The 56,199-nt window shown below is 66.8% G+C and carries 54 protein-coding genes and 1 tRNA gene (2 of these 55 cut by a window edge); 30 read left to right on the top strand and 25 right to left on the bottom strand.

Translation table 11 applies throughout. The features are described 5' to 3' along the window. From argS to IEW01_RS06115, 6 genes are all read left to right on the top strand, one after another. Window positions 1–80: the 3' end of an arginine--tRNA ligase gene (gene argS, locus IEW01_RS06090; protein WP_188526744.1), read on the top strand. The gene continues 1,642 nt to the left of window position 1, outside the view; only the last 80 of its 1,722 coding nucleotides appear in the window; the start codon falls outside the window, past its left edge; the stop codon is at window positions 78–80. An 88-nt stretch (window positions 81–168) separates the two neighbouring features. Continuing rightward, window positions 169–1,347, top strand: a complete 1,179-nt coding sequence (locus tag IEW01_RS06095) for an SPOR domain-containing protein (protein WP_229738114.1) — start codon at window positions 169–171, stop codon at window positions 1,345–1,347. Then, window positions 1,323–2,348, top strand: coding sequence for a beta-N-acetylhexosaminidase (gene nagZ, locus IEW01_RS06100; protein ID WP_188526745.1), 1,026 nt, complete (start codon window positions 1,323–1,325; stop codon window positions 2,346–2,348). Before IEW01_RS06095 ends, nagZ begins: the two co-directional genes overlap by 25 nt. 9 nt (window positions 2,349–2,357) lie before the next feature. Next, window positions 2,358–3,146, top strand: coding sequence for a segregation and condensation protein A (locus tag IEW01_RS06105; protein ID WP_188526746.1), 789 nt, complete (start codon window positions 2,358–2,360; stop codon window positions 3,144–3,146). Continuing rightward, complete coding sequence (scpB, locus tag IEW01_RS06110; protein WP_188526747.1) at window positions 3,139–3,798, top strand: SMC-Scp complex subunit ScpB; 660 nt, start codon at window positions 3,139–3,141, stop codon at window positions 3,796–3,798. Before IEW01_RS06105 ends, scpB begins: the two co-directional genes overlap by 8 nt. A gap of 81 nt (window positions 3,799–3,879) precedes the next feature. Beyond that, window positions 3,880–4,113, top strand: coding sequence for a hypothetical protein (locus IEW01_RS06115; protein ID WP_188526748.1), 234 nt, complete (start codon window positions 3,880–3,882; stop codon window positions 4,111–4,113). A gap of 61 nt (window positions 4,114–4,174) precedes the next feature. Here the strand turns inward: IEW01_RS06115 and IEW01_RS06120 are convergent, their stop codons facing one another. The 8 genes from IEW01_RS06120 to IEW01_RS06155 form a co-directional block, all read right to left on the bottom strand. Next, the gene (locus IEW01_RS06120) at window positions 4,175–5,266 is read right to left on the bottom strand and encodes a 2'-deoxycytidine 5'-triphosphate deaminase (RefSeq protein ID WP_188526749.1); all 1,092 of its coding nucleotides are present in this window, start codon (window positions 5,264–5,266) and stop codon (window positions 4,175–4,177) included. A gap of 37 nt (window positions 5,267–5,303) precedes the next feature. Further along, window positions 5,304–5,380, bottom strand: a tRNA-Pro gene (locus IEW01_RS06125). A 62-nt stretch (window positions 5,381–5,442) separates the two neighbouring features. Then, a complete protein-coding gene (locus IEW01_RS17680; RefSeq protein WP_229738115.1) occupies window positions 5,443–6,678 on the bottom strand; it encodes a MerR family transcriptional regulator in 1,236 nt (411 codons plus the stop codon). Window positions 6,679–6,731: 53 nt separating this feature from the next. Beyond that, window positions 6,732–7,034 carry an integration host factor subunit alpha gene (gene ihfA, locus IEW01_RS06135; RefSeq protein ID WP_188526750.1) on the bottom strand — a complete coding sequence of 101 codons (303 nt, stop codon included), beginning with the start codon at window positions 7,032–7,034 and terminating at the stop codon, window positions 6,732–6,734. A 105-nt stretch (window positions 7,035–7,139) separates the two neighbouring features. Next, complete coding sequence (locus tag IEW01_RS06140; protein ID WP_188526751.1) at window positions 7,140–8,114, bottom strand: beta-ketoacyl-ACP synthase III; 975 nt, start codon at window positions 8,112–8,114, stop codon at window positions 7,140–7,142. Beyond that, window positions 8,111–9,235: a phosphate acyltransferase PlsX gene (gene plsX / locus IEW01_RS06145; protein ID WP_188526752.1), complete on the bottom strand. Its 1,125-nt coding sequence runs from the start codon at window positions 9,233–9,235 to the stop codon at window positions 8,111–8,113. The genes IEW01_RS06140 and plsX overlap by 4 nt, the downstream gene beginning before the upstream one ends. 26 nt (window positions 9,236–9,261) lie before the next feature. Next, window positions 9,262–9,471 (bottom strand): 50S ribosomal protein L32, encoded by a 210-nt coding sequence (rpmF, locus tag IEW01_RS06150; protein WP_188526753.1) that lies wholly within the window; start codon window positions 9,469–9,471, stop codon window positions 9,262–9,264. Window positions 9,472–9,651: 180 nt separating this feature from the next. Continuing rightward, on the bottom strand, window positions 9,652–10,224 hold the full coding sequence (locus IEW01_RS06155; RefSeq protein ID WP_188526754.1) for a YceD family protein: 573 nt from the start codon (window positions 10,222–10,224) through the stop codon (window positions 9,652–9,654). An 88-nt stretch (window positions 10,225–10,312) separates the two neighbouring features. Between IEW01_RS06155 and IEW01_RS06160 the strand changes: the two genes are divergently transcribed. Beyond that, the gene (locus IEW01_RS06160; RefSeq protein WP_188526755.1) at window positions 10,313–10,771 is read left to right on the top strand and encodes an outer membrane protein assembly factor BamE; all 459 of its coding nucleotides are present in this window, start codon (window positions 10,313–10,315) and stop codon (window positions 10,769–10,771) included. 20 nt (window positions 10,772–10,791) lie between these two features. On the opposite strand, the gene msrB is transcribed toward IEW01_RS06160, so the two are convergent. Continuing rightward, window positions 10,792–11,187, bottom strand: a complete 396-nt coding sequence (gene msrB / locus IEW01_RS06165) for a peptide-methionine (R)-S-oxide reductase MsrB (protein WP_188526756.1) — start codon at window positions 11,185–11,187, stop codon at window positions 10,792–10,794. A 104-nt stretch (window positions 11,188–11,291) separates the two neighbouring features. Here msrB and IEW01_RS06170 point away from each other — a divergent pair, with 104 nt between their 5' ends. Both IEW01_RS06170 and IEW01_RS06175 read left to right on the top strand, forming a co-directional pair. Beyond that, window positions 11,292–12,038, top strand: coding sequence for a GNAT family N-acetyltransferase (locus IEW01_RS06170; RefSeq protein ID WP_188526757.1), 747 nt, complete (start codon window positions 11,292–11,294; stop codon window positions 12,036–12,038). Between the two features lie 51 nt (window positions 12,039–12,089). After that, a complete protein-coding gene (locus IEW01_RS06175; protein ID WP_188526758.1) occupies window positions 12,090–13,916 on the top strand; it encodes an ABC-F family ATP-binding cassette domain-containing protein in 1,827 nt (608 codons plus the stop codon). A 280-nt stretch (window positions 13,917–14,196) separates the two neighbouring features. Here the strand turns inward: IEW01_RS06175 and IEW01_RS06180 are convergent, their stop codons facing one another. The 4 genes from IEW01_RS06180 to IEW01_RS06195 form a co-directional block, all read right to left on the bottom strand. Then, a complete protein-coding gene (locus IEW01_RS06180) occupies window positions 14,197–15,264 on the bottom strand; it encodes a hypothetical protein (protein ID WP_188526759.1) in 1,068 nt (355 codons plus the stop codon). A 393-nt stretch (window positions 15,265–15,657) separates the two neighbouring features. After that, window positions 15,658–16,272 carry a formylglycine-generating enzyme family protein gene (locus tag IEW01_RS06185; RefSeq protein ID WP_229738116.1) on the bottom strand — a complete coding sequence of 205 codons (615 nt, stop codon included), beginning with the start codon at window positions 16,270–16,272 and terminating at the stop codon, window positions 15,658–15,660. 162 nt (window positions 16,273–16,434) lie between these two features. Further along, on the bottom strand, window positions 16,435–17,652 hold the full coding sequence (nirK, locus tag IEW01_RS06190) for a copper-containing nitrite reductase (RefSeq protein WP_188526761.1): 1,218 nt from the start codon (window positions 17,650–17,652) through the stop codon (window positions 16,435–16,437). Between the two features lie 59 nt (window positions 17,653–17,711). Continuing rightward, the gene (locus IEW01_RS06195; RefSeq protein WP_188526762.1) at window positions 17,712–18,143 is read right to left on the bottom strand and encodes a pseudoazurin; all 432 of its coding nucleotides are present in this window, start codon (window positions 18,141–18,143) and stop codon (window positions 17,712–17,714) included. Between the two features lie 156 nt (window positions 18,144–18,299). Between IEW01_RS06195 and IEW01_RS06200 the strand changes: the two genes are divergently transcribed. Next, window positions 18,300–19,016, top strand: coding sequence for a Crp/Fnr family transcriptional regulator (locus IEW01_RS06200; protein ID WP_438810817.1), 717 nt, complete (start codon window positions 18,300–18,302; stop codon window positions 19,014–19,016). 6 nt (window positions 19,017–19,022) lie between these two features. On the opposite strand, the gene IEW01_RS06205 is transcribed toward IEW01_RS06200, so the two are convergent. Further along, the gene (locus IEW01_RS06205) at window positions 19,023–19,235 is read right to left on the bottom strand and encodes a DUF1858 domain-containing protein (protein ID WP_188526763.1); all 213 of its coding nucleotides are present in this window, start codon (window positions 19,233–19,235) and stop codon (window positions 19,023–19,025) included. A gap of 121 nt (window positions 19,236–19,356) precedes the next feature. Between IEW01_RS06205 and IEW01_RS06210 the strand changes: the two genes are divergently transcribed. The 9 genes from IEW01_RS06210 (at window position 19,357) to hemN (ending at window position 27,661) form a co-directional block, all read left to right on the top strand. Continuing rightward, entirely contained in the window at window positions 19,357–19,809 is a 453-nt protein-coding gene (locus tag IEW01_RS06210) for a c-type cytochrome (RefSeq protein WP_188526764.1), read from the top strand. Window positions 19,810–19,821: 12 nt separating this feature from the next. Next, on the top strand, window positions 19,822–21,171 hold the full coding sequence (locus IEW01_RS06215; protein ID WP_188526765.1) for a cbb3-type cytochrome c oxidase subunit I: 1,350 nt from the start codon (window positions 19,822–19,824) through the stop codon (window positions 21,169–21,171). A gap of 3 nt (window positions 21,172–21,174) precedes the next feature. Further along, window positions 21,175–21,969 (top strand): CbbQ/NirQ/NorQ/GpvN family protein, encoded by a 795-nt coding sequence (locus IEW01_RS06220; protein ID WP_188526766.1) that lies wholly within the window; start codon window positions 21,175–21,177, stop codon window positions 21,967–21,969. Beyond that, on the top strand, window positions 21,969–23,858 hold the full coding sequence (locus tag IEW01_RS06225) for a VWA domain-containing protein (RefSeq protein ID WP_188526767.1): 1,890 nt from the start codon (window positions 21,969–21,971) through the stop codon (window positions 23,856–23,858). Before IEW01_RS06220 ends, IEW01_RS06225 begins: the two co-directional genes overlap by 1 nt. Before the next feature lies 1 nt (window position 23,859). Continuing rightward, window positions 23,860–24,036, top strand: coding sequence for a protein NnrT (locus IEW01_RS06230; protein WP_188526768.1), 177 nt, complete (start codon window positions 23,860–23,862; stop codon window positions 24,034–24,036). Further along, window positions 24,033–24,299, top strand: a complete 267-nt coding sequence (locus IEW01_RS06235; protein ID WP_188526769.1) for an NnrT protein — start codon at window positions 24,033–24,035, stop codon at window positions 24,297–24,299. The genes IEW01_RS06230 and IEW01_RS06235 overlap by 4 nt, the downstream gene beginning before the upstream one ends. Before the next feature lie 23 nt (window positions 24,300–24,322). After that, window positions 24,323–25,492 (top strand): NnrS family protein, encoded by a 1,170-nt coding sequence (locus IEW01_RS06240; RefSeq protein WP_229738118.1) that lies wholly within the window; start codon window positions 24,323–24,325, stop codon window positions 25,490–25,492. Then, window positions 25,489–26,157, top strand: coding sequence for an NnrU family protein (locus IEW01_RS06245; protein WP_188526771.1), 669 nt, complete (start codon window positions 25,489–25,491; stop codon window positions 26,155–26,157). The genes IEW01_RS06240 and IEW01_RS06245 overlap by 4 nt, the downstream gene beginning before the upstream one ends. 148 nt (window positions 26,158–26,305) lie before the next feature. Beyond that, window positions 26,306–27,661 (top strand): oxygen-independent coproporphyrinogen III oxidase, encoded by a 1,356-nt coding sequence (gene hemN, locus IEW01_RS06250; RefSeq protein WP_188526772.1) that lies wholly within the window; start codon window positions 26,306–26,308, stop codon window positions 27,659–27,661. 592 nt (window positions 27,662–28,253) lie between these two features. On the opposite strand, the gene IEW01_RS06255 is transcribed toward hemN, so the two are convergent. Then, window positions 28,254–29,384, bottom strand: coding sequence for a TadE/TadG family type IV pilus assembly protein (locus IEW01_RS06255; protein ID WP_188526773.1), 1,131 nt, complete (start codon window positions 29,382–29,384; stop codon window positions 28,254–28,256). A gap of 949 nt (window positions 29,385–30,333) precedes the next feature. Here IEW01_RS06255 and IEW01_RS06260 point away from each other — a divergent pair. From IEW01_RS06260 to IEW01_RS17750, 5 genes are all read left to right on the top strand, one after another. Beyond that, a complete protein-coding gene (locus IEW01_RS06260; protein ID WP_188526774.1) occupies window positions 30,334–31,278 on the top strand; it encodes a serine hydrolase domain-containing protein in 945 nt (314 codons plus the stop codon). 181 nt (window positions 31,279–31,459) lie between these two features. Then, the gene (locus IEW01_RS06265) at window positions 31,460–32,587 is read left to right on the top strand and encodes an S-(hydroxymethyl)glutathione dehydrogenase/class III alcohol dehydrogenase (protein WP_188526775.1); all 1,128 of its coding nucleotides are present in this window, start codon (window positions 31,460–31,462) and stop codon (window positions 32,585–32,587) included. Between the two features lie 11 nt (window positions 32,588–32,598). Beyond that, on the top strand, window positions 32,599–33,432 hold the full coding sequence (gene fghA, locus IEW01_RS06270) for an S-formylglutathione hydrolase (RefSeq protein WP_188526776.1): 834 nt from the start codon (window positions 32,599–32,601) through the stop codon (window positions 33,430–33,432). Window positions 33,433–33,618: 186 nt separating this feature from the next. Beyond that, complete coding sequence (locus IEW01_RS06275) at window positions 33,619–34,194, top strand: hypothetical protein (protein ID WP_188526777.1); 576 nt, start codon at window positions 33,619–33,621, stop codon at window positions 34,192–34,194. A 104-nt stretch (window positions 34,195–34,298) separates the two neighbouring features. After that, complete coding sequence (locus tag IEW01_RS17750) at window positions 34,299–34,421, top strand: hypothetical protein (RefSeq protein ID WP_268236803.1); 123 nt, start codon at window positions 34,299–34,301, stop codon at window positions 34,419–34,421. A 32-nt stretch (window positions 34,422–34,453) separates the two neighbouring features. Here the strand turns inward: IEW01_RS17750 and IEW01_RS06280 are convergent, their stop codons facing one another. The 4 genes from IEW01_RS06280 to IEW01_RS06295 are packed head-to-tail and all read right to left on the bottom strand — an operon-like array spanning window position 34,454 to window position 42,535. Further along, window positions 34,454–34,906 (bottom strand): hypothetical protein, encoded by a 453-nt coding sequence (locus IEW01_RS06280; protein WP_188526778.1) that lies wholly within the window; start codon window positions 34,904–34,906, stop codon window positions 34,454–34,456. Then, entirely contained in the window at window positions 34,903–39,084 is a 4,182-nt protein-coding gene (locus IEW01_RS06285; RefSeq protein ID WP_188526779.1) for a non-ribosomal peptide synthetase, read from the bottom strand. Before IEW01_RS06285 ends, IEW01_RS06280 begins: the two co-directional genes overlap by 4 nt. After that, window positions 39,081–40,694 carry a thiamine pyrophosphate-dependent enzyme gene (locus IEW01_RS06290; RefSeq protein ID WP_188526780.1) on the bottom strand — a complete coding sequence of 538 codons (1,614 nt, stop codon included), beginning with the start codon at window positions 40,692–40,694 and terminating at the stop codon, window positions 39,081–39,083. The genes IEW01_RS06285 and IEW01_RS06290 overlap by 4 nt, the downstream gene beginning before the upstream one ends. 8 nt (window positions 40,695–40,702) lie before the next feature. Continuing rightward, window positions 40,703–42,535, bottom strand: a complete 1,833-nt coding sequence (locus tag IEW01_RS06295; RefSeq protein ID WP_188526781.1) for a non-ribosomal peptide synthetase — start codon at window positions 42,533–42,535, stop codon at window positions 40,703–40,705. Between the two features lie 425 nt (window positions 42,536–42,960). Between IEW01_RS06295 and IEW01_RS06300 the strand changes: the two genes are divergently transcribed. Next, window positions 42,961–44,364 carry a hypothetical protein gene (locus IEW01_RS06300; RefSeq protein WP_188526782.1) on the top strand — a complete coding sequence of 468 codons (1,404 nt, stop codon included), beginning with the start codon at window positions 42,961–42,963 and terminating at the stop codon, window positions 44,362–44,364. 324 nt (window positions 44,365–44,688) lie between these two features. Here IEW01_RS06300 and IEW01_RS06305 read toward each other — a convergent pair whose 3' ends face one another. The 6 genes from IEW01_RS06305 to nusG all read right to left on the bottom strand — a co-directional run bounded on the left by IEW01_RS06305 (window position 44,689) and on the right by nusG (window position 53,130). Further along, entirely contained in the window at window positions 44,689–45,222 is a 534-nt protein-coding gene (locus IEW01_RS06305; RefSeq protein WP_188526783.1) for a helix-turn-helix transcriptional regulator, read from the bottom strand. Between the two features lie 1,865 nt (window positions 45,223–47,087). After that, entirely contained in the window at window positions 47,088–47,693 is a 606-nt protein-coding gene (locus IEW01_RS06310) for a response regulator transcription factor (RefSeq protein ID WP_188526784.1), read from the bottom strand. A gap of 377 nt (window positions 47,694–48,070) precedes the next feature. After that, complete coding sequence (locus tag IEW01_RS06315) at window positions 48,071–49,411, bottom strand: polysaccharide biosynthesis/export family protein (RefSeq protein WP_188526785.1); 1,341 nt, start codon at window positions 49,409–49,411, stop codon at window positions 48,071–48,073. Between the two features lie 162 nt (window positions 49,412–49,573). Beyond that, window positions 49,574–50,335: a metallophosphoesterase gene (locus IEW01_RS06320; protein ID WP_188526786.1), complete on the bottom strand. Its 762-nt coding sequence runs from the start codon at window positions 50,333–50,335 to the stop codon at window positions 49,574–49,576. 46 nt (window positions 50,336–50,381) lie between these two features. Beyond that, the gene (locus tag IEW01_RS06325; protein ID WP_229738120.1) at window positions 50,382–52,472 is read right to left on the bottom strand and encodes a GumC family protein; all 2,091 of its coding nucleotides are present in this window, start codon (window positions 52,470–52,472) and stop codon (window positions 50,382–50,384) included. A 145-nt stretch (window positions 52,473–52,617) separates the two neighbouring features. After that, window positions 52,618–53,130 carry a transcription termination/antitermination protein NusG gene (nusG, locus tag IEW01_RS06330; RefSeq protein ID WP_188526787.1) on the bottom strand — a complete coding sequence of 171 codons (513 nt, stop codon included), beginning with the start codon at window positions 53,128–53,130 and terminating at the stop codon, window positions 52,618–52,620. Between the two features lie 621 nt (window positions 53,131–53,751). Here nusG and IEW01_RS06335 point away from each other — a divergent pair. The 5 genes from IEW01_RS06335 to rfbD all read left to right on the top strand — a co-directional run. Further along, window positions 53,752–53,994, top strand: coding sequence for an AbrB/MazE/SpoVT family DNA-binding domain-containing protein (locus IEW01_RS06335; RefSeq protein WP_188526788.1), 243 nt, complete (start codon window positions 53,752–53,754; stop codon window positions 53,992–53,994). After that, window positions 53,991–54,401 carry a type II toxin-antitoxin system VapC family toxin gene (locus IEW01_RS06340; RefSeq protein WP_188526789.1) on the top strand — a complete coding sequence of 137 codons (411 nt, stop codon included), beginning with the start codon at window positions 53,991–53,993 and terminating at the stop codon, window positions 54,399–54,401. The genes IEW01_RS06335 and IEW01_RS06340 overlap by 4 nt, the downstream gene beginning before the upstream one ends. Before the next feature lie 153 nt (window positions 54,402–54,554). Continuing rightward, entirely contained in the window at window positions 54,555–55,115 is a 561-nt protein-coding gene (gene rfbC / locus IEW01_RS06345; protein WP_188526790.1) for a dTDP-4-dehydrorhamnose 3,5-epimerase, read from the top strand. Beyond that, on the top strand, window positions 55,112–56,152 hold the full coding sequence (rfbB, locus tag IEW01_RS06350) for a dTDP-glucose 4,6-dehydratase (protein ID WP_188526791.1): 1,041 nt from the start codon (window positions 55,112–55,114) through the stop codon (window positions 56,150–56,152). Before rfbC ends, rfbB begins: the two co-directional genes overlap by 4 nt. Continuing rightward, window positions 56,149–56,199: the 5' end (the start) of a dTDP-4-dehydrorhamnose reductase gene (gene rfbD, locus IEW01_RS06355; RefSeq protein WP_188526792.1), read on the top strand. Its footprint extends 807 nt past the window's final position; only the first 51 of its 858 coding nucleotides appear in the window; the start codon lies at window positions 56,149–56,151; its stop codon lies off the right edge, out of view. Before rfbB ends, rfbD begins: the two co-directional genes overlap by 4 nt.

Here is a 56,199-nt window from a genome sequence, read left to right on the forward strand (position 1 = left end):
TGTTGCCGAAAGCCGTTTCCGTTGTGATTTCCGCAGGCCTTGGTATTCTTGGTGTCACCCCGGCCGAGGAGATGCGCTGACCACAAGGCGTGCACGGGCCGGAGTTCGAGGCAACACGAGAACCGGCGGGAGCGCCCCGAACGCTTGAACGCCGGGCGGAGCAGGCAGATGTCAGACGCACCTTGGAGCGGCAGCCATGCCGCCTACCCGCAGGAGTCCTACCCCTACCAGCAGCACAGGCAGCACCGACCGGCACCGGGCCACTACGGCTCGCCCTACGTGCACCCCGCCCATGGCGGGCCGGCGCCCGAGCCGCGGTTTCACGACCAGCCGGCCCAGCCGGGCCCGGAGGGCGGCGATGGCGGCGCGCCCGAGGGTGTCGGTTCGGCGTTTGGCCGGGCGCTGCATGGCGTCGGGGCCCTGCTGTCGCTGGCGCTGATCGCCGGGCTTGCGGTCTGGGGCTACCAGCTGGCGATGCGCGACGTGACCGGGGTTCCGGTGGTGCGCGCTCTGGAAGGGCCGATGCGGATCCAGCCGGAAGAGCCGGGCGGGGTCGCGGCGGCGCACCAGGGGCTCGCGGTCAACACCGTTGCCGCCGAGGGGCAGGCGGAAGGCCCGGCCGACCAGGTGGCGCTGGCCCCCGGTCCGCTCGCGCTCGCCGAGGAGGATGCACCGGCGCGCGTCGGCGCGGCGGCGGCCGAGGTTTCGGCGCTGCGCGAGGCCGAGCGCGACGATGCACCCGAGCCCGATCTCGCCGCCGAAAACGTGTCGCTCTCCCCGACCGAAGCGATGGATGAAACCGACACCGACGATGCCACCGCCGCCGCGCTGGCGATGGCCGAGGCCGCCTCCGCCGGGGCGGCGCCGCTTTCGGGCGAGGAAACAGATCTCGCGATCGAGCCCGAGGCCGAAGCGCGCCTTGCCGCGGCCACGATCCCGGCCAGCGTGCCCGGCGTGTCGCGCAGTCCGCGCCCGGCGCCCCGGCCGAACGAGATCGTGGCCCGCGCCGCCGCCTCGCCGGTCGAGATCGCGCTGGCCTCGGCGAGCGCCGCCGCCGGTCGGTCGGTGCGCGAGGTCGATGCCGGGGCGGTGCCGGTGGGCACGCCGCTCGTCCAGCTTGGCGCCTACGAGAGCGCCGAGGTCGCCCGCGGCGAATGGCGCCGGATCGCGGGCCGGTTCCCCGATTTCCTCGACGGCAAGGACAGGGTGATCGAGAAGGCGCAATCGGGCGGCAAGACCTTCTACCGGCTGCGCGCGATGGGCTTCGAGGAAGTCGCCGATACCCGCCATTTCTGCGCCGCGCTTTCCGCGGGGCAGGCGGAATGTATCCCGGTCGTGACCCGGTGAGCGGGCAGGGCGCCTTCATCTTCGGATGCGCCGGCCCCCGGCTCACGCGCGATGAGCGCGCCTTCTTCCGGACGACGGCCCCCTGGGGCTTCATCCTGTTTTCGCGCAACGTCGAAGACCCCGAGCAACTGCGCTGGCTCACCACCGAGTTGCGCGAGGCGGCGGGGCGCGACGTGCCGATCTTCATCGACCAGGAGGGCGGGCGCGTGGCGCGGCTCACGCCGCCGCACTGGCGCGCCTGGCTCGCACCGCTCGACCAGGTGGCGCAGAACCGCCGCCACGCCGCGCGGGCGATGCAGATCCGCTACCGGCTGATCGCCGACGAGCTGCACCGCGTCGGGATCGACGGCAACTGCGCCCCGGTGCTCGACCTCGCCCAGCCCGACACCCACCCGATCCTGCGCAACCGCTGCTACGGCGACGACGTCGTGCAGGTGGCCGAGATCGCCGCCGCCGCCGCCGAGGGGCTGATTTCCGGCGGCGTGCTGCCGGTGATCAAGCATATCCCCGGACATGGCCGCGCCACCGCCGACAGCCACCTCGAACTGCCGCGGGTGACGGCGAAGGAAAAGGTGTTGCGGGTTTCGGATTTTCTCGCTTTCCAGGCGGTGGCCGGCCTGCCGATCGCGATGACGGCGCACGTGGTCTACGAGGCGATCGACCCCGACCGTCCGGCCACAACGTCGCCGCGCATGATCGAGATCATCCGCGAAACCATCGGCTTTTCGGGGCTGTTGATGAGCGACGACGTCTCGATGCAGGCCCTCAGCGGGTCGGTGGCCGCGCGCAGCCGCGCCGCGCTCGACGCCGGCTGCGACCTCGTCTTGCACTGCAATGGCGAGATCGCCGAGATGGAGGCGATCGCGAGCGAGGCGGGCGGCATGAGCCCGCCGGCGCAGGCCCGCGCCGATGCCGCGCTCGGCTGGCGCGCCGCCCCCGTCCCCGTTGACATTGCCGCGCTCGAAGCCGAGTTTGAGGCCCTGATGACCGGTGCGGTGTAGGGGCCTTCCGTGACGAACGACGATTTCCAGCCAGACGCGCTCAGCGTCAGCGAGCGGCTTGCCGCCGAGGCGTTGATCGTCGATGTCGACGGCTACGAGGGGCCGCTCGATCTCTTGCTGACCCTGGCGCGCACCCAGAAGGTCGATCTGCGCAAGGTGTCGGTGCTGGGGCTGGCCGAGCAATACCTCGCCTTCGTCGAAAAGGCGCGCGACCTGCGGCTCGAACTGGCGGCCGACTACCTCGTGATGGCGGCCTGGCTCGCTTTCCTGAAGTCGCGCCTGCTGTTGCCGCCCGACCCGTCGGAAGAGGGGCCGAGCGGCGAGGAACTGGCGGCGCACCTCGCCTTCCAGCTCGAACGCCTGCAGGCGATGCGCGACGTGGCCGCCCGGCTGATGGCGCGCGACCAGCTGGGGCGCGACTTCTTCGTGCGTGGTCTGCCCGAGGATGTCGCCCGGACCCGCCGGATCACCTATACCGCCACGCTGATGGACCTGATGCAGGCCTATGCCCGGATCCGCACCAAGGACGAGTTTCGCCCCTACGTGATGGACCGCGACGCGGTGATGACGCTGGAACAGGCGCTCGACCGGATGCGCGGGCTGATCGGCTATGCCGGCGAGTGGACCGAGCTTTCCAGCTACATCCCCGAGGGCTGGGAGATCGACCCCGCCCGCCGCCGCTCGGCCACCGCCGCCACCTTCGCGGCCACCCTGCAACTGGCCAAGGAAGGCCAGATCGACATGCGCCAGGGCGAAACCTTCGCCCCGATCCAGATACGGAAACGACCTCATGGCTGACGAAACCGCGCCGATGGAAGTGGAACAGAGCCTGTTCGAAGCCCCGCCGATGGGCGAGCAGGAGCGCATGGTAGAGGCGATCCTGTTTGCATCCGCCGAGCCGGTGAGCGTGGCCGAACTGGCGGCGCGGATGCCGCATGGCGCCGATCCGGCCGAGGCGCTGGTGCACCTGCGCCGCCGCTACGAGGGCCGCGGCGTGCAGGTCGTGAAGGTCGGCGACGCCTGGGCGATCCGAACCGCACCCGACCTCGGCTTCCTGATGCAGAAGGAAACGGTGGAAACCCGCAAGCTCAGCCGCGCCGCGATCGAGACGCTGGCGATCGTGGCCTATCACCAGCCGGTGACGCGGGCCGAGATCGAGGAGATCCGGGGGGTCAGCGTGTCGCGCGGCACCGTCGACCAGTTGCTCGAACTGGAGTGGATCCGCTTCGGGCGGCGGCGGATGACACCGGGCCACCCGGTCACCTTCGTGGTGACGCAAGGCTTCCTCGACCATTTCGGGCTCGAGTCGGCGCGCGACCTGCCGGGGCTGAAGGAACTGCGCGCCGCCGGGTTGCTCGACAACCGCCCACCCCCCGGCGCCGGGCTGGGCGAGGAGGACGACGAGAGCGAGGCGGAGGACGAAGGGCAATCGGAGCTTTTCGAGGATTGACGCGCGGCATCGCCGCGCGCGCGGCGGTGGCTTGGGGCGGCGGCGAATATCTGCTAGGATCGTGAAAACGACGAGGCAGGCATGAACATCGAACGCATTATTTCCATGGTCCTGCGCCGGGTGATGGGCCGGGCGATCAACCGCGGGGTTGACGCCGGGATCGACATGGCGGCGCGGCGCAAGCGCGGCGGGCAGGGCGAGGCGGATACGCCCGAGGCACAGATGACCCCCGAGGAGCGCCAGCGCGCCAAGGCTGCCAAGCAGGCCGCGCGGCGCGCCCGCAAGGCCGCGCGCCTGACCCGCCGGATGCGCTGACCGGGGTGCCCCGATCACGGTGCGGGGGGCGTGACCTCGCGCCACGCAACGCGACGGCGGCTCAGCCTTCGACGGGCTTGAAATGCTTGGAAAGTTTCAGGCCCTGGCCTTGGTAATTCGACTTGATCCCCTCGCCATAGAGGGTTTCGGGGATCTCGGCCATCTGTTCGTAGACCAGCCGCCCCACCACCTGGCCGTGTTCGAGCACGAAGGGGGCCTCGTGGCAGCGCACTTCCAGCACCCCGCGCGAGCCCGCGCCGCCGGCGGCGTCATGGCCGAAGCCGGGATCGAAGAAGCCGGCGTAATGCACCCGGAACTCGCCCACCATCGCGAGGTAGGGGGCCATCTCGGCGGCGCAATCGGGCGGGATATGCACCGCCTCCCGGCTGACGAGGATGTAGAACGCCCCCGGATCGAGGATGATCCGGCCCGCGGTGGTGCGGATCGGTTCCCAGTAATCCCCCGGCTCGTAATAGCCGATGCGGTCGAGGTCGATCACGCCGGCATGCGGCTTGGCGCGGTAGCCGACGAGGTCGCCCTCGCGCGGCTTGAGATCGACCGAGAAGGCCAGCCCGTGGTCGATCACCGCCGGGCCGTCGACCAGCCGGTGGGCGCGGTGGCGCGCCTCGAGCGTGTCGTCGCTCAGCACCGCCTTGCCGGCGCGGAACCGAAGCTGGTTGAGCCGCATTCCCGGGCGGACCAGCACCGAAAAGCTTTGCGGGCAGATCTCGGCGTAGAGCGGACCGTGGTAGCCCGGGCCGACGCGGTCGAACTCGACGCCGGAATCGGCGATCAGGCGGGTCAGCAGGTCGAGCCGGCCGGTCGAGCTCTTCGCGTTCGCCACCGCCTGGATGCCCTCGGGCAGCGCCAGCCGCTCCATCAGCGGCACGACATAGACCGCGCCCTTTTCCAGCACTGCGCCGTCGGTCAGGTCGATCCGGTGCATTTCGAACTCGGATAGCCGGTCTTTCACCCGCGCGCCCTCGCCCGCGAGGAAGGAGGCGCGCACGCGGTAGGCGACGGTGCCGAGACGAAGGTCGAGCGAGGCGGGCTGGATCTGGTCGGGCAGCACCGCGGGCTCGGCGGCGATGATATTGGCGGCGACCATGGCGCGCAGGGTCTGGCCGGGAAGAACGCCGGTGCCGGGGATCATGAGGGCCTCCGGTTGGGTGCTGGGGGAGAGAATGCGATGGTCGGGCTAGCAGGACTTGAACCTGCGACCTTCCGTCCCCCAGACGGACGCGCTACCAGACTGCGCCATAGCCCGACGTGACGCTCTACATAGCGTTTTTGCCAGCAGGGGCAAGCGGGAATACACATGAATCCGACCTAAATCCCGCTCGAACCGGTGCCATCTTCGCGCATCCTCTGGGCGATTTCATCGAGCCGGTCGCTGAGGGCGCGCAGGTTGGCAACCGCAAGCCCGGCGCGCGAGGCGCGGGCCGCGCGCAGACGGGCCGCGATCAGGGGCGCGTCGGGCGCGAAGGCGTCGTCGTCCGGGTCGGGGCCGATCGCGGGCATCACCAGGGCCGGGCGCGGGGCGGCCGGTAGAGCGGCGGCCTCCGGGGTGGGCTCCGGTGACGCGTCCGGCGCGGCTTGCGTGCCCTGCGGTGTGGTCTCCGGCGCGGCGGGTTCGGCCGGCTCGTGGGTGTCGGGTTCCGCCTCGTGGGCGGCGAATTCCAGCGCCTCGGGGCTCGACATCGGATCGGCCGGGTCGGGCTCCTCCGCCGAAGCAGCGACCTCGTGAGTGTCCTGCGCGCGCGCGCCCTCGGGTTCGGCTTCCGCCTCATCCGTGGCGGGCTCGGCGTCGTGGGCGGCGAATTCCAGTGCGTCGGGGCTCGAAACCGGATCGGCCGGGTCGGACTCTTCCGCCGAAGCGGCGGCATCGTGGGCGTCCTTCGTGCGCGCGTCTTCGGGTTCGGCTTCCGGTTCTTGCGCGGCGGGTGGCGCGCGGAACATGTTCGCCTCGGTATCCTCCGCCAGCGGCTCGGTCGGCTCGGCATCCGTCGGGGGTGCCGCCGGTTCGCGGTCGGCGCTTTCGCCCTCGCCTGACGGCGGCGCGGGCGTCGGGTCCGGCGCGTCGGCCGTGGGCTCGGAGGGGTCCGCTTGCCCGGTTTCGGCCTCGGGCGTTGCCCCGGGCGCTTCGGCGAAGATGCCGCTGTCATACCACGGGGCGTCGCCCTGGTCCGCTTCCGGCTCGGCGGGCTTCGGCTCGGTTCCCGCTTCCCGCCGGTCCGAGAGATCGACGACGTTGTCGGGGGTCACGTCCCTGGTGTCGGCGGCGAGATCGAGCGCGGGCGACATCTCGGCGACGTGGCGCACGCCCTTTTCGCGCAGCAGTTTCTGCACCCCGCGGATCGTCATCCCGTCTTCGTGCAGGAGCTTGCGGATACCGCCGAGCAATTCCATGTCGGCGGGCCGGTAGTAGCGCCGCCCACCGGCGCGCTTGACCGGTTTGACCTGGCTGAACCGGCTTTCCCAGAACCGCAGCACATGCGTGGGCACCCCCAGCCATTCGGCGACTTCGCTGATCGTGCGGAAGGCCTCGGGGGATTTCTGGTCCATGGTTGCGCCTGTTTTTCGTTGCTCTGCCCGGGGCTTCGCCCGGTGCGGGCGGTTCAGCCCTTGTTGCCCGCCGCGACCCTGTCTTTCATCAGGTGCGAGGGGCGGAAGGTCAGCACCCGCCGCGGCAGGATCGGCACTTCTTCGCCGGTCTTCGGGTTGCGGCCCACGCGGGCGGCCTTGTCACGCACCGAAAAGGTGCCGAAAGACGAGATTTTCACCGTTTCGCCGCGCACGAGGGCATCGGACATATGGCCGAGCACGCTTTCGACGAGTTGCGCGCTCTCATTACGGGAAAGCCCGACTTCGCGAAACACCGCTTCGCTGAGGTCCATGCGGGTCAGTGTCTTGTCGCTCATTCGGTCCCCCCGGTTTTGGCTTGGAGGCAGCATGGGCGCACATGGTTTTCAAGTCAAGATCAACGGTTTGGCACTTGGGTTTGATCCGGGGCGGGATGCGGCGCGCTACCAGCGCAGCACGACGGCGCCCCAAGCCAGCCCGCCGCCGATCGCCTCGGTGACGACCAGGTCGCCGGGGTTGATCTGGCCGCGCGCCTTGCCCACCGAAAGCGCCAGCGGGATCGACGCGGCGGAGGTGTTGCCGTGGTCCTGCACCGTCACCACCACGTTGTCCATCGACATGCCCAGCTTTTTCGCGGTGCCCTGGATGATGCGGATGTTGGCCTGGTGCGGCACGATCCAGTCGACATCGTCATGCCCGAGCCCGGCCTTGGCCAGCGCCGCGTCGGCGGTGGCGGCGAGTTTCTCGACGGCCTGGCGGAACAGCGCGTTGCCCTGCATCTTCACCACGCCGGCGGTGCCGGTGGTGGAGACGCCGCCATCGACGTAGAGCATATCGCGATGACGCCCGTCGGAGTTGAGATCGGCCGAGAGGATGCCGCGATCGGTTGAGGCGCCGGTGCCCTCCTGCGCCTCCAGCACCAGCGCGCCCGCGCCGTCGCCGAACAGCACGCAGGTGGCGCGGTCGTCCATGTCGAGGATGCGGCTGAAGGTTTCGGCGCCGATCACCAGCACGCGCTCGGCCTGGCCGGCGAGGATCAGCGCGTTGGCATTGGCCAGCGCGAAGACGAAGCCGGCGCAGACCGCCTGCACGTCGAAGGCGAAGCCGCGCGTCATCCCGAGCCCGGCCTGCACCATCGTGGCGGTGGCGGGGAAGGTGAGATCGGGGGTCGAGGTGGCGAGGATGATCGCGTCGATATCGTCCGCCACCAACCCGGAATCGGCGAGGGCCGCCCGGGCGGCGGCGAGCGCCATCGAGGACGTGGTTTCGCCCTCGGCGGCGAAGTGACGCCGCTCGATCCCGCTGCGGGTGCGAATCCATTCGTCCGAGGTATCGAGACGAGCCTCGAACCAGGCGTTGGGGATAATCGTTTCGGGCAGGTAATGGCCAACGCCCTTGACCACCGCGCGTTTCGTCATTCCTGTTTGCCGTCCTGTTCGTCGTTTGAGGTGGCGCCATCCTGTCCATGGGAAGGCACGGACGCAACCCGGGCGGCGAGCTTGTGGTTGAAGTCGTGGCGGGCGAGGTCGAAGGCGAGGTTGACGGCGGCGGCGAAGCCGGTTGCGTCGGCGGCGCCGTGGCTCTTGATCACCGTGCCGTTGAGGCCGAGAAACACCCCGCCGTTGACCCGCCGGGGATCGGTGCGGCGGTTCAGGATCTTGAGCTGTCGCGCGGCGAAGAGCGCGCCGATCCGGGCGGGCAGGGTGGCGCGGAAGGCCTCCATGAAGAAGCTCTTGAACAGCCCCGCCGTGCCCTCGGCCGTCTTCAGCGCGACATTGCCGGTGAAGCCGTCGGTCACGATGACGTCGAGCTTGTCGGAGGGAATGTCGGAGCCTTCGACGTTGCCGATGAACTCGAACTCGCCGGCTCCGGCGGCGTCGGCGATCAGTTCGGCGGCGGCCTTGATCTCGCTGCGCCCCTTGTGCTCCTCGGTGCCGACGTTGAGCAGCCCGACGCGCGGGCGCTTGAGCCCCAGCGAGTTGCGGGCGTAGCTGGTGCCCATCAGGGCATATTGCAAAAGGTCGTGCTCATCGGCGCGCACATCGGCGCCGACGTCGAGCATCACGTTGAAACCGGCGGGATTCTTCGAAGGCCAGTAGCAGGCGATGGCGGGCCGGTTCACGCCCGGCAGCTTGCGCAGCCGCATCATCGACAGCACCATCAGCGCACCGGTGTTGCCGCATGACACCGCCACCTCCGCCTCGCGATCGCGCACCGCCTCGATCGCCGACCACATCGAGCTGCCCTTGCCGTTGCGCAGCACCTGTGCCGGCTTGTCTTCCATCGACACCACGCCGTCGGCATGGCGGATGTCGACCCGGCCCGCCAGCTCGGGGCGCTTGGCCACGAGCGCGGACAGCTCGGCCTCGTTACCGTGCAGGATGAAGGCGATGTCGGGGTTCTTGCGCGCGGATTTGGCAAGGCCGGAGACAACAGCCTCCGGCCCGCGGTCGCCACCCATGGCGTCGACCGAAATCACGGTTCTGCGCGGCCCCTTGCCGGTCGCGGCGGTCTGCGGATGATCCGTCCGTACCGACATTCCTGTCCCGGGTCGCGACAGACGGCTTACGCCGCGTCTTCGTCGTCGAACACGGCCTCGTCGACCACGGCAACCACTTCGCGGTCGTTATACGTACCGCAGGAGGGGCAGACATGGTGCGGGCGCTTGAGCTCGCCGCAGGAGGGGCATTCGTTGGGGTTGCCGGCAACGAGTGCATCGTGGCTGCGGCGCATGTTGCGGCGCGACCGCGTGATCTTATTCTGGGGGACAGCCATATGTCCAAACCTCGATATTCGGGGGCTCCGTCAGCGTCTGCGTCACCCGGTGTTTTCTGAGTCTGACCGCGTCTTATGCGCAAAAGCGCCCGCTGTCCAACCCATCTTCAATCTGAGCGGCGGAACATACTGCGATTCCGCGGCGTTTCAAGGGGTTTCTGCCGCGCGGCGCCGCTGCGCTCAGGTGTTGCCGGCATCATCGTCGTCGGCGAGCTTCCGGCGCAGGTCGGCCAGCCCGGCGAAGGGCTTGGCGTCGTCGTCGGTCATCGGCTCTTCGCCGGGCGCGGCGAAGACCGCCTCGCCCAGTTCCGCCCCCTCGGCGCGCGGGTAGTCGGGCAGTGCCAGCGCCAGCGCCTCGACCATCAGCGACCCGAGGTCGATCCCGGGGCCGAGCGGTTCATCGTCGACGCTTTCGGGAATCTCCATCTCGTCGGCCTCGGGCTCGGTGAAATCGGCAAGCCAGGTGCGGCTGACGTCTTCGTCGATCCGGGTGGTGACCGGCGCGAGGGTGACGACGCAGGGCTGAACCACGGTGGCGCCGAGGCGGCCGGTGAACCGCCAGTCGCGCCGGCCGAGGGGGGCGAGCTCGCCTTCAAGCCGGAGCTTTCGCAGATCGAGAAGGTCAAGCGCGGCGGCGATTTCGGCGCAAACCGCAGCGTCCGGCTCGATCAGGATATGCCGGTTCTGGCCGGGCGTGAGTTCGGCCACGCGCAGAACCGGGCCGAAACGGGCGGGGCGGGGCTCAGATGTCATCGCAACGCGCGCTTTCGTTTCTTGAAACAGATGCTATCCTTCTGTAAGCCGAGTGACAGAACAGGCCGCGCAAGGCAAGGGGGGCAGCATGGCGAAACCGGGTGCATGGATCAAGAGCATCGCAGCGCTCGTGGCTCTGGCCGCGTTGACAGCTTGTTCGCCGGTCTACAATTACCACGGCTTCACCCCGACCGACGAGGATCTCGAAGAGATCGCGGTCGGCCTCGATACCCGCACGACCGTGGCCTCGATCATCGGTGATCCGGGCGCCTCGGGCCTGCTCGAGGAAAGCGCGTGGTATTACGTGCGCTCCGAATTCAAGCACGACACCTTCCGCGCGCCCGAGGAGATCAGCCGCGAGGTGGTGGCGATCAGCTTCGACGACAACGACGTGGTCGAGAACATCGAACGCTTCGGGCTCGAGCGCGGCGAGGTGGTGGTGCTGTCGCGGCGGGTGACGGATTCCAACATCGAGGGCATGGGCTTCCTGCGGCAGCTCTTCGGCCGCGGCGTTGGCCTCGACAATCTCGCCAACGCCTTCCGCTAGGGCCGGCGCGCGCCGGCCCCTCAGCTCTCTTCGTGAAAATCCAGCGCCACGCCGTTGATGCAGTAGCGCAGGCCCGTGGGCGCGGGCCCGTCGGGGAAGACGTGGCCCAGGTGCGCGCCGCAGTTGGTGCAATGCACCTCGGTGCGTCGCATGCCGTGGCTCAGATCGACGCTTTCGCCAACCGGCGCGTCCTCACCTCTGGGGCGGGTGAAGCTCGGCCAGCCGCAGCCGGCATCGAACTTGTCGGACTGGTCGAACAGTTCCGCGCCGCAGCAGGTGCAGTGGAAGCGTCCCGGGGCCGCCGGAAAATCGTCATGGGTGAAGGGGCGCTCGGTGCCGCGTTTGCGGGTGACCTCGAAGGCGAGTGGGCTCAGAAGCGCGCGCCATTCGTCGTCGGTCTTTTCGATCTTGTCCATTCGGTCTCTCCGCTGTCATCGTCCTGACATGGCTTGCGGCCATAATCGCGTTGTTCGATAGTTATGCGAGGCCCCCAGCTGCGCCAAGGGGGCGGGAGAGGGGAATGGCTCACGAAGCCTTGATCGAATCCGCGGGATATCGCGCCCGACTGGCCGCAGACCGCGAAGACGTTGCCCGCTCGCTGGCGCTGCGCGCCCGGGTGTTTCGCGGCGACCCGGAGGCGGCGGACGAAGACCGGTTCGACGCGCGCTGCCGCCACCTCATCGTCGAAGACAAGGCGACCGGCGCGGTGGTGGCGAGCTGCCGCCTGCTCGGCATCGACGACGGCGGCGGGATCGGCGAGAGCTACTCGGCGCAGTTCTACGCGCTCGACGGGCTTGCCGACCAGTCCGGGCGGATGCTCGAAGTGGGGCGGTTCTGCGTGGCGCCCGAGGCGCGGGGGCCGGATGTGCTCCGCCTCGCCTGGGGCGCGCTCACCCGAATCGTGGCCGAGGAGCAGGTGCAGATGCTGTTCGGCTGTTCCTCCTTCGCCGGCACCGAGCCCGAGGCCTACCTCGATGTTTTCGCCCTGCTCGGCGCGCGCCACGTCGCGCCGCCGCGCTGGCTGCCCCGTATCAAGGCGCCCGACGTGTTCCGGTTCTGCCAGAGGCCCCGGCTCGCCCCCGACCTCAAGCGCGCCGTCAAGGCGATGCCGCCGCTCTTGCGCACCTATCTCCTGATGGGCGGTTTCGTCTCCGACCACGCGGTGATCGACCGTGACCTCGGCACCTTGCACGTGTTCACCGGGCTCGAGGTCGGACGGGTGCCGGAAGGCCGCCAGCGTGCGCTGCGCGGGCTGGTGGGCGCCTGACCGGCGGCAACAGCCGTTGACGCCGCGCGCGCCCCGGACTACCTCCCGCCCATGGCTCGCGCACCGCTTCTGCAACTCAATGATATCTCGCTCACCTTCGGGGGCGATCCCGTGTTCGACGGGCTCGACCTGGTAATCCAGCCCGGCGACCGGGTGGCACTCGTGGGCCGCAACGGCTCGGGCAAATCGACGCTGATGAAGGTGATGGCCGGGCTGGTCGAACCCGACCGCGGCGCGCGGGTTCTGCCCGCGGGCATCTCGGTGGGCTACATGGAGCAGCACCCCGATCTCACCGGCTTCGATACCCTGGGCGATTTCGCCGCCAGCGGCCTCGCGCCGGGCGAGGAATACCGGGTGGCGCGCGCGGCCGAGGGGCTGAAATTCGCGCCCGAAACGCCCTGCAGCAGCGCCTCGGGCGGCGAGCGGCGGCGTGCCGCGCTGGCCAAGCTGATCGCCGAGGCGCCCGACCTGATGCTGCTCGACGAGCCGACCAACCACCTCGACATCGAGGCCATCGCCTGGCTCGAGGCGGAACTGGAAGGCACCCGCGCGGGCTTCGTCATCATCAGCCACGACCGCGCCTTCCTGCGCGCGCTCACCCGCGCCACGCTCTGGATCGACCGCGGCAAGGTGCGGCGGCAGGAAGAGGGATTCGCCGGCTTCGAGGCCTGGCGCGACAAGATCTGGGAGGAAGAAGACACCGCCCGCCACAAGCTCGATCGCAAGATCAAGGCCGAGGCGCGTTGGGCGGTGGAGGGCATCAGCGCCCGGCGCAAGCGCAACCAGGGACGGGTGCGCGCGCTGCAGGCCATGCGCGAAGACCGCGCGGCCCAGATCCGCCGTCAGGGCGCCGCCGCCATGGCGCTGGAAACGGCCCCGAAATCCGGCAAGCGGGTGATCGAGGCTAAAGGGATTTCAAAGGCTTACGGCGACAAGATCATCCTGTCGGACTTCTCGGTCCTGATCAATCGCGGCGACCGCGTGGCGCTGGTCGGCCCCAACGGCGCGGGCAAGACGACGCTGCTGAAGCTGCTCACCGGCGAGATCGCGCCCGACAGCGGCACGGTCAAGCTCGGCACCGGCCTCGAGATGGCGGTGTTCGACCAGAACCGCACCGCGCTGGATGACAGCGCCTCGCTGTGGGAGAATCTCGCGGGCGACAAGACCCTGCGCGTCTCCGGCAAGGCCGACCAGGTGATGGTGCGCGGGCAGCCCAAGCACGTGGTGGGCTATCTCAAGGAATTCCTGTTCGACGAATCGCAGGCCCGCGCGCCGGTTTCGACGCTTTCCGGCGGCGAGAAGGCGCGGCTGATCCTCGCCAAGATCATGGCGCAGCCCTCCAACCTGCTGGTGCTCGACGAACCCACCAACGATCTCGACGTGGAAACGCTCGATCTGCTGCAGGAGATCATTTCCGATTACGAGGGCACCGTGCTCCTGGTGAGCCACGACCGCGATTTCCTCGACCGGGTGGCCGCCACCACCATCGCGATGGAGGGCGACGGGCGGGCGACGATCTATGCCGGCGGCTGGTCGGATTACGTGGCGCAGCGCGGCGCGGCGACGGGCGAAGCCCCGGTGGGCAAACCGGCGGCGAAACCGAAGCCGAAACCCGGGCCCGGGGCGAAAAAGTCCGCAACGCCGGGCCTGACCTTCACCGAATCGCACCGGCTGGAAACGCTGCCGGCCGAGATCGACAAGCTGACCGCCGAAATCGGCAAGCTCGAGGCCTTCCTCTCCGATCCGGAGCTGTTCACCAGGGAGCCGGTGAAGTTCAAGAAGGGGACCGAGGCGCTCGTCGAACGGCAGGAAAAACTCGCCGCGGCCGAGGAAGAATGGCTCGCGCTGATGGAAAAAGCCGAAGCCTCGGAAGCCTGAGGCCGGGCAGTCGCGTTTCGACCGGGTTCGCGGAAACCTGGGCGCGGGAAGCGCCGGTCCATCCCCTCCGAATTCACGCGTTTCCGCGGGCATTCACCGCGTGGTTCAGGATCTCCCCCCAATCGACCGCAAGCGCGTCGACCATGTGCACGATCTTGGGCGATCGAGCATCAGAACCCGGATCGGGTGCGCAAGGTGATCGAGGCCCCGGTCGATGGGCTTGCCGTGGAAGATCGGGCGGACCATCCGCGCGATGCCGGGTCCGCGCCGGGCGGGGGCGTTACTGCCCCGACAGTCCCACGAGGCCCTGCACGGCGGCGTTCACGCCCGAGGTGATGGTGCCGGTGTTGACCGCGCCAAGGGCGGTCGTCGACAGGTTGCCGATCGAGCCGTCCACGGTGAGCAGCGTGGTCTGGATCGATCCATTCACCGCGGAAGTGTTGCTCGCCACGTTCAGCACCAGCGCGCCGGTATCCGCGGCGCCGCCGATCTGCCTCATGGTGACGGAAATGGCGCGTGTGGACCTGGTGCTGGCCTCATCCACCGCCGCGTTCACCCCAAGCGTGATGTCGCCGGTGTTCACAGCCCCCAGGGCCGTGGTGGCCATGTCGCCGAGGTCAAGGGTCGGGAGAGTGAACTCAGTTGCAGTAGCAACACCCGCAAATGCCTCTTCCGTCGCCGTGGCCACACCGGTGACGATGTTCGTGATCGAACCGTCGATCGTGGTGCCGACTTCAGAAACACTGCCGGGTGAAATATCTATATCGGTCACCACATCAAAAAACACCAAATGCGCTTCATCATACCCCCAGAATTCTGTGCCAGCGTCGTTCAAAAACAGGCTAAAACCTACATTTTCCTTGAAGTAGACCTTGGCGTCTTCGGGAAACGCAACAGCGGTATCTCCGGGCTGGAGTGTTACAAAACCATCGGGTGTGCTGAACATAAGGGTCGTGGATTCGGGAACAATCGTAGACAAGCTCCCATCCGCATTCACGGTAATGCTCTGGCCTGGGTCAAGTTGGTTCCCCACGGCCGTGCCGTCGCCTGCCGTGAATGTCTTCCCAATATCGCTCACAGTGATGGGTGCGGTTCCCGTGCGGAAAAGCTGCGTGTCTCCAGGCGCGTTTGACAGCGACCCAACCTGGCTTTCGGTTATCAATACGGTTTCCGTGGGCGAGATCATCGACGTCCCGATGTTTTCCGCGATGTTGGCAAAGGTCCCATTCACCTGGGCGAGGTTGGAAGCCCCATCGATCTGTCCGAGCACACGCTCAAGGACGGATTGCGCGGAAGCGCCGGTCGTGCTCAGGCTCAGGGCCACCAAAACAGAAGTGAAACGATGCATTGCGGACCTTTCTTTTTCTTTTCGGCCATGCGCAACCGCGGCGGCCCGACACGACGGGTTCAGTTATCCACCGCCGCCAGGCATCTGTGAAAGCGGGCGTCGGTATGAACGCCCCTATCTTTTGATCTGGAAGCTGCGATTTGGTGCGTGTCGCCCTGCGTCGATCCAGAAGTCGCCTGCGCAAGGGGCGGGGATTGCACGTGCTCTGCAAGTGCTGGGTGGCCGTGGCGATACTCGGGAAACCAACATTCGGTTGATCTTGAAGGCGCGCGGGCTCTGCGTTGCCCCAGCTGGGCCAAGGCTGTTTCACTGCCTGCCGCGTTACCCCGCCGCGTCAGCCAAGCGCAGGATCCGTTGTTCCGCAACCCGCGGAGGTCAAGCCGATCGTGCCGGTCAGTACGCTTCGTCGGTGACCAGCCGCATCCCGAGGTGCGCAGGCGGTGTGCCGACGGCGCAGCCGCCGCGGGCCGGGTCGCGGACCAGGAAGGGCACCGCGGCAAGGTGTTCCCCGCCGACGAAAAACGCCGGGCAGCGGGCCGGGTCGATGCCTTCGGAGACGCCGGCGTAGCAGTCTTGCGTCCATTCCCAGACACTGCCATCCAGATCGGCGATGCCTTCGGGTGAGGTCGAAAAACTGCCCTGGGGTTTGAGCGCACGTGGCGCCACGCCTTCGGTCAGGTAGGACGAGGCCCAGCTCAGCGAGGGGTCGGTGAAGAGCGGGTCGGGCTCGTCGGGCAGCACCGGGGCCGCCATGAGATCCCATTCATCCGCCGTGGGCAGCCGGAAGTCATGCCCCGTCTCGGCATTGATCCAGCGGAGGTATTCCTGCACGTCGACATAGCTGAGGCCGGTTGCCGGTGTGGTGGCGGAGTCCTGGTCGGCGCGGGCGCGCAGTTCCAGGGTGCAGGCCTTCTGCGCGTGGCAGGTGTTCCATTCCGCAATCGTCACTTCGTGGCGCTGGACATGCAGCGTCGCGCCGTCCGGCAGCACGACGGGTCGCTCCGCCATGACGGGTTTGAAAACAGGGTCTGGGGCGCGCTGCGTGAGCGCGCCCCAGAGAGGGACGGCCGCCAACAGCCCCAGGAGCACCAAACGGAGGGACGTTTTGAAACGCGGTGCAGGTCTGTCAGCGGCGGTCATCGGTCGTTCCTTTCAGGATGCTGGACTGGCTCAGGTCGAGAAGGCCCGAGGCGCCACCACCTGTTCCATCAGTTCGTTGTCCCACTCACCGTCGACCACGAAGTGCGCGGTCGCACCCAGCAGCACGCCTTCGATCAGGTTGTGGTTGACGTAGGCGTACACACCCGGCTGTTCGAAGGTGTACATCGCCGCCACCGCACAGCCGCCGCGCACGAACCAGGTTTCCATGTCCTGCATCGGGGATTCGGTGAAGGACGCTTCCCAGACATAGTTGCCGTGTCCGCCGATCAGGTGCGGGCGCGAGTCCCGGTTGGCCTGGTTGTGGATCATCAGGACGGTTTCACCGACCTTGGCTCGCAGCGCGTTTTCACCGGTCAGGGCTCCCACGGCGCCGTTGAAGACGCAATGCGTCGGGGTCAGGGTGCGCATCGCCTCGATACTGTCGGCATAGTCATCGCCAGCGGTCTCGTAGTATTTGTATTCGCCGTTCTCGTCTTTCGGCAGGTAGTAATCCTGCTCGCCGATATAGGCGATGCTGTCATAGCGAAGCGGGTTGCCGTCCTTGTCCTTCAGCCCGTCGCGCGGCAGCACCATCACCGCGCCGTTCATGCCGTGGGCGACGTGATAGGGGATCATCGCACCGCCGGGGGCACAGTGATAGGTGAAGCAGCCGGGTTTGGTCGCCTTCCAGCGCAGCACGGCTTCCTCGCCGGGATAGACGTGGGTCAGGCCACCGCCGCCCAGGGCCCCGGTCGAGGCGTGAAAGTCGATATTGTGCTCCATCATGCTGTCGGCCGGGTTGCGCAGGGTCAGTTCGACCATGTCGCCCTCGTGGCAGATGATCAGGGGGCCGGGGACCGAGCCATTGAAGGTCAGCGCCCAGACCGACGCGCCGGTGTCTTCGTCCACCACCATCAGGCGTTCGGTGGTTTCCATGGTGATCTCGATGATCTTCGGCCCGCCGGTTGCAACCTGTTCGTGCGCCGGGGCGAAGGGCGGCGCGACCAGTTCCTGCTTCACGCGGGTGTAGCCGGACAGGTTCGCCGGTTTGGCGGTGGTTTCGACCGCTTTCTCCGCCGCGGCCTTGTAGAGCTTCGCCGAGCTTGCATTGATGCCGGTCATTCTCGGTGCGCGCACCGCGCTCATTGCGCCAGCCCCGGTCATCGCGGCGGCGCCGGCAAGAACGGAGCCCCACAGCACGTTGCGGCGGCTGGTCTTGGCGGTGCCGGGGTTGATGGATTTGGTCATGGTTCCCTCCGTGGGGTTGAGTGTGGCGGCAGGCAACGCGCCTGCGCGCCGGAAAAGGGTCAGAGATTGCCAAGCTGCGCTTCGAAGCGGGCCTTGGCTTTCGGGGGCACGCGGCCTTCGAAGAAATCGGCGGGCACGTCGACGTCGCCGACGGCGATGGTCATCACCATGCCCATGGCGTAGTGCGGCTTGCAGATCACGCCGTAGACGCCTTCGACATCCAGCGTGACTTCGAATTCCTCGTTGACCTTGCCGGCGAACGCCTCGGCGCCCTCGGGCAGCATGCCCTTGTTGACTTCGGCATTGTGGCTCTTGTCGCCGGCCACGAACCTGATCGTGTCGCCGGGGGCGGCCTGAACGAAGGCCGGGTCGAACACCATGCGTTCGCCGTCCGATCCCTTGTTCAACATCTGGACTTCGAAGGTTTCCGCGAAGGCGGATGTGCCCATCAGGGTGGCGAGTGCGAGGCTGGTTGCCAATGTGCGGATCATGTCTTGTCCTTTCAGATCGCTTGATTGCTTGACCTGAAGACTATTCATTGTGCGGCGTCGGAATTTGCTCTGGAGCAAACTTCCGCACGATTGCCGCCGCGTCGCCGGATGATCTGGCCGTGGTCTTGGCATCCGATCTGTGGCAAGAGATTCGCCATGAACGAACCTGCTTCTCGCAAGACCCTGCCGCGGCTTGATGAAAGCCTGCTGACGCACCTGCCGCCGTTCTCGCGCCTCGAGAAACGGCAGATCCGCACGATTCTGGATCAGGCAACCTCGCGCCGTTACGATTCCGGGGTCGCGATCTTCGAAGAGGGGCATCCCGCCGAGCGCTTCTATATGTTGCTCGACGGCTATGTCCGCGTCATCCGCATCACGCCGACGGGCGAGCAGGTGACCGCGCTGCATATTCCGGCAGGCCAACTGCTCGGCATCGCGCGTGCGCTCGGGCGCGTCACCTACCCGGCAACGGCGATGACGGCGACCGAATCGATTGTTCTCAGCTGGCCAACGCGGCTGTGGGACACCTTCGTCGCCGAGTATGACGGGTTCGCCACCGAGACCTACAAGACCCTGGGCCACCGGGTGGGCGAAATGAACACGCGGATCGTGGAGCTGGCCACCCAACAGGTGGAACAGCGCGTCGCCAACGCGCTCCTGCGCCTGATCAACCAGACCGGACGCAAGGTCGAGGGCGGGATCGAGATCGATTTCCCGATCACCCGCCACGACCTTTCGGAACTGACGGCAACCACGCTTCACACCGTGAGCCGCCTGTTGAGCGGCTGGGAAAAGCGCGGGCTGGTGCTGAGCAAACGCAAGCGCATCACCGTGTGCGATCCGCACGCGCTGGTGCTTCTCGGCCAAGGCTGAGCGGCATTATTGTGCGTCGGCGGCGATGCGCAATTCGGCGAGAAACAGCTCTTCATCCAGGTGGTACTCGGCGCAGGCATCGGTGACCGTGTGGAACGGGCTGATCAGGCACCCGACGCACAGCATCCTGTGACGCACGAAGACCGGGACCGTTGCCGGCCAGTGGGTCATCAGGTCCGCCAGCGGCAGGTCCGGATCGTCCAGTCGGGGGGCGCGCATGGCAGGCTCCTTTCCCGCTCAACCCTAGAGCCTCAATCGCGCCAAACGTTGCGCTGGCGCAAACTTCGCCGCCTCCAGCCTGCCTAGGACGGGGTCATCCCGAATTCCAGGAGGCCGAAGCATGGCTGAAATCTTAACGAAATCGCGGGCGCGCAACATCTTCTACGGAGGCTCGATCTTCTTTGTCGTGATCTTCGTGGGGATGACCGTCCATTCCCACCGATACGTGGTGAACGCATCGACAGCGGGCATGCCGCTGAGCGAGGAGGTCGTTCACGGCAAGCATGTGTGGGAGGAGAACTCCTGCATCAACTGTCACAGCCTGCATGGCGAGGGCGCCTATTTCGCCCCCGAGGTCGGCAACGTGATGACCCGCTGGGGGGTGCAGGACAGCCCAGAGGACGCGTTCGAAATCCTCAAGAGCTGGATGGAGAGCCAACCCAGCGGCGTAGAAGGCCGGCGCCAAATGCCGAACTTCAATCTCAGCGACGAAGACATTCGCGGTCTCGCGGAATTCCTGCGCTGGGCCGATCAGACAGACACGCAGGGCTGGCCGCCCAACGACGCCGGTTAAGGAGGCAAACCGATGAAATACCAATCTCAGAAAGTGGCGTACTGGTACTTCCTCGCCGCGCTCGCATTGTTTGCCATCCAGGTGCTGGGCGGTCTGCTGGCGGGCTGGGTCTACGTCTCGCCGAATTTCCTGGCCGAGATCGTGCCCTTCAGCGTCATCCGCATGATCCACACCAACGCGCTGATCGTCTGGCTTCTGCTGGGCTTCTTCGGCGCTGCCTATTTCCTAATTCCCGAGGAATCGGAACGCGAGATATGGTCGCCCAAACTGGCCTATTTGCAGTTGATCATCCTCGTCGTCGGCGCGCTCGGGGCCGTCGGCTCCTACCTTGTCGGCATCCACGGAGGGCGCGAGTTCCTCGAACAGCCGCTCTGGGTCAAGTTCGGCATCCTCGTGGCCGCGCTCATGTTCCTGCTTAACGTGTCGATGACCGTGCTTGCAGGCAAGAAGACCGCGATCACCAACGTGCTCCTGCTGGGGCTGTGGCTGTTGTCGCTGCTCTGGGTCTTTGCCTTCATCAACCCCGACAACCTGTCGCTGGACAAGATGTACTGGTGGTTCGTCGTGCACCTCTGGGTCGAGGCGACCTGGGAACTGGTGATGGCGGCGATCCTGGCCTTCCTGCTCCTCAAGCTGACCGGCGTTGACCGCGAAGTGGTGGAAAAGTGGCTCTACGTCATCGTCGCCACCGCCCTTTTCTCGGGCATCCTCGGCACCGGGCACCACTTCTACTGGATCGGCCTGCCGGGCTACTGGCAGTGGGTTGGCTCGATCTTCTCGACCTTCGAGGTGATCCCGTTCTTCCTGATGATGTCGTTCGCTTTCGTCATGGTCTGGAAGGGCCGCAGGAACCACCCCAACAAGGCGGCGCTGCTGTGGTCGCTGGGGTCGTCCACCGTGGCCTTCTTCGGCGCCGGTGTCTGGGGCTTCCTGCACACGCTGCACGGGGTGAACTTCTACAGCCACGGCACGCAGATCACCGCCGCCCACGGGCACCTTGCCTTCTACGGCGCCTACGTGGCCCTGAACCTCGCGGTCTTCACCTACGCGATGCCGATGCTGCGTCAACGCGCGCCCTACAATCAGGTGCTCAACATGGCGTCCTTCTGGCTGATGACCGGCGGCATGGCCTTCATGACCTTCGTGCTGACCTTCGCGGGCACCATCCAGACGCATATGCAGCGCGTCGTCGGTGACTACTACATGGAAGTGCAGGACAGCCTGTCGGTGTTCTACCTGATGCGCTGGGGGGCCGGACTGGCCGTGGTGATCGGTGCGATCCTGTTCATCTATTCCACGCTGGTTGTGCGCAAATCCGAGGTTATCACGCCCGGTGCCGCCAACCGCGTTCCGGGGGAATAAGCGATGAACATGCAAGTCTCGCCAACCCTGCCGTTCTATCACCCCACCGGCCGCGAATGCGAGTTGTTCGAAACGGCCTATGACCACGGTTTGCCCCTTCTTCTGAAGGGGCCGACCGGCTGCGGCAAAACCCGCTTCGTCGAGCACATGGCGGCGCGCCTGGGCAAGCCGCTCTATACCGTGGCCTGTCACGACGACCTGTCGGCGGCGGACCTGATCGGGCGCTACCTTCTCAAGGGGGGCGAGACCGTCTGGGTCGATGGGCCGCTCACCCGCGCGGTGCGCGAAGGGGGCATCTGCTATCTCGACGAGGTGGTCGAGGCGCGCAAGGACGTCACCGTGGTGCTGCACCCGCTGACCGACACGCGCCGCACGCTGATGATCGACCGCACCGGCGAAGAGCTCGTCGCACCCCGCGACTTCATGTTGGTGGCCAGCTACAACCCCGGCTACCAGAACGTGCTCAAACGGCTGAAGCCCTCGACGCGGCAGCGGTTCCTGTCGATCTCGTTCGACTTTCCCGATGCCGAGACCGAGATCGCCGTCGTCGCCCGGGAAAGCCGGCTGGATCCGGCGCGGGTGGCCCCGTTGGTGCGCTTGGCCCAGTCCATTCGCAACCTGTCGGGCATGGACCTGGAAGAGGGCGTCTCGACCCGGCTTCTGACCTACGCGGCAACCTTGATCGCCGGGTCCATGGGGGTCGAGCAGGCGCTGGAGGCCGCCGTCATCGAGCCGCTGAGCGACGAGCCGGACGTGCAGCAGGCGCTGCGCGACCTGATCGCGACGATCTACGGGTAATGACCATGCACCTTCTCGATCTGATGGACCCGGAAGAAACGGTCGGACACATCTGGCACGACATGGCCAGCCGGATCGGGGCGGAGGTCAGCTATCCCGAGGCGGCCGTGTCGCTGGCCTCGGTCCGGCCCAGCCTTGCCGTCCTGTTTCGCGCGTTGGGCGGCGCGGCGGGTGTCGAACTGGCCGAGGCCGCGCCGACGCTGGCGCGCCACCGCCGCCCCCTGCGCCGCAAGCTGGGGGCGGAGCGGGACCGCGAATGGGTGGCGGGTTTCGACGGCGAACGGCTCACCCTGCCGCCGTTTCTCGCCGCCTTTCCAGACCCGGACCTGAACCGGGCGGCCTATTTCTGGCTGACTGCCATGGCCGCCAACAGCGCGCTCGACAGTGACGACCTGGACGGCGATGGCCCCTTGCAGGACTGCGCCCAGATCCGGGCCAACGTCGCGGCCTCCGATGCGGTCTACGCCGCCTGTCCGGGCTTGCGCGCCTCCTACACGGAGATGGCGCAACGCTGCCTAGACGCCCGGTTCGACATCGTGCGGCCACGCCAGGAGGCGATCTTCGAAAGCGCCATCCGCGACCAGCTCGGCGGCGCTTCCCCGATGCTGACGGCGGACCCGGTCGCCAAGGCCTACATGCCGTTCGCCCCGGTGCCGATCTGGTTGCGCTTTGCCCAGCCGTCCTCGGGCAAGGCGGCAGGGGAGGAACGGGCCGAACCGGCGGCCCCGCCGCCCAACGCGGCCCACACCACCCGCAAGCTGGGCAAGCGCAAGGATCAGGACCAGCACAACCGCAAGGACAGCTTCATCATCCACCGGTTTGAATCGATCCTGTCCTGGGTCGAGTCGATGAACATCAACCGCAGCGTCGACGATGACGACGACGAGAACGCCCAGAAGGCGGCGGACGACCAGGACGAGATCACCCTTTCGAAACAGGACCGCAAGGCGGCTACGCGGCTGCGCCTGCATCTCGACCTGTCGCCCGCCGATGCCGATCACGAGGCCTTGGCCGGAGAGCATACATACCCCGAATGGAACCACCGGTCGCGCAGCTACATGGAAGGCCATTGCCGCGTGCTGGATACACCTGCCAGGCCCGAAGGCCCGCCCTTCGTGCCGGACGAACGCCGGATGCGCGAAGTGCGCCGCCAGTTCGAGGCGCTGCGCCCGCGCCGCATCCTGCAGCCGCGCCAGGTCGACGGCACCGAGCTTGATCTCGATGCGTTGCTGACCGCGCGTGCCGATCTGATGGCGACAGGGCGCGGCTCCGACCGTATCTGGCAATCGGCGCGGCAAACCGAGCGGGATCTGTCGGTGGCCTTCCTGATCGACACCTCGCGCTCGACCGAGGCCAGCATCGGCGACACCTCGGTGATCGAGGTCGCCCGCGAGGCGATGGCGGCGCTGGCCGGCGGGATCGACGCCGCGGGGGACCGGCTTGCGATCTGGGGGTTTTCGTCGCTGCGCCGCGACCGGGTGTTCCTGACCCGCTGCAAGGATTTCAAGGACCCGATGTCGCCCGAGATCACCGCCAATATCGGCGCGTTGAAACCCGGCCATTACACCCGGCTGGGCGCCGCCATCCGCCATGTGAGCGCGCAACTGGCCGAAGCCCCCAGCGCGCGAAAGCTGCTGATCGTCCTGACCGACGGCAAGCCCAACGATCTCGACCATTACGAGGGCCAGCACGGCATCGAAGACAGTCACAAGGCTGTCCGCGAAGCCCGCAACGCTGGGCAGAGCCTGCATGGCATCATCATCGACGAGGACGGGCAGGACTGGTTCGCGCGGATCTTCGGCCGTGGCGGTTTCACCCTGCTGCCGCACCCCGAGCGCCTGACCAAGTCACTGCCCGACATCTACCGCACGCTGACACAGGAGACCTGACATGCGTATTCTCACCTCGATCCTTGCAACCGTGCTGGCATCCCCGACACTGGCCAAGAGCTTCGACCGGCCCATTCCGCAGTCCCAGTCCGCCACCGCGGAGTTCTGGTTCGCATTGAGCAGCGTCGCGCTGATCGCGGCGCTCGTGCTGGTCCAGCGGCTCGTGGCGCGCAAGTGACCGGGCAGGGGTGGTCCACGACCCGGATCGCCTTCGCGCTTTACCCGTTTGGGGCAGGGGCGGCGGCGGTCAACGTGTTCTTCGCCTCGCTGATCTTCAGCTGGGTCGGGGGGCCTGTCGCGTCAACCACGTGGTCGATCGCGATCGGCTGCGTCATCGGCGCGCCGGCCACGTGGTACTTCGCCCGCCACATCCGCCACCTGATGGACGTGGCCGACGGCACGGTTCCCAAGACGCAGCACCAAGGGTATGGAGACCGGTAATGGCACAGACATCGGCAGAGCAAATGCGCGCCTGGCAGGGGCCGGCGCTGTTCAGCTTCGGGTTTCGCCCCTTCTTTCTGTTCGGGCCGATCTGGCTGGTCGTGGCCATGCTCCTGTGGCTGGCGACCTTGCTGGGCGGGATCGAGCTGCCGACGCGGTTTGATCACGCGTCATGGCACGCGCATGAATTTCTCTTCGGCTATCTCGGCGCCGTTCTCGCGGGCTTCCTGCTGACGGCGGTGCCGAACTGGACCGGGCGCCTGCCGATGGTGGGTTGGCGATTGGCCGGCCTGTTTGCTCTCTGGGTCGCCGGCCGCATCGCGGTGATGGTCTCGGCCGGCCTGCCTCTCGCGGTCGCGCCGGTCGTCGATCTCGCGTTTCCGCTGTTGTTGGGCGCATTGATCCTGCGCGAGATCATCGCCGGGAAGAACTGGCATAACCTGACCGTTCTGGCGCTGCTGGCTGTCTTCACCATCGCGAACGCCCTTTTCCACCTGGAGGCGCTGAACGGCGACTACGCCGCGCACGGTATCGGCCTTCGGCTGGGGGTCGCGACGGCGGTCATGATGATCGCCGTGATCGGCGGGCGCATCATTCCGTCCTTCACGCGCAACTGGCTGGCGCGCGAGAACATGCCAGCGCGCCCGGCACCGCCGATGCAGCGCTTCGACAAGCTGGTGCTCTTGCTGAGCCTGCCGGTGCTCCTGCTCTGGGTCGTCTGGCCCTTCGCGTACATCACCGGAGCGGCGCTGGTGGCGCTCGGCTTCCTGCACCTGGCCCGCCTGGCCCGGTGGCAGGGGCATCGCGTGCTCGGCGAGCCGCTGGTCTGGGCGCTGCATGTTTCCTACGGGTTCATTCCGCTGGGCGCCTTCGCTCTCGGGCTCGACCAGCTCTTCGGCAATCCCGGCACCGCCGGCGCGCAGCACCTGTGGATGGCGGGGGGGATCGGCGCGATGACGCTGGCGGTGATGACACGGGCGACGCTGGGACATGCGGGGCGGGCGCTGGTCGCGGGGCGGGCGACGGTGGCCATCTACCTGTGCCTTTTCGCAGCGGCGATCGCGCGTTTCTGGGCGTCGGTGTATCCCGATTTGAGCTACGTGTCGGGGCTCTTGTGGCTCGCCGCGTTCGCAGGCTTCGCCGTGGTCTACGGCCCCTTGCTGCTGCGCCCGAGGCCGGAGAAGAACCGATGAGCTGGGCCGGCTTTGCCGCCGTCTTCGCGGCGTTCTTCCTGACCCACTCGATCCCCGTGCGGCCGGGGGTGAAATCGCGCCTGACCGCAGCATTCGGGGCGCGGGGATTCGGGGTGGGATATTCGATCCTGTCGCTTGCGATGCTCACGCTCCTGATCTGGTCGGCCGGCGAGGCGCCTTACGTCCAGCTCTGGCCCCAGATGTCATGGCAGCGGCACGTGACGCACCTCGGCATGCTCACGGTCTGCCTGCTTCTGGCGCTCAGCATCGCGCGGCCCAACCCGTTTTCGTTCGGAGGGTCAGGGAACGACCGATACGATCCCACGCGGCCCGGGATCACGCGCTGGACGCGCCACCCGATCCTCGCCGCGCTTGCGCTTTGGGCCGGTGTCCATCTCGTGCCGAACGGGGATCTGGCCCATGTCATCCTGTTCGGCGTGCTGGGCCTGTTCGCGATCGCCGGCCGCGGCCTGATCGACCGGCGCAAGCGGCGTGTGCTGGGCGAAGCGCGGTGGCGCGCTCTGGATGACCTGCGCCGCGCGGGGCCAAGGCTGCATGTGCCGGGGTCGTGGCCCTGGTTGATCCTGCGCGTCGTGATCGGTCTGGGCGCCTTCCTGGGCCTGCTCTGGGCGCACCCTTACGTGATCGGCGTCTCGGCGATCTGAACCGGGAAAACCCGCGATCCCCGTCCGCGGCGTGGCTCGGTGACGGGGCAGGGTTCCTCGTCCTGCCATCCGGCGCGGTGTCGCGAAAACACCGACGAGTTTGTCGCGGCGCAAAGTCCACCGGCGCCCTTGGGCGCATGTGGAGGGCATGAAACAGATCGAACGCCTCGAATCCCTCGGCCTCTTTGACGCCCGGGTGCCCCGCTACACGTCTTATCCAACCGCGCCGGTGTTCTCCACGAAGACCGGCGCGGCGTTCCAGCACGAAGCCCTGGCCGGTCTTGACCCGGCCGAGGCCGTTTCGGTCTATCTCCACATTCCGTTTTGCGAACGGCTCTGCTGGTTCTGTGCCTGCCGGACGCAGGGCACCAAGACGCTGAGCCCGGTGGAAAGCTATCTCGACGCCCTCGAAGCAGAACTTGCCATCGTGCGCGACACGATCCCCGAAGACCTGCGCATGGGGCGTCTGCATTGGGGGGGCGGCACACCCACCATCCTGCCGCCCCAGATGATCCACCGCCTCGCTGAAGCCGTGAAGCGGGTTTTTCCGCCAATCCAAGACTGGGAGTTCTCGGTCGAGATCGACCCGACCATGGTGGATCGCGCCAAGATCGCGGCCCTTGCCGAGCAGGGCATGAACCGGGCCTCGATCGGCATTCAGGATTTCGACCCCGTGGTTCAGGCGGCGATCGGACGCGAGCAACCTTTCGATGTCACGCGCGCCTGTGTCGACGATCTGCGCGCCGCCGGTGTCACCTCGCTCAACACCGACCTGGTCTACGGCCTGCCGCACCAGAGCCAGGCCCGTCAGGCCGACACGGTCGCCAAGGTGCTGACACTCGACCCGGACCGCGTGGCGCTGTTTGGATATGCGCATGTGCCGTGGATGTCGAAACGCCAGAAGCTGATCGACGAGGCCGCGTTGCCCGGCGATCACGCGCGCCATGCGCTCGCCCGGCTTGCCGGTGCGCGTTTCGAGGCGGCCGGGATGACCCCGATCGGCATCGACCATTTCGCCAAGGCAGAGGACGACCTGGCCCGCGCGCAGCAGGAAGGCAGGCTCCGGCGCAACTTCCAGGGCTACACCGCCGACGACTGCGCGACGCTGATCGGCCTTGGCGCCTCGTCGATCTCGCGACTGCCCGGCGGCTACCTGCAGAACGCGCCCGCAACGGCGGCCTATTCGCAGCGGGTTGCCGCCGGCATCCTCGCGGGAACCAAGGGGCACGTCCTGACGGAGGACGACAGGTTGCGCGGCCGGGCGATCGAAATGCTGATGTGCGATTTCCGCATCGACCGCGCGGCGCTCGAGCGGGACTTCGGACCAGCGGCCTCGCGGCTGGACCCGACCCACTCGCTGGTGGCGGCACAATATGCCGATTACGTGGTCATGGAGGAAGGATCGCTGTCGATTCAGCCCGAGGGCAAACCCCTGACCCGGATCATCGCCAGCGCCTATGACGCCTATATCGCCAACGGAGCGCGTTACAGCCAGGCCTCGTGACGGCCGCCCCCCGGATCGGCTGATGAGCTGGTCCGCGGCGAAGTCGCCCGCGCACCGTGCCGGTCATCAGGACAGTGAGAGGTCGGGCGCGGCCGCCGCCGGCCAGTGGACCGGCTGCACGTTCCCTCCCGGCGTCGTTGGCATGAAACCCTGCGTTCGAAACAGTGGCAGATGCTTCAAGCCGTGCGATCGTGACAATCCGCAAACCGGTCACATGTGCCGGAACATCGATTGGCTGCAATATCCCGCGATGCCGACCTCATTCAAATAAGACCGAAGCGTTTGTGATGAACGCTCGCTTCCCGGTGAATTCACGGCGGAGACGGACACGCAGCCGGATCCCGCCAATGGGCGGGATGGGTTCAGCGGGTGTGGAAAAAAATGGGGCCTTGCAAAGCCGGGTTCCTGCGCATTGCCGCCGCTCAGGCAGGGCCGCCCAGAGCCAGCTGCCATCGTCCACTCGCTCGGGGATAGCAGCCCCTCGGACCTTCGTCCGAGCAACCTCGGGCGCGCTCTGATCCAGACGTGATGGCCGGGCAAGTTGAGCGGAGTTGTCGAAGCCCAAAAGCCCCTGGAATCCGGGACCACGTCACTACCGAATGAGCCGTGGTTGGCCAGCATTACTGCCAGCGCCGAAGTTGATATCGTCTTTGTCGCATTCAGCGTTCAACGTCACATTGCCGTTGAACGTCATGGAGTTCACAACAAGGCCAAAACAGCTCAACCCATCAATCGAAAATGACGCGTTTCCGCTGGTGGTTACGTCAGACATTGGAGCGTACATTCCCACCCCTGCAAAATTGCCACTTGTTGAAGGCGTCACGGAAAAGCTTTGCTCGCCACCGCTCATCTTCAAATGAACGCCTGCCTTGACGATCAGCGTGTTGCCGCTTCCGTAAGGATCGGAAAAAACGGAGTCGAACTTGTCTGAAGATTCACTCACGCACAGCACCCCCGGCTTGAGCTGGTAGTCCTCGCCACCGACATTTGTCGACAGGTCGCTCAGGAGGGATCCGGTAAAATCACACACGGCGTCATCGGTGGAGTCATTCGGCCAATTCGTGATGTCGGCAAGGGGATCGGTGAAGCCGCCTTGTATCGTCTGTTCTGCGCATGCATCGGATTTGTTGAAGCTTGGCGCCGCACAGCGCGTGTCGATGAATACCCCGGTCGCCTCGAACGCGCCATTCGATCCGATGCCGCAGCCCGTCACATTATACGTCCCCGCGTTACCGTGCACGGTGAATCCGTCATGCTTGAAGTCTCCAAGAGACAGAACGCACGGCGTGAAGCCTGCGTCCCCCAGAGACACTCGCGACGTCGTGTTGATTGTCACGCTGTCGTTGCGGCGGATGAGGCGTGACAAGTAAACCGGTCTATCCTCGGAAATGTCCACATCGACATATGTTGCGTCCGCGGGGTCATCAAAGCTGACAGTGATGCCGGATGACACGCCATTCAAGGACGCGACGGCCTCTGCGGCGGCTGTTGCAGCCGCCGCCTTTTCACCTGACATTGTATTCTTGTACGCGAAAGCCGCCGCAAACGCCGCGATATCGGACGTCCGCTGATTCTCCGATTTCACCCCAAGGGCTGCTCCATATTCGAGCGCCAGGGCCCCAAAGCCCAGAATGACCGGGAGAGACAAGGCCACGATAACCGCAACGCCACCTTTGGTGTTGGCCGCGAGATGTCTTGCTATTTTGGCGAACCGCACGGGCATTCCGATTATCCTTGGTTTCGTTCGTGTGATTGGGGCAGATATCAAGAAATTTTCCTGGATCAGGCTTCGAAGATGTTGGCGCTGATCCGAAGCTTTCAGCCGGGTTGCATTTCGCGAGCGTAAAATGCTGCGCTTGCCAACTCCGTCGAGAAACGGACTTCCAGACCGTCAGCGACCGTCAAAGCGCAATTCATGATCCACATTCATCTCCGATCTTTTCTGGGCTGAAAAAGCCAAAGGTATGGAATCCAATGAATGTCGATCGGCGGACACTATCATGCTTCGCGCCCGCCAAGAACTGCCCAGATGGGCTGGCCATGCCGCGTCTCTGACGACGCAGAGACCTGATCCAAGGGCCGATCCAAAAGGTTGCGCAACCGCACGACCGCAAGCGGTTTTTGCCGCGCCTTCGAAAATCAGAATTTGGGTCCAAAGACGTTCGCGTGTTCTTTTGGTCTCCAATGCAAGCGCAGGGTGCGATGCCGTCGAGGGGGACTGGACCTCTGCGAGCGAGTCCGGTTCGTCCACAAGGTGAGGGAGGCAGCCCGTTTCGACGCGCCTCCCTCACCCCCAGACATTATGCTCGGCCTTCTCAAGATAGCGCGCGAGCACGTTTACCGACTTCCAGCCGTCCGCGCGCATGATGGCAGCGGTCTTGATCCGGCGTTTCACCGTGGTGGTGCTGAGGTCGCGGTCGGTCGGGTGGTTCCGGCAGATCGGGCATGTCCTGCCACTGAGTTTTCATGCAGCCGTAACCTGCGCCCGTTGTGTTGCTTGGCGCTCCAACGGCCCCCAATGTCACTTGCCGAGCGAAACACTTGATCCGTGGCAGAAAATCAGTTGATCTTGACGTCTCGCGGTCACTCACGCGGGGCAAGGGGGGAGACATGACCTCAGGAGCAGGCTTTTCATCCGGCGCGCCGGGCTCCAAGCCGCCAGCGGTCACCCAGTGATCCGGTTCGCCGTCCTCGCGCTTCTGCTGCCCGTGTTGGCCCACGCCGACGAAATCGCTTCGGTTCAATATCTTGAGGCCGACGGCACCGTTTCCATCGCCGTGGAAGGTGGAGCCTCCCCGGACACGCCTTTCGCGATCGCCTCGATCGGCAAGACCATGACCGCGGTTGCGGTGCTGCGCCTCGTCGCCGATGGAAAGCTCACCCTCGATGGCGGGTTCACCGCGCATTTGCCTGACGAAGTCCTGTCGGGTCTGCCCGAACTTTCCGATGTCACGCTCCGCCATCTCCTGACCATGACCAGCGGGCTGCCCGATTATCTTGACGACGCCTATATCGAGGATGCCCTCGAAGATCCGGGGGCCGTGCAAAACCCGCTCACCGCCCTCAGCTACGCCTATGGCGAAACGCAATTGTTTCCGCCGGGGCAGGGCTTTGATTATTCCAACACCAATTACGTGCTGCTCGGCCTGATCCTCGAAGAGGTGACCGGCGCGACATACGCCGCAGCCATGGATCGTCTCGTGATCGGCCCAGCCGGGATGACCGGGTCTTTCGTGTTCGGTTCGGCCCCGCTGCCGGACAGCATCCCGAACGGCCACGAGGACGGGAAGCATTATCGCGCCTATTACATGTCGCAAGGCTTCGGCGATGGCGGCGTGATCGCCTCGGCCAACGACCTGGCCCGATTTTACCACGCGCTGTTCCTCGAAAGGTCTCTCTTGCCGCGCGCGATGATGAGGGAGTTTCTTCACGATCCGCACGACGAGGGCTACGGCATGGGGATCGAGGTGGACGACGAGATCGTCGGCCATTCCGGAGGGGATCTGGGCTTTTCCTCCGATGTCCGGCTTGACCTCGACAGCGGCGCGCTCGCGATCATGCTCAGCGCTTCGGCCGATGCTGACACCGACTGGACCTTCGATGCGCTGGCCCGATAGCGATCTGCGGCCGGTCTGTCTTTGCGGATAGCCCTCCGTCGCGAGTCCGCCGCCTTCCGGCGCGGCCCTGATCGAATAGCCCAGCAATAGAAAGCATCGCTGCAGACCCATTTGGCCCCTTGCGCTGCATCGCCGCTGTCCCGACACTGGAGCAAATCAGTTTTCGGGAAGGATCAATCGGATGAGAACGCGCGCCGCAGTCGCCCTTGAGGCCGGACAACCGCTGCAAGTGATGGAGGTCAATCTGGACGGTCCCAAGGCGGGCGAAGTGCTGATCGAGATCAAGGCCACGGGCATCTGCCACACCGACGAGTTCACCCGCTCGGGCGCCGACCCCGAAGGGCTGTTCCCGTCGATCCTCGGCCACGAGGGCGCGGGCATCGTGCTGGAAGTGGGCGAAGGTGTCACGACGCTCAAACCCGGTGACCACGTGATCCCGCTTTACACGCCCGAATGCCGCGAGTGCTACTCGTGCCGGTCGGGCAAGACCAACCTGTGCACGGCCATTCGGGGCACCCAGGGCAAGGGCCTGATGCCCGATGGCACCACGCGGTTTTCCATGCTCGATGGCACGCCGATCTACCACTACATGGGCTGCTCGACCTTCGCCAATCACACGGTCATGCCCGAGATCGCCCTGGCCAAGGTGCGCGACGACGCCCCCTTCGACAAGATCTGCTACATCGGCTGCGGCGTGACGACCGGCATCGGCGCGGTGATCAACACCGCCGGGGTCGAGATCGGATCGACGGCGGCCGTCTTCGGGCTGGGCGGGATCGGCCTGAACGTCATCCAGGGCCTGCGCATGGCGGGCGCGGACATGATCATCGGGGTCGACCTGAATGATGGTAAGGAAGAGATGGCGCGCAAGTTCGGGATGACGCATTTCATCAACCCCTCGAAGGTCGAAAACACGGTTCAGGAAATCGTCAAGCTGACGCAACGCGGCGACGACCTGATCGGCGGGGTCGACTACAGCTTCGACGCCACCGGCAACGTGCAGGTTATGCGTGATGCGCTGGAATGCAGCCATCGCGGCTGGGGGGTGTCGGTGATCATCGGCGTCGCGCCCGCGGGGGCGGAAATCTCGACCCGGCCTTTCCAGCTCGTCACCGGCCGCGTGTGGAAAGGCACGGCCTTCGGCGGCGCGAAAGGGCGCACGGACGTGCCGAAATTCGTCGACTGGTACATGAACGGCAAGATCGAGATCGACCCGATGATCACGCACAAGCTCACCCTCGATCAGATCAACGAGGGCTTCGAGCTGATGCACGAGGGCAAGTCGATCCGTGCCGTCGTCGAGTATTGAGAGGGCGTGCGATGAAAACCCAGTCCGAGACCGGCTGTTTCGGCGGTGTGCAGGGGGTTTATTCCCACGCCTCCGCCGCCACGGGCACCGACATGACCTTCGGGCTGTTCCTGCCGCCGCAGGCGGCGCAGGGCAAAGTGCCGCTGCTGTGGTATCTGTCGGGGCTGACCTGCACGCATGAGAACGCCATGACCAAGGCCGCGGCCCAGGGCTGGGCGGCGGAGGCCGGGATCGCGCTGGTCTTTCCCGACACCTCGCCGCGCGGGCCGGAGGTAGCCGATGACGCGGCCTTCGACATGGGGCAGGGGGCGGGGTTCTACGTGAACGCGACTGAAGCCCCCTGGGCGCCGCATTTCCGGATGTGGGATTACCTGACCGTTGACCTGACGCGCCTGCTCTTCGACAACTTTCCATTGGACGAGGGACGGCAGGCGATCACGGGCCATTCCATGGGCGGGCATGGCGCGCTGACCATCGCGATGGGGCTGCCGGGGCGGTTCGCGTCCGTGTCGGCCTTCTCGCCCATTACCAACCCGACGCAGAGCGACTGGGGGCGCAAGCAGTTCACCGCCTATCTGGGGTCGGACGAGGGCGCGTGGGCCGCCCATGATGCCACCTTGCTGATGCGGGCGCGCGGCTTTGAAGGGCCGGTGCTCGTCGATCAGGGCGGCGCGGACCAGTTTCTCGACCTCCTGCGCCCCGAAGCCCTGGCCGAGGCCATGGCCGCGCGCCGGCAAGACAGCGTGCTCCGGATCCAGCCGGGATATGACCACAGCTATTTCTTCGTGGCCTCCTTCATGCGCGACCATGTCGAGTTTCACGCAAAGGCATTGGCGAGGGCGTAGCAGCGAGGGATCTGGGGCTTCGGGTTTCCGCCCGAGTGGCCAGCCCGCGCCCAGCCCGGCGGTCGCGGCCGCCGCGCAGGGGAGGGGCGCGAAACCGCTTGATCCCTCGGTGAGATCAGGCCACCTTGGGGGCACGCGGCGAGCCGCCCTAGGAATTCCGCTTGAAACGCCGCGGTATGTGGCACCATGACCCGATTTTCCATCATCACGCGGTCAAGACGAAGCCTCGGCGCGCTTGTTCTGTGCGCCTTGATCGCGGAACCCGCGACCGCCCAGGTCGCCGGCCCTCTGCCCTGCGACCAGGTCTCCCTCGAGGTGTTCCCGAGAACCGCGCACTGGAAGGGCTTCTCGGGCCTCGACGTCAAGTCGAACGGGCTCGTGGTGTCCTGCGGCGTCGCCCTCCCGCTGTCGGACCGGTTCAGCCTGGTCACCGGGTTCAGCGCGATGTCCTTCGTCAACAGCTTCGACGTGCAAAGCTATGCCGTGGGCGCCTCCGTGGAGGTGCAATACCGTTTCGAGACGATGGAGAATTTCGGCCTCTACGCCGGCCTCGATGGCGGGGTCATCGTCGGCTACGAGGGGTTTTTCCCCGCCGACCGCATGGTCGGTCCATTCACGCTTGCCGGTAACCTCAAGGGGGGTGTCCTGTACGATATCCCGCGCACGAACATGACCGTGTTCGGGGGCCTGCGCGCGGTGCCACCGGTGTTCGGCCATTCCGGTATCATCGCACCCGGCCTGGGCGTGACCTACCGGTTCTGATCCCCCCGGGCCGCCTCATGCCTGCCGCCGGCACGGCGTCCGGGTGGCCGCGCGCCGGCAGGCGGGGCCTTGCCGCGGCCCTTCCGTCTCATCGCGATCCGCGCGTGCCTGATGTGCCCGACGAAGCCGGCCACAGCCGAAACGAGACCTGGGCCGAACGCGCGGAAACGCCTGCCTGGCGGGTGATGCACAGGGTCGGCCCGGACCGGGGGCGCGGCGCGGTATGATGGCGCAGCCGGGTCAGGGGGCTCCTTGCGGCTCACAGGCGCTGCATTCGGGTGCGCAGACGCCAGGCGAGCCGAAGCAGGCGCGCCCGCATCGCGGTGAGTGCCCGCCGCCGCCAGAAGGGGCGCCCTCGGTGCCCCGACGCGTCGCCGGCCGGGCGGGCGGCGGCGGCCGCCTTGGCTTTCCGGGCTGCCTTTTTCCGGGCGATCCGGTCGACAACAGGTCTGACCGTGCTCATGGCATCGGCGAACCGGGCGCTCTGGCTGGCGAGGATGGCCTCGGCTTCACCACCCGCGCCCAGGCGGGCCAGGAACAGGGCGCACCAGCGCGCGTGGGCGGCATAGGCTTCGGACGCGGCGAGCGTGGTTTGCATCGCCGCCCGCGCCGCCGCGTGATCGCCGGAGAAGCCGCGCCGCATCGCCTCGGCGATCGCCGCCTCGACCTGTAAGCGCGGATCCGCGCGCAGGGTGTCGATGATGGCGTTCACCTGCGCCTCCTCACCGGCGCGCGCGAGCAGCTCGACCAGGGGCAGGGCGCCGCTGCGCGCGCGCCCGGATGTCTCAAGCAGGCTCTGAGCATGCGGCGTTTCTGGTAGCCGGGGATGGGGGCGAGGGCTTCCCAGATCAATGGCGATGCGAACCGGTCGGACATCGCGCCGAGAGCCCGCAGGCGATCGGCCTGGCCGGTCTCGCGGTAGATCCTGATCAGCCCCACGACGATCCAGGCGGGGATGTCGCCGCTGTCGGGCACAAGGCGCTCGAGAAGCCGCGCCGCATCACTCCGGCGCCCCGCCAGGGCGTGGCCCTTGATCCGGTGGATCTGCTCGAGGAGCGCGGGCTGGCAGCGACTTTCCCGAGCGCGGTCGGGCCGAGCCCGGTGCGCGAGGATGTCTTCGATCAGCCGCGCGACGCGGTCTGCGACGGGCGGGGTGACCATCGCGCCGTGATCGGTATCGAATACGTATTCGGACACGGCGCCGGTTGCGAAATGCGCCCAGCCCAACCCGTTGTCCGCACCGGCGAAGGGAAAGCGCCGCGTCGATGTCAGGAGGTGGAACTCGCAGGTGATTGGGCCCGCGGGGTAGAGAAAAAGCTGATCGACCAGGGCCCGCTTGGCGGTTTTCTGTTCCGGCCCGGGCAGCGGCAGGCGCGCCAGCGGGCTGCTGCTGTCGATCACGATGATCCGGTCGATGTCGATCCCGCGTTCCGCCGCGCGCCCCGCGAGGTAGCCCGCGAGCGTGCCGCCGAAGGAGAAACCGACGAGGGTGAAGGGGCCGGCCGGGTCGCGGCCGGCGAGATCATCGAGAAGGCTTTCGATGAGATCGGCGAAATGGGTGCTGGCGAGCGGGACGCCGCTCGGCGGTTCGAACCGCAGCGCGAGAACCGGGTTCTCCACCGACAGGGCCCCGAGGAGATCGATCGCCCAGGCCACCTGGCCCGTCGCCACCGGCAGCAGAACGATCGCCGGCAGCTCGGCCCGCCCCTCGCGCAGCACCCGAAGATGACGGCGATCGCCGTCCTGTCGGGAAGGGCTGAGGGCGATAAGGGTGCGCAGACGCTGGATGGTCGGATCGTCGGCGAACGACCCGAAATCCACCTCGACCCCGAACACCTTCTCGACCTCGAGGATCATCTGCACCAGTTGCAGCGAGGTGCCGCCGAGGGCGTGGAAATCCGCTTCGCCGGCCGGCACGTTGCGCTGCAGGACGTCTTCCCAGATCCTGGTGAGAGGATCGTCGGACCGCGCCCCCGGCTCCTCTTGCGCCGCGGGCTGGCTTTGCACGAGCGCGGGGATATCCGCCTTGCCGTTGGGGGTGAGTGGGATCGCGTCGATGCGGACATAGCGCGAGGGCAGGGCAGGCCGCGGCAGGCGCTTGGCGAGAAAAGCCCGCAGGTCCCGCTCGCTTGGCATCACGCCGCCGACCGGTTCGATATAGGCGGTGATCCCGCACACCGTTCCATCGCCGCGCCGGTCGGGGATGGTCGCCGCGCGGCCAACGGCGGGGTGGTCGGTCAGGGCGGAGTCGATTTCCGACGGTTCGATGCGGAACCCGTGAAACTTGAACTGGGAATCGCGCCGCCCGAGAAACTCGATTTCGCCGGCCGGGTTCCAGCACGCGCGGTCGCCGGTGCGATAAAGGGTGACCGGATCACCGGCCCCCAGCCCGAGGCGCCCTGCGTTGAGACGGATGAAGGTTTCCGCGCGCGCCTGTGGCGGGTTCTCGTAACCCGGCGACAGGCCGGGCCCACCGACGCAGAGCTCTCCGGCGAAGCCCTCCGGCACGGGGCGCTGATGGGTCGACAGAACGAACGCCATGTTGCCGGGCAGCGGCCGGCCGATCGGGACCTTGCCGCGCAGATCGGGCGGGATCTCGTGGCTCGTCGTCAATGCACCGTTTTCCGTCGGCCCGTAGGCGTTGCTCAACCGCAGCGAAGGGTTCGCCGCACGCGCGCGGCGGCAATGCGAGGCCGATGCGGCTTCACCGCCGATGGCGAGATACTTCAGCGGCGACAGCACCGCGGGATCGGCATCGACAAGCATGTTGAACAGGCTGGTGGTCATGAACGACGCGGTCGGCTTCAGCTTGCGCAGTTCGATCGCAAGGCCGCCTTCGGCAAAGATGTTCTTCTCGAAAAGGACAAGGGCGGCGCCACGCAGCCAGGCGCCCCAGACCTCGACGAAACTACCGTCGAAACCGGGCGAGGCGAGCTGGATCATCCTGTCGCCGGGGCCGACCGGCAGGTGCCGCGCGCCTCGTGCGAGCCGGACCAGCGCGGCATGGGGCACGGGGATGCTCTTGGGCGGCCCGGTGGTGCCGGACGTGAACATCACGAAGGCTTCGTGATCGGGGCTGCGGGCGATCACCCGGGGAGGGGTTTGGGGCAGCGCGTCCAGTTCAAACGCGGCAGGCATGTGCAGAAGCCGCGCGCCCTCGTCCGCGAGAGTGGCGTCCGGTCCCGGCCCCGATATCAGGGCCTTGCAGTTGGCCGCGTCGAGGATGTGCCGGACCCGCAGCAGCGGAAGATCGGGATCGACCGGAACCACCGTCAACCCCGCCTTCAGCACCGCGAGCCAGGTCATGAATACGGCGGCGCTGCGCGGCATGGCCACGCCGATCCGATCGCCTTCGCCAAGGCCCTGGCGTTGCAGCCAATGCGCAAGCGCGTTGGTCTTCCGGTCGAGGGCGGCATAGCTCAGGGTGGCGCTCGGCGTCGTCAGCGCCTCCTCCTCGGGATGGGCGGCGGCGATCCCGGCGAACAGCGTGGTGATGTCGTCACCATCGGCGGGCGTGGTCACGGCGTTCGACCGGTCGGCCTGCGCGGCGGCTTGTGCCGGGGCGACGAGGTCGATCTCCGCGAGCGGGATTTGCGGGTTGGCGATGGCCTGGCGGGCGATCAGAAGGTAGCAATCGGCGAGCCGCTCGAGCATGTCGCGGCTGAACCGAGACCGTTGCCCGGCGAAGGTGACTGCGATCCCCGTCGGGCCGGGATGGAGGCTCAGGTGGAGATTGGCCGATTGCGTGGCTTGCGGGGTTGGGCGTTCCGTCACCGAAAGCCTGCCCGCGTCGAGCCCCGGATCGGGGGCATTGTAATAGCCGATAACCGCTCGCCCGAGATGGATCGGATCGGTTGTCCGCGCCAGCGTGCTGCGGAGCTCGTGCCGGGCGTTGCGCAGCAGGTCGGCGAAGGTATGCGCGGCTCCGATGTCGGCGCCGACCTCGACATTGCGCACGAAAAGGCCGATGGCGTTCGCCTCGGCGGGCCCGGTTCGATTGTCGGGCGAAAGTGAAATGCCGAAGGCGTCCTGATCGCAGTAGGTGGCGAGCAGAAACGCGTAGCAAGCCAGCAAGAAGTGAAACGGCGTGCAGCCGTGTATGCGCGCGACGTCGCGCAGCGCCTCGGCTTGTGCCGCGTCGAGGGCGCGCTCGGCGATGTCACGGCGCACCGCCTCGGCTCCATCCAGTTCGAAAGCCGTGTCTGGCCAATGAATCTCCGGATGCGGTGCCCCGACTGGCGCGCGCTCGGGGCTCGTTCGCGCGGACAGATGCTCAGCGAAGCTCGCCGCCGGGGGCAGGCCGGTGTCGCTGTCGGTGATCGCGCCTTCGTAGAACCGGAACAGATCTCGCGCGAGGATCCGCCACGACCAGTCGTCCGCGATCAGGTGGTGGATGAAGACGGCGAGAACGTGACGGGTCTCGTCCACCCGGTAGAGCCTTGCGCGCCACAGATTTGACCCGTCCCGAGCGAAGGGGACGAGGGTTTCGCGCGCGATCTGCGCGTCGATCTCCGCCAGGCGCTCATCGGCGGTGCGTCCAGTGACCGACGGCTGGAGGAGTGCGGCATCGACGTGAGGCGCGAAGACCGGCCTTGCGCCCTTGCCGTCGCGCACGACCGACATCCGCAGCGCATCGTGACGATCCACCAACCGGGCGAAGGCCTGTTCCAGCGCCGCCACGTCCAGCGGCCCGACCACGGACCAGCTTCGCACCAGGTTCGCCACCGGTTGCGCCTTGTGCAGCATCTCCGAGCTCAGGAGGGCTCGCTGCTCGGGTGAAAAGTCGACCCCTGCGCCCGGCCCCGGGCGGGGCCGCGGCTCGGCGGATTGCCTCAGCCTGTCGAGCATCGCCTTGCGGCGCGCCGTGGTGGAAGCGGTTTCGAGCGTCACGCGGGCAATCCATCCCGGTCGGCGATGTCGATGAGGCAGGGGCCATCACCGGCAAGCGCGCGCGGGCGGATAGCATCCCAGGCCTCGAGGTTTTCCACCCGGTGCCCCGCACCGCCGAGGCCGTCCATCACCCGGGCGTAATCCGTTGCTGCCGAGTAACGTGCGATCCTCTCGTCGCCGCCCCTGAGCTGGTTGTTCTCCGATGCGAGGCCGTTGTTATTGCACACAAGGAGCGTGACCGGTGCCTTGTACCGGACCAGGCTTTCCAGGTCGGCCAGCGCAAGACCGAGGCTGAAATCCCCGCTCAGAAGGAAGACCCGTCCGAACCGCCCGCCCGCCCAGGCGCCGAGCGCGTGGCCTATCCCGGAGCCGAGATGGCCCATGATCCCGGGCGTGATCCGGGCCCAGGGCACCGTCGGCGTGATGATCCGCGCGGCATGGATCAAGGCGCTGCTCCCGTCGAGAACGAGGCCGGCCCCGGCCGGAAAGTCGTCCGCAAGCGCCGTGACGATGCGCTCGAAGAGCGGGCGGTGCGCCCCGGCATCCGGGCGAATGATCGCCGGATGAACCGGCCCGGTCCCGTCCATCGCCCTGCCGGTGCGCTGCGCCAGGTGCGCCAGAAGCGCCTCGAGGTTTTCGCCGATCTCGCCCTTCAGAATGATCTCGGGCGCGCGTTTTTCGGCAGGGTGGTCACCCCTGTCGCGGAGCGCGATCACGCGTGCGCTATCGCCGACAGCGGCGCCGAAGCGCAGCGTCCAGTCGAGGGCGGCCCCGACCAGCACGACCGCATCCGCCGCGGCCAGGGTGCGATGAACCTGGTCTTGCCGGACGCTTGCAAGCGCGCCGCCACCGAAACCGATCGAAAGCCCGGTTGGGCAGAGCGGGGCATTCAGCCGCGTGGCCAGCTCCGCCAGAACCGTTTCGCGGGCGGACCAGCGGGCACGGTGGCCGACCACGATCACCGGGTTTTCCGCCGCGCCGAGGATCGCGGCGGCGGCCTTCAGATCGGCGGTTTGGGCGACGCCCGCACGATCGTCCGAGAGCCGCGCAACCTGCCCGCAGGACGGACCCGCGGTGCTTGAGAGCAGCGCCCGTTCGACGAGCGCGACCGTGGAGCGCCGGCCCGGCCCCGTGGCACGGGCAAGCGCCTGCTCGATCTTTTCCGCCAGGTCTTCCGGCTGCGCGAGCCGCAGGGTTTCGAAGGGCGCATCACCGTCGAGGGGCAACGGGATCGCCCCCTGGAAGGCCCCGTCTCGTGCATCCTCGGGGCTTTCGCAAGGGGCCAGCAGAAAGACCGGCGTGCCATGCGCGACCACCGAGGAAAGCGCCGAAAGGGTATTCGCGAGCGCCGGTCCGCGGGTGACCAGAACCGCGCTCGCGAGCCGACCGGACGCGAGATTGTCAGCCGCCGACGCGAATACCGCGGTGGCCTGGGATCTCAACGAAAACACGCCCAGCCCGGCAGCGTCGCAGGCCCGCAGGATGCCGTAGGCCATGTCTCCCGGCACCGTGTAGACCCGGCGCACACCGGCGCGCGCCAGTGACGCAGCGATCACCGCCGTGACGGGGCGGGCGGGCGACGTGGGATCGGTGCGCAGATCTCGCGCCATGGGCCTGATCATCCATGGCCGTCGGTGGGCGCGGTCTCGGTGCCGTGGAGCGATTCGATGATGCGTTTCGCGCGGCCGTCGTCCAGGGTGTCGATATAGGCAGCCAGCTCGCCCGGGGTCGAATACCGAAACAGCACTTCCGGCGAGAGGCCCAGGCCGAGCAGGGTGTTCATTTCCAGCACCATGCTCGTGCCCGAAAGGGAATCCCCGCCGGAAAGAAAGAAATCATGGTCCGGGCCGACATCGTCCCAGCGCAATGCCTCTGCGAATAGGGCGGTCAGGACTTCCTCGCTCAAGCTCTGCGGCGCCGTGGGTTTCGGGGTCAGCTCGCCGGCAAGAAGGTGCTCCATGTCAAGCCGGCGCGGTTTTCCGGTCGGCCCCTTCGGGATTTCTTCAACCGCAACGATCCTGCTTGGAACCTTGTGATCCGACAAGACATCGAGCAGCGCCGCGCGCAGCAGGCGCGGGTTGTTGTCGGACGCGGGGTCGATCACGACGGCGGCGGCGAGGTCCTGGCCAAGCGTGGGATGGGTGACGCCGAAGGCAATCGCGTCGACGACGCCCGGCTGGTCGAGCAGAACATCCTCGATTTCCGTGGGCGCGATCTGCGCGCCGCCGCGTTTGACGATCTCCTTGGCGCGGGCGACGATCGTGACCGTGCCGTCGGGATTCACAAGGCCGATGTCGCCGGTGCGCATCCAGGCACCGTCGAAGGTTTCGGCGTTGGCCTGCGGGTTGTCGAGATACCCGTCGATCACCGAGGGGCCCTTGACCCAGATTTCGCCCTGCCGTCCAGCGCCGAGAGCCGCCCCGTCGGCGCCGCGAACCTCCAGGTCCACGCCGCAGGGCAGGCCGACATTGCCGGAGTGGCCCGCGGGTTCCGGGCTTTGCGTGCAGATCAGGTTGGTGGTTTCCGTCATGCCATAGGCCTCGACGAGCGGGCAGCCGAAGACGCGCTCGATGCCGTGGCGCACCTCGCGCGGCAGCGCCGACGAGGCGGAACGGGCAAACCGGAACCGGCATTGCGCGGCGCGGTCGGGCTGCCTGCGCGCTTCGTCGAGGATGGCGCGATGCATCGTCGGAACCGCCGTGTACCAGCGCGCGCCCGCCGCCGCGGCGGTTTTCAGGAAGGCGCCCGGATCGGGACTGGGCTGGATGATGTTCTTCGCGCCGGCAAGCAGCGGAGCGAGCAGCCCGGCGACGACGCCGTGGATATGGTGAAGCGGCATGATCTCGACCGCCGTATCGGCCTCATCCAGCGCGATGGATCGTCCGATGTTCCTTGCCGACAGGAGGAGGCGATGTTCATCGAGCGCCACCAGTTTGGGCGCACCGGTGGTGCCCGATGTGGTCAGGACGACCCCCGCACCGTCGAGACACCGTGCGGGCGTGCCATGCGGCACCGGCGCGGACACGGCGGAGAGGATGAACCGATCCGCCCCGTCCGGACGCGCAACCAGGACTGCGATGCCCAGTTCGCCGGCCAGGCCGGCAATCTCCTTGTCGTCCTCGGTGAGCACCAGCGCCGCCGGCCGCAGAAGCGCGATCAGTTTGCGGACCTCCGCCGGCTTGGCATTGGCCGGGATCGGCGCGGCGGGGTAATGCGGCGCAAGGCTGAGGGCCAGCCTCGCGCAGAGGAAAGCGGACGCCGAGCGATACGCGATCAATCCACCTGAGGGCACGCCGGTGCGCGACAGGTCGTGCTGCATCGAAGCCGCGGCATCGACCAGGTCCGCGAACGTGACCTCGGGGCCGGCGCTGCCGTCAGACAGCGCGATGTTCGCGCCATAGCGCTGCTTCAGCCCACGCAATGCGTGGGACAGTCCATCTTGTGCGACCAATCTGAACCCCTCTCCCCGATCCTGTCCCGGACGAACCGGCACGCGCGCAACACCCCGTCGCCTTTCAGCCTATGAGACAAGCAAGGGCCCGCACAAGCCTGAACGCGGATTACCGGGATGGATGGCGCGGTTCTCCGATGCGCGGTCGCCCGGGATCCACTGTGCGCGCAGCATGCGGCCGGTTTGGTGCCCTCATCTGGGCCCTGCCTCGGTGCTCCACCCTGCGCGGCCGGGCATCCATGTCGCCGGAGCACGGGGCCGGATGGCCGAGATGCGGGGCGATCGCTGCATGGTGGTCCTCGACCCGTCCGCATCCTTGCCTCGTTCACGAAAGATACGTTGTTGGTGTCTTTGCAATTTCATACGGATACGTCCGAATGATGACCTGCGCCCCGACAGGGCCAATATGCAAAGGCGATTGCCGCATGACCGCTCCCAAGCGTCTCGACAGCCACCTGATGGCGGCGCAGTCACATCTTCAGGCTGCGCACAAGGCCGGCGAAACCGGATTGTGCGCCTACCTGATCGCGCTTGCGGCCTATCAACGTGGGCTCGACGTGAGTTTCGAGACCTTCCTCGGCGATGACAGGGAATACCTTGGAAGCCATCCCGACTATAACGGCAACTACCTCAGGATATCCGACGGCAAATCGGTTCATGTTTTCGACAAGTCGCGTGGGGATCTGTCGAAGCGGGTGCACACAAGCGCCGCCGATTCAAAGACGCTGTCGAAAAAGCTCTTCGAACACGGGAATATCAAGACCCCGCGAGGCGCGAGCTTCAAGCCGGGGAACGAGGCTGGCGTTTCTCGTTTCCTGGCCTCCAGCAGCGCCGACAGGTTCGTCGTCAAGCCGGAGCAGGGGTCGCTTGGGCGGGGTGTGCACGTCGGCCTGACGGCGGAGGACACACGCAGCGTCTCGACCAGACAGAAAGCGGCTTTCGTCATTGAAGAGCATATTTCCGGCTCGGAATACCGGGTGTTCGTGGTCGGGGACCGTTGCGTCGCGGCCTACGAACGGCCGGCACTCCAGGTCAGGGGGGATGGCATTTCAAGCATCGAGGCCCTGATCGACGCCAGGAACCGCCAGCGCGCGCTCAACCCGCGCACGCGCAGCAGCCTGATTGACAAGCTGGAGGTGGCCGCGACCCTGTCGCGCACCGGTCGGTCGCTCGACGACATTCCCCATGCCTTCGAGCCGGTCACGCTCTCGTTCGTCAGGAACATCTCGGCGGGAGGCGACAACCGGGACGTCACCGATACGCTTCCCGGGCTCGTGGGAAAAGCTGCGGTGATGGCCTGTAACGCGACGGGGCTGCCCAATTGCGGCGTGGACATCATTCACGATGAAGCCGCCGACGTCGCATATGTTCTCGAAGTCAACTCGCGCCCGCATCTCGGCGCTCACAGCTTCCCGTCGCTCGGGGCAGGCGCAGGGAACGCCGTGGCGGACGCGATCCTCGATCACTACTTCCCGCGTTCCGCCCGGAACGAGAGGTTTCCCGAGCTGGTGATCGACATCGCGGCGGTGAAATCGGCCCTCGCCTCGGGACAGTTCCGAAGCCTCGCCTGCAAGAGGATCGAAAAAGGCTGGATTCACCGCCGAATACCCCTTGATGCGTCGGAATCCGAGGTGGACGGACTGCTGCGGCAGCTCCGGCTGGTCTGCATTCACGTGGAGAAGTTCAGCTATTCGGAGTCCCGTCACGTCATCAACGCGTTCTTTCTGCCCCGCGGCTTCGCCGGTCTGGTGAAAACAGCCAAGCAGAACAAGATGCCGGTGATTTCGCGGGAGGTGGATGCAATCCTGTTCGGTCGGACCAAGCGGTAGCGCCTGCCGGTCGCCCGACGGATCGGGCCAACCGCGGGGAAGGGCGTGGGGGCTTCCGGAATCCAGTCTTTCAGCGTCGGCGCCGTGCCCACCAATGGCAAAGCCTCCGGCGTGCGGGATACGGCGCGGTTTTTCGCACCGGCGCGCGTTTCGGGCAATGGCCCGCTGCGTTGCCGTGACTTATGGGGCAAATTGGAGCGGGTAGCGTAATTCTAACATCAATGATATCAATCGGTTACGATCATTTTTACCGAATGGCCCCGGATTTACCCCAAAATCCGGCGTAATTCCCGCCGCGCGCTGGGGTAAGATGGGGTAAGCCATCTAGGCGATCTCCTGTTGGACCGGTATGACTGCGCCGACGGCATCGTGGAGGCGCCCCTCCGGATCCCGGGTCAGTTCGATCACTGAGAACCCGCCAAAGTTGTGGCGCTCCGCTTTGGTTATGTCAAGGACTGCCACCGGCCCGTGCTCCTTGGCGACGACCGCCATGACCCGGCAATCGCCCACCGGCTCGGGCACGACGAAGCTCAGGGCCTCCCCGCTTGCCGTCTGTGGCGACACCGCGATCACGTCGAAGCGGTCGCCCCGGAAATTCGCGGTGAAGTGCGGCACGTCCTGGCTGGCGGAGGCGAAGGTCACGCGGCCGCCCCGGACCTCGATCAGTCCGGCCACGAGAAGCGCCGCGCCGTGGGCAGCATCCGCGCCGGCGTTCGCGCCGGTCGCTGCGGGCGTCGGTGTCCGGCCAAGCGCGAGCCAGACTTCATCGACCTGCAACAAGCCGGCGAGGGCCCGGATGTTGTCCTCCCGCGGACGGCTTACGCCGTGCACCCACTTGTGCACGGTGTTCACGCTCACGCGCACGCCGATCTTGTCCAGCTCGTGCTTGAGCCAGGTCAGCCTGCCGTGCGAGGTTGGCGGGGCGTGGGGCGACGCCGCGATGGCCTGCTCCAGCCGGAGGCCGAATTCCCTTGTCGTTGCCTGTGCGATGACGTTCGCTCCCTGGCACTGTGCCGATTAGAATATTCAACAGTTAGTAGAAAGAAGGTGTCATTTCTACCCTTGCCTGATGAAAGGTGTGGGGTAACCTTTTGGCATGAAATGTTGAGTCTGCAAGCGTCCGATTGAGCGGACCCCAACCATTTAGGTGAAGCTAATTCACGTGGGTGATCCGCTCCCGCATGCCGTGCCGGCCCCGGCGTAGGCTCACCGGTGCGGTTTCCATTTGGAATAGAAGGGTCAACGGCAATGTTTGTGTTCTGCCATAGCTTGAATAGTCACGTTCATCTCCCGGTCTGAACGGGCCGCCGAAACCCGTCATTGTCGATAACGGCATACGCCCCACCCGGCAGCGCGGTCCAGACGGCTTTTGCCGTGAGCGGCAAGGAAGGTGGCTCCGTGGTGTGAAGCCCGGGCACCGCCGAGATCGAGGGGTCACACAGCCAGATCGGAGTCGCTGTTTCCGCAGGCGCCCGGATGCCTGAAATCGTTCAACTATCAACCCATCTGCATGAGGGGCCTATAGAGCATTTGCAGGACTCTCTAACGTCGCGCTCCGCGCCCCCCGCGACAGGGCCATTGTTTCCAGAAGGACCCGGAGCGGTTTCCGAATAGTCAACAACAGCTAGACCCGGCCCCCCGGCACCACGGCCACCAGATCGCCCGGCCGCGCCCTCGCGCACGGCACCACGGCCACCAGATCGGACGGCACCACGGCCACCAGATCGCACGGCCGCACGGCACCACCACGCACGGCCGCCGGGCTCACATCCGCCACGGCACCACGGCCACCAGATCGGCACGGGGGCAGATCGGCGCGGGGCAGATCGGCAGGCGGAATCGCCATGCCGATTCGGCCGGGAGGAATCGCCGCACGGAGTCACGGCACCAGCCGAGGGCAGATCGGCAGGCCACCAGCCGAGGGCAGACCGGCAGGCCACCAGCCGGGGGCAGACCGGCACCGGATCAGCCGAGGGCAGGGCACGGCACCAGCCGAGGGCAGATCGGTAGGCCACCAGCCGAGGGCAGGGCGCGGCACCGGATCGGCGCGACCAGGCCACCAGGATTCCGCCCAGGTGCGTGGAATCCAGATCGGCGCGCCGCTCGATAGGGGCAGGACGGCACCACACGGCCGCCAGATCGGCAGGAGGGCACCACACGGCACGGCAGGGGGCAGGAGGGCGCCGGAATCAGGAAACCCGCCACGGGGGGCGGGTTTCAGGGTTTCAGGGTTTCAGGGTTTCCCGAGCGCGCAAGCTTGCGGGGAAAGAGCATTCCTCATTTGTTGAAACCTCCATCAGTTCCGGGCCCACACCGCTACAGAGCCGTTGTCGGGTTGAACGAAAGCCGCCGCGCGTCGGCGCTGTCGCGTCAGGGGGCGTCAGACGGGGCATCGGCGGTGGCGACCTGCCGGGGGTATATGTGCGGATCGATCCCTTGGCCTGTGTTCCGCATACCTCGAGCTTCTGCTTTGATCGGTTTGCGTCTGTGACGGAGCGGAGTCGCGAGTTTTCTGGCGCCGCCCTCATGTGGATGCGGACCAGGTTGGGCAGCGGGGAGCACCCCGCAAGAGGTCTCATCTTGGCGTTTGCTGCCTGGACCGATGCTCTGTGCAATCGCGCAGGCGACGACACCGGCCTTGAGCCACAGCCGGTCCGCTCTTATTCTGGCTCGTCTCGATGAGTGGCTGCTGCTTTGTGAGCGAAACCGGCGCCTGACCGGGCTCAGACGACCCCGAGATCGCGCGCGAGCATGGCCGCGTGGGTGCGGTTGCGCGCGCCGAGTTTTTGAATGATCGCGCGCACATGCATCTTCACCGTGACTTCCTGGATGTCGAACGCGTGCCCGATTTCCTTGTTCTGCAATCCGTTGCAGATCCCTTTCAGCACCTGGATCTCGCGATCCGAAAGGGTGCTGATGGCCTTGAGGCGATCGCAGGCCTGCTTTTGATTGATGATGGCGAACGAGAAACCGCTCAACAGAAGCGTGACCGCCGCGTCGAAGGCCTCCGCGGTAAGGTCCAGCGGCAGAACACCGCTGGCGCCGGCCACGAAGGCGTTCCCTGTGTGAATAGAGGCGGTTCGGTCAACCAGCACGCCAAGGGGCCTGTCGCCCAGGTATTTCAGCACCGTCCGAATGCCCTCCAGGCCGGAAAGGCCGGGAAAACGAAAATCCAACAGCAGCACATCCGGTTTGTCGTTGACCTGCAGCCGCTCCAGAACGCGATCCGCGATGGTCTCGACCTGTATTCGCTCATCCTGTTTTCGCAGAACGTCATCAAGTGGATGGCCGTTGGTCGCACCCTTTTCGATTGCCAACATCACCTGCATGCGCCGATCCCCTATTTTTTTTCTATGTACCCGTTTTTTTCAAGGGAACCCCGCTTGAAGAGTTACACGCAGAGCCCAGCCAGACCACCTACCAATAGGGATAGGTCTATTACCCGATGGCCCAGGTGATCCGCCGAGCGAGGCCGAGGTTGTCGGAACGGGCGGGCCGATTGGCGTTTCGTGCCATTGATGTCGGTTTCCCCGCTGCCCGCGCGCGGTGACCCGACCCCATCGCCATGCGAAGGCGGATCGGGTGATCTGTCTTGCGGGTGCTGGTCCGCCGGGAGCGGCGCCCAGGGATGGCTCAGCGCATTTTGCCTGGCCGCACGGGGGCCCGTATGGCAGCGTCGGCGCGGTCGGGCGTCAGTCCTGCCGCGTCAGAGCGCACCCGCGAGGGCGATGGAGGGGGCGATCTGGCTCACCAGGCGGTCGAGCGCGGTGACGGGCTGTTCGGCGACGAAGACGACGTCGTTGGGGCGCAGTTCGAACCGGGTGGCGAGCACCAGGTTGGCGGCGTTGACCGCGTTGAGGCGCCAGGCGGTGACGCCGGTGCCATCCGCGCTGGCACGCAGCACGTAGAGCTCGGAGATGTTCCCGGTCCGGTTCGGCACGCCTTCGGTTTTCTCGAACAGCGCATCGGCGAGCGTGGCCTTGCGCTCGAACGGCAGGGTGAAGCGGTTCTGCACCCCGACTTCGCCCGCGATGTAGACGTAATCGCGTTCGACCGCGTCGAGATCGACGCGGGCGCGGAAGTTCTCGCGCTGCTCCTCGAGCTCGCCGCGCCGCAGGGACACCTCGGTCTGAAGCTGGCGCAGCGCGAGGTCGCGCGAGGTCTGGCGGAAATTGGCGAGCTGGATCTGCTGGGCGAAGTAGCCCTCGGCCTTGTCGAGATCGAAGGCGGTGTCGACGTAGACGGCATCGCCGTCCTTCAGCGCGAGCTTCTGGATCTTCGCATCATCGAGGTAGCTCCTGAGCGGGATCTGGTAGAGCGAGCCGTCGCGGTAGAGCCGGATCGAGGCGAAGGCCTGATCCTTCACGGTGATGCCGCCCGCGGCGGTGAGCGCCTCGGAAAGGTTGAGGGTCTTGAGCGTGATCGGCAGGGTCTTGGCGGCGCGCACGGCGCCACCGATGGAGACGCGCTGAGAGTTGAACTCGGCGATCTCGATCGAGAAGGTCGGGTCGATCTGCTGGCCGACGAGCGCCTGGAACACCTCCGCCTCGGCCTCCTCCAGCGTGAGCCCGGCGAGCCGGACCCGGCCGACCTCGGGTATGGTGATCGCGCCGTCGTCCTGCACGGTGTAGCCCTGCCTGCGGCTTTGCGCGGCGAGCAGGCCGGTGAGCGCTTCGACGGTGCTGGCGGTGTTGGGCGTGGCAAGCAGAATCACGTCGCCGGTGCCGATCCGGTAACTGCCCGGTGTAAACGGGTCGGGCAGGCGGGTGGGCATCGAGGCGGGCCGGGGTTCGGGCGTGAAGGCCGGCGCGGGCGGGGCTCCGGCACCGACCGCGCCGCCGCTCAGCCCGGCGCTGCGGGCGAAGATCGCGGGGAGCGTACGTGGGCGGTAGGGGGAGGCATTGGCCGCGGACAGGCTGTTGGCGTCGATCGCGACGACCTTGACCTCGCCGACCTCGGCCGCGCCGGTGGCGACATGCGGCGAGGAATAAAGCCCGCCGCAACCCGCGAGGCCGATCAATGCCAGGAACGCCAGTACTCTACCCATCTATCTCCCCCTGGTTGAGGCCGTGCACGTGCCCTCGCCACATCTTTTACGATACCCGATATCGCAGGATCGTGATTACGTCCATACCAGATCCTGGCTCGACTTCGGAACCGCGCAAAGGCCTAAGTCGCCAGGTGAGGCCATGCGGTCACAGTCGCGCGCTCAACGCGACGCGGTGAGCACGCGCATGTCGCCGCGCTCGAGCACCGCCGCCGACAACCGGCCGGTGGCATAGGCCCCGGTATCGACCCCGATACGCCCGGCCTCCGCCGTCACTGCGTCGACGATGGTGTGGCCATGCACCACCCAGAGACCATCGCGGCGCGGGGTCCGGGCAAAATCCGGGTGGCCCCAGAGCAGCGCCTGTTCGGATTGCGCATCGATCGACTTGGACGGGTTGGCGGCGGCATGGACCACGGCGACGTTGCCGCTCACGAATGACAGCGGCAAGCCGCGCAGCCAGGCCAGCTTCTCGGGCCCGAGCGCGCGGGCGAGGTCGTCGCGGGCCTTCAGCGCGCGCGATTCGTCCGGCGCCGCCCCCAGCCCGCCGATGCCGTAGCTCGCCAGCGTTTGCAGCCCGCCGTTGCGCAGCCAGCCGGCCGCCTGCGCGCCCGGGTCATCGAGGAAGCGCAGCATCATCTCCTCGTGGTTGCCCTTGAGGAACATCGCGGGCGCGCCGTCGTCGCGGGCCAGGGCGTGGAGGCGCTCGAGCACCCCTGCGCTGTCCTCGCCGCGGTCGATGTAATCGCCCACGAAGACGAGGCGCGCGGGGGCGTCTGCCCCGATCAGGTCCAGGAGCCGGTCGAGCAGGGCGGCGCAGCCGTGGATGTCGCCGACCACCGCAAGCCGCTCATCCGGCGCGAGGGCTGCATCGAAGCGGACAGGGCGCGCCGCACCGCGAAAGATCCGTGACAATAGCTTCATGCGGTCAGTCTAGGCTCGCAGCCCCGCCCGGCCAAGATCGGGGGGATCAATTGTTGTAATACTTGTTGTGGCCATAGGCGGCATAGGCACCGTATTGGCCGCCATAGCCATAGCGTTTCATGCCCTTGGGGTCGATCTGGTTGAGCACTGTGCCGGTCATCGATATCCCGGCGGTTGCGAACTGGCGCATGGCTTCGCGGACCTGGGCGCGCGACGTGGCATCCCATTTGACCGTGAACAGCACTGCGTCGACGGCGTGCGCGATGATGCGCGAATCGGGTACCAGCAGCACCGGCGGCGTGTCGATGATGATGGTGTCATAGGTGCGGCGCACGTCTTCCATGAAACTCGCGAAACGCTCCGACGAGAAGACGTCGGCGGCGTTGGTCGAGCTCTGTTCGCCGATTAGCATGTCGACGCCGATCAGGTCGAGCCGCTGCACCACGTCCTCGAGGCGCACGGAACCCGACAGGATCGACAACAGCCCCTCGTTCTTTTCGTAGTCGAAATACTCCGAGAACACCCGCCGGCGGATATCGCCCTCGATCAGCAACACCTTCTTGCCGAGGCCGGAATAATTATGCGCCAGCGAGATCGCCGTGGTGGTCTTGCCTTCGCCCGGGAGCGAGGAGGTCGACAGGATCACCTGCGGCGGGCGGTCGAGGTTGGACAGCATCAGCGAGGTGCGCAGGTTGCGCACGGCTTCGGCTGCGGCCGAGGTCGGCTTGTCGACGAGATACTGGATGACAGCCTTGCGCTCGCGCGCCGCAATCTTCGGCAGTTGCCCCATCACCGTGAGGCCGGTCTCGCGTTCGAGTTCTTCGGCGGTGCGGAACCCGCTGTGCATCATCTCGCGCAGCAGCACGACCCCCGCCCCGGCGATCAGCCCGAGCAGGAGCCCGAGCGCCAGGATCATCGAGCGGCGCGGCTCGGAGGGCCGCACCGGCGCCACGGCGTGGGACAATATCCGGCTGTCGGCCTGCTGGATGCCGCGCTGGACGGAGGTTTCCTGCATCCGGGTGAGGAAATACTCGTAGATCGCGCGCAGCGCCTGGGTTTCGCGCTCGAGCTGTTGCAGCTGGACGAGATCCTCGGCCTGGCGGGCATAATCGGCTTCGAGCCGCCCGAGCGACTGGCTCAGCGAGGCGACCTGCGCGCGGGTCCGCCCGAGGTCGGCCCGGGCCCGCTCGAGGAGGGTGGCGTAGCGCGCCGCGAAGAGCTCGGCGTTGTTGCCGCTGTCGAACTCCCCGGCCAGCCGCTCGAGCGCCGGGTCCCCGGCGATGGCGGCCATCGCGTCGGGATCGCCGGTGTCCTGGGTCGCCACCAGCGCCGTTACCCTCTCCGACAACGCGTCGCGGGACATCACCAGCCCGTCGAGGCGGTTGCGGGTGTCCTTGATCTGGCGGTTGAGCCCTTCGAGCGCCTCGACCGAGACGAGATCGGTATTGGTTGCGAAACTCTTGATCCGCGCCTCCGCGGTCTCGAGCTCGACCCTGAGCGTGGCCACGCGTTCCGAGAGCCACTCGGTGGCGGTCTCCATCGCCTCGAACTTCACCGCGAGCTGGTCGGCCATGTAGAGCTCGGCCAGCCGGTTGGCCATGTCGGCGGACTTGACCGGATCGGTGGTGACGGTGGTGATGGTGAAGACGTAGCTCGAGCGCACGTTCGAGATCGAGATCGCCTCCGCCACGCGATCCACCACCGTGTTGCGCGCGCGCTGCGGCGCGGGCGCGGGGGTGTCGGGGGCCAGGAACGGGTTGAACTCGGGATCGTCGATGAGCCCCATGTCCTCGACGAGCTTGTCCAGCAGGTTGCGCGAGCGCAGCACCTCGACCTCGGTGTTGATCGTGGCCTGGTCGCCCGACAGCCCCGACAGCACGTTCTCGAAGTCGACCATCGTGCCCTGGCGGTTGTCGAGCGCCACCGTGGCGCTGGCGGTGTATTTCGGCACCGCGACCTGGGTGGCGTAAGTCCAGGCCAGGGCGCCGGCGAGCAGCGTGGCGAGCACGATCCAGAGCTTGCCGCGCCACAGCGTGCGCGCGAGTTCGAGGAGGTCGATCTCGTCGTCCTCGAACGCCGGGTCGGCCGGTCGGTTCGGACTGGCCGCCTCGGCCAAGGCTGCGCTGGTCTGGGTCACGCGTTCTTTCACCTGTGGAAACTCAATGGTCGTCTTGGTTAAAGCGTTCAACCCCTGTTTGCAATCCAAGATCCGGCTCCCCGCCCGGTTCAAAAGGAGGGGGCGGCGGGCGCGCACCGCGCCCCGGCGGCCCCGGGGCGGCGGGTCAGAGCGGCCGCACCCCGTCGCGCGGCACCGCGATTCGAGTCTTGCGCCCCATCAGCTCGATCAGGACCCAGACGCGCTGGTCGGGCGCCATCTGCTCCACCCGGGCGACGAACTCGGCGAACGGCCCGGTGGTGATGCGCACCGCCGCGCCTTGCGGCAGATCCTCCGGCGCGCCCAGCACCCCGTCGGGCCGGCAGCGCGCGCGGATCGCCTCGACGAGGTCGGGCGGCACCGCGGTGGGGGTGTCGCCGGTGCTGACGAGGCGGCTGATGCCGTGGGTCGACATCACCGCGCGCCAGCCCGCGGCGGCCGGGTCGAAGGCGACGAACAGGTATCCGGGGAACAGGAGCGCCTGGCGGGTGACGAACCCGCCGCGGCCGCGCCGGGTCTGGTCGACCAGCGGCACGAAGGTCTCGAAGCCCTGCCGGGCGAGGTTGCGCTCGGCGATTCGGAAGCCGTTCGGCTTGACCTGGGCGAGATACCAGCTCTTGTCGTCGGGGGAAGATGTCATCGGCGCGCCTTGCTAGTCACGCCCCCGGTATAGGGGGGGCGGGGCGCGCGGTGCAACCTTCGCGGGGCCCGGGCCCGCCCGGGGCCGGCGTGATGAGGCGCCGAAGGGGGCTGGTGGCGAGCCCGGCGCCCCGACGGGGCGTTGCGCCGCGCGGGTTCTGGCCGGCGGCGCCGCCCCCGGGGCCGGTCCCGGCGATACATTCGATGGTAGGGGTCGTGAAGCCGGGCGCGATGGTCTAGCAAGGGCGCGAGGGCGCACGCGGATCACCTCTTGCGTGTGGGAACGGGGGTGGTGCAATCTTCCTCCAGACATGTCGGCGAGCGGAGCGAGGCGTGGCCACGTTCCGTGCGGTAGCCATGGCCCGGCGGTGTTCCGGCCGCGGTCCGGCCCCCGGCGAGGATGCGGTCTCGATCCGGCGCCGGGGTGCCTCGGGACGGGGTCCGCCGGGGCCGACCGCTGCGCTGCTTGAGGCTGGTTTGAAGGGGGTAACGCTGCGCTACTTCAGGCCGGGGGTTGGCGTTATCGGGTATTGGTAAGGAATTTTTGAATATGCCTTGTCTTTCCCCAAAGGGCGCACCGCTCTCTTGAAGAGTAAGTCGAAACGGAAAATGAGCCCCTGGCATGCGGGAATCGACAGTGACCTCGAAAGGCCAGACGACCCTGCCGAAAGACGTGCGCAAGGTGCTGCGCCTGCAGGCGGGTGACAAGGTGCGCTACATTCTGCTCGATGGTGAAGTGCGCATCTTGAGGGCCCGACCGGTGCTGGCTCTTGAGGGCGCCCTGAAGCGCCCGGGCCAAAAACCGGTCGCGCTGGATGAGATGGACGAGGCCATCGCGGCGGGCGCGGTTGACCGGGCGGAATGATCGCCCTCGACACAAACGTCCTTGTGCGCTTCCTGACCCGGGACGATCCGGATCAGGGGCGCTTGGCAACCGATCTCATCGGCGGGCTCACGGAACAAGAGCCCGGGTTCGTGGCCCGGGACGTGCTTGTGGAGCTGGTCTGGGTGTTGGAGCGGAGCTACAGATACGAGCGTGCGGCGATCGCGCGGGTTCTGGAGGGCCTGTTGTCTGCGTCCGAACTGGACATTGAGGAAGGCGACAATGTTGGCGCAATCCTACAGCTCTACGAGGCGAAAGGGTTCGGGTTTTCCGACCTGATGATCCGCCAGGCCGCCCGGCGCGCGGGCGCCGATGGTCTGAAGACCTTTGACAAGAAAGCCGCTCGCCTGGACGGGGTGGAGTGGATTGGCAGCGGACAGCCGCAATAGGGTGCCTGCGCGCTCTGCCCTTGCGGTGTCGCGCATTTGGCGTGGCTCACGTCAAAACAACAGGAAAAAACAGGCGAGAGCAGGGAAATTTCACTTTCATACCTTCAAACAAAAATAGCTACATGCACATGCACTTGCGTGGTGGTCATCTGAATGCAGACTGAACGAACAAAACTCGACGGCGTCGTGGTTCTGACGCCGCGCCGGTTTGGCGACGATCGCGGGTGGTTTTGCGAGACTTGGAGCGCGCCGCGCATGGCGGAGGCGGGGTTGGATCTCGACTTTGTGCAAGATAACCACTCGTTTTCGGCTGAAGCGGGCACGTTGCGCGGCTTGCACTACCAGGCGCCGCCGCATGCGCAGGACAAACTGGTGCGGTGTTCGCGCGGGGCGATCTTTGATGTGGTGGTGGATGCGCGGGTCGGGTCGCCAAGCTATGGCGAGTGGTTCGGGGTCGAGCTGACGGCGGAGAACGGCAAGCAGTTGTACGTTACCAAAGGCTTTTTGCATGGATTCGTCACCTGCGCGCCGGACAGTGAGGTGCAATACAAGGTCACCGATATCTACGCGCCGGAGTGTGATGGCTCGGTCCGCTGGGACTCCGTGGGCATCGACTGGGGGCTCGCGGGCGCGCCGGTTCTGTCGGACAAGGACGCCGCGGCGCCCTCCTTCGCCGACTGGCAATCGCCCTTCACCTGGGAGGCGGGGGCGTGAAGATCCTCGTCACAGGCGGGGCTGGGTTCATTGGGTCTGCCGTGGTGCGGCTCGCAGTGGCGCGGGGCCACGCGGTGGTGAACCTCGATGCGCTGACCTATGCCGCCAACCTTGCCAACGTGGCCGAGGTGGCGGACAGCCCGCTTTATGCCTTCGAACAAGCAGATATCCGTGACCGCGCGGCGCTGGATCGGGTGTTCGCGAACCGCGAACCGGATGCGGTGATGCATCTGGCGGCTGAGAGCCATGTCGACCGCTCGATCGATGGCCCGGCGGATTTCATCGAGACCAATGTCACCGGCACCTTCAAACTCCTGGAAGCGGTGCGAAGTTATTGGGCGGGTAAGAGCAAGCCCGCGGGGTTCCGCTTTCACCATGTCTCCACCGACGAGGTCTATGGCAGCCTCAGAGCCACGGGCCTATTCACCGAAGATACGCCCTACGATCCGCGCTCACCCTATTCGGCCTCGAAGGCGGCCTCGGATCACTTGGTGCGGGCCTGGGGTGAGACCTATGGCCTGCCGGTCGTCGTGACCAATTGTTCTAACAATTACGGGCCCTTCCACTTCCCCGAGAAGCTGATTCCGGTGGTGATCCTGCGGGCTCTGGCAGGGGAGCCTATCCCGGTCTATGGCGACGGCGGCAACATCCGTGACTGGCTGTATGTCGAGGACCACGCGGATGCGCTACTCACGGTGCTGGAGCGCGGGGAACTGGGGCGGACCTACAATATCGGTGGTGAGAACGAGGCGACGAACATCGATCTCGTCCGCATGATTTGTGCCGAGCTCGACGCATTGCGGCCCGATGGCGCGCCGCATGACCAATTGATCACCTTTGTCCCGGATCGGCCCGGCCATGACCGGCGCTACGCGATCGACCCGGAGCGCATCCGGTCTGAGCTTGGCTGGCGGCCCTCGGTGACCCTGGAGGAGGGGATCGCCCGCACCGTGCGCTGGTATCTCGACAACGAGGCCTGGTGGCGCCCGTTGCTGGATCGTGACGGTGTCGGCGAACGGCTGGGGATGCGGGCATGAGCGGCGTGCTTGTTTTCGGCAAGACCGGCCAGGTTGCGCGGGACCTG

It is taken from the genome of Sinisalibacter lacisalsi, from assembly GCF_014640115.1.
Classification (GTDB): domain Bacteria; phylum Pseudomonadota; class Alphaproteobacteria; order Rhodobacterales; family Rhodobacteraceae; genus Sinisalibacter; species Sinisalibacter lacisalsi.

Bases quoted from the DNA above. Each gene is read 5' to 3' on its own strand.
- IEW01_RS06180 (WP_188526759.1), bottom strand. From the start codon at position 15,264: ATGCATCGTTTCACTTCTGTTTTGGTGGCCCTGAGCCTGAGCACGACC.
- IEW01_RS06255 (WP_188526773.1), bottom strand. From the start codon at position 29,384: ATGCCCGTGCGGTTCGCCAAAATAGCAAGACATCTCGCGGCCAACACC.
- IEW01_RS06210 (WP_188526764.1), top strand. From the start codon at position 19,357: ATGGCTGAAATCTTAACGAAATCGCGGGCGCGCAACATCTTCTACGGA.
- IEW01_RS06115 (WP_188526748.1), top strand. From the start codon at position 3,880: ATGAACATCGAACGCATTATTTCCATGGTCCTGCGCCGGGTGATGGGC.
- IEW01_RS06290 (WP_188526780.1), bottom strand. From the start codon at position 40,694: ATGGCGCGAGATCTGCGCACCGATCCCACGTCGCCCGCCCGCCCCGTC.
- IEW01_RS06175 (WP_188526758.1), top strand. From the start codon at position 12,090: ATGGCTCGCGCACCGCTTCTGCAACTCAATGATATCTCGCTCACCTTC.
- IEW01_RS06170 (WP_188526757.1), top strand. From the start codon at position 11,292: ATGGCTCACGAAGCCTTGATCGAATCCGCGGGATATCGCGCCCGACTG.
- nagZ (WP_188526745.1), top strand. From the start codon at position 1,323: ATGTATCCCGGTCGTGACCCGGTGAGCGGGCAGGGCGCCTTCATCTTC.
- IEW01_RS06155 (WP_188526754.1), bottom strand. From the start codon at position 10,224: ATGACATCTGAGCCCCGCCCCGCCCGTTTCGGCCCGGTTCTGCGCGTG.
- IEW01_RS06225 (WP_188526767.1), top strand. From the start codon at position 21,969: ATGACCATGCACCTTCTCGATCTGATGGACCCGGAAGAAACGGTCGGA.
- rfbC (WP_188526790.1), top strand. From the start codon at position 54,555: ATGCAGACTGAACGAACAAAACTCGACGGCGTCGTGGTTCTGACGCCG.
- IEW01_RS06300 (WP_188526782.1), top strand. From the start codon at position 42,961: ATGACCGCTCCCAAGCGTCTCGACAGCCACCTGATGGCGGCGCAGTCA.
- IEW01_RS06185 (WP_229738116.1), bottom strand. From the start codon at position 16,272: ATGGCGGAGCGACCCGTCGTGCTGCCGGACGGCGCGACGCTGCATGTC.
- rpmF (WP_188526753.1), bottom strand. From the start codon at position 9,471: ATGGCTGTCCCCCAGAATAAGATCACGCGGTCGCGCCGCAACATGCGC.
- IEW01_RS06160 (WP_188526755.1), top strand. From the start codon at position 10,313: ATGGCGAAACCGGGTGCATGGATCAAGAGCATCGCAGCGCTCGTGGCT.
- scpB (WP_188526747.1), top strand. From the start codon at position 3,139: ATGGCTGACGAAACCGCGCCGATGGAAGTGGAACAGAGCCTGTTCGAA.
- nusG (WP_188526787.1), bottom strand. From the start codon at position 53,130: ATGACATCTTCCCCCGACGACAAGAGCTGGTATCTCGCCCAGGTCAAG.
- IEW01_RS06335 (WP_188526788.1), top strand. From the start codon at position 53,752: ATGCGGGAATCGACAGTGACCTCGAAAGGCCAGACGACCCTGCCGAAA.
- IEW01_RS06140 (WP_188526751.1), bottom strand. From the start codon at position 8,114: ATGACGAAACGCGCGGTGGTCAAGGGCGTTGGCCATTACCTGCCCGAA.
- IEW01_RS06310 (WP_188526784.1), bottom strand. From the start codon at position 47,693: ATGCAGGTGATGTTGGCAATCGAAAAGGGTGCGACCAACGGCCATCCA.
- IEW01_RS06240 (WP_229738118.1), top strand. From the start codon at position 24,323: ATGCGCGCCTGGCAGGGGCCGGCGCTGTTCAGCTTCGGGTTTCGCCCC.
- fghA (WP_188526776.1), top strand. From the start codon at position 32,599: ATGAAAACCCAGTCCGAGACCGGCTGTTTCGGCGGTGTGCAGGGGGTT.
- msrB (WP_188526756.1), bottom strand. From the start codon at position 11,187: ATGGACAAGATCGAAAAGACCGACGACGAATGGCGCGCGCTTCTGAGC.
- IEW01_RS06315 (WP_188526785.1), bottom strand. From the start codon at position 49,411: ATGGGTAGAGTACTGGCGTTCCTGGCATTGATCGGCCTCGCGGGTTGC.
- IEW01_RS06120 (WP_188526749.1), bottom strand. From the start codon at position 5,266: ATGATCCCCGGCACCGGCGTTCTTCCCGGCCAGACCCTGCGCGCCATG.
- IEW01_RS17680 (WP_229738115.1), bottom strand. From the start codon at position 6,678: ATGGACCAGAAATCCCCCGAGGCCTTCCGCACGATCAGCGAAGTCGCC.
- IEW01_RS06265 (WP_188526775.1), top strand. From the start codon at position 31,460: ATGAGAACGCGCGCCGCAGTCGCCCTTGAGGCCGGACAACCGCTGCAA.
- IEW01_RS06320 (WP_188526786.1), bottom strand. From the start codon at position 50,335: ATGAAGCTATTGTCACGGATCTTTCGCGGTGCGGCGCGCCCTGTCCGC.
- IEW01_RS06215 (WP_188526765.1), top strand. From the start codon at position 19,822: ATGAAATACCAATCTCAGAAAGTGGCGTACTGGTACTTCCTCGCCGCG.
- IEW01_RS06200 (WP_438810817.1), top strand. From the start codon at position 18,300: ATGAACGAACCTGCTTCTCGCAAGACCCTGCCGCGGCTTGATGAAAGC.
- IEW01_RS06195 (WP_188526762.1), bottom strand. From the start codon at position 18,143: ATGATCCGCACATTGGCAACCAGCCTCGCACTCGCCACCCTGATGGGC.
- ihfA (WP_188526750.1), bottom strand. From the start codon at position 7,034: ATGAGCGACAAGACACTGACCCGCATGGACCTCAGCGAAGCGGTGTTT.
- IEW01_RS06230 (WP_188526768.1), top strand. From the start codon at position 23,860: ATGCGTATTCTCACCTCGATCCTTGCAACCGTGCTGGCATCCCCGACA.
- IEW01_RS06095 (WP_229738114.1), top strand. From the start codon at position 169: ATGTCAGACGCACCTTGGAGCGGCAGCCATGCCGCCTACCCGCAGGAG.
- IEW01_RS06340 (WP_188526789.1), top strand. From the start codon at position 53,991: ATGATCGCCCTCGACACAAACGTCCTTGTGCGCTTCCTGACCCGGGAC.
- plsX (WP_188526752.1), bottom strand. From the start codon at position 9,235: ATGTCGGTACGGACGGATCATCCGCAGACCGCCGCGACCGGCAAGGGG.
- IEW01_RS06245 (WP_188526771.1), top strand. From the start codon at position 25,489: ATGAGCTGGGCCGGCTTTGCCGCCGTCTTCGCGGCGTTCTTCCTGACC.
- IEW01_RS06275 (WP_188526777.1), top strand. From the start codon at position 33,619: ATGACCCGATTTTCCATCATCACGCGGTCAAGACGAAGCCTCGGCGCG.
- IEW01_RS06220 (WP_188526766.1), top strand. From the start codon at position 21,175: ATGAACATGCAAGTCTCGCCAACCCTGCCGTTCTATCACCCCACCGGC.
- hemN (WP_188526772.1), top strand. From the start codon at position 26,306: ATGAAACAGATCGAACGCCTCGAATCCCTCGGCCTCTTTGACGCCCGG.
- IEW01_RS06205 (WP_188526763.1), bottom strand. From the start codon at position 19,235: ATGCGCGCCCCCCGACTGGACGATCCGGACCTGCCGCTGGCGGACCTG.
- nirK (WP_188526761.1), bottom strand. From the start codon at position 17,652: ATGACCAAATCCATCAACCCCGGCACCGCCAAGACCAGCCGCCGCAAC.